Source organism: Staphylococcus caprae (assembly GCF_002902725.1).
Lineage (GTDB): Bacteria > Bacillota > Bacilli > Staphylococcales > Staphylococcaceae > Staphylococcus > Staphylococcus caprae.
Map to the genome: position 1 here is coordinate 1 of NZ_PPRT01000009.1, position 44,904 is coordinate 44,904.

Sequence of the window (44,904 nt, forward strand, 5' to 3'; positions counted from 1 at the left end):
TAAGTTTTGAAAACGTGTCAATTTCTTAAAAAATATTTGTAAAACGCATGTTATAAAGTCAAAGTAAGTTACAATAACAACTATGACAAAACAAATTAATAAAGTGATTTTCATTTTTGAAAAAAGGTTTTATAATAGTTTGGCATATTTAAAATTTTAAAAATTACGTTATACAGCTTAATTAACGTGGTAAAATGCAATATTAGAAATTGGAGGTGCAGTGATGACACGTTCAAATAGCGACGCGCACCAAGTTGAACAAGCCAAAGATTTAGTGATTAACTCAATTGGTGAAACGATGGATTTATACGGTATCAACCGCAGTGTCGGAAATTTATACGGCATTATGGTATTTGAAGGTAGTATGACTCTAGATGAAATGCGTCAACAACTTCAAATGAGTAAACCAAGTATGAGTTCAGGTGTTAAGAAGCTTCAAGAATTTGATATTGTTAAACAGCAATTCACACGTGGAAGTCGTAAGCAACATTTTATTGCTGAGAAAGATTTCTTTAATTTTTTCCGTAATTTCTTCACTCGAAAATGGGAACGAGAGATTGATACGAATATGGAGGCAATTAAAGATGCAGAAAAGATTATCAATCCACTTTTAAATAAAGATCATTTAGATGAAGCAGACAAAGAAGATGCGTTAAATGTTAAAGCACAATTAGATCATTCAAAAGTTTACTATGAATGGTTAGCGCAACTTTGCGAGGCATTAGAAACTGGCGAAATATTTAAATACTTCCCAATTCCTGAACATAAAAATGAAGAAAATTAAGTTACGAAACATTAAAAAGCCAAGAGATTGTGACGTCAAAACGTCACCTTTCTCTTGGCTTTTCTTTATAGTTATAGATTATCGTCTTCTGGTTTTTCTTTCACTTGAACAATTCTAAGCGAACGACGTTCAACCTCTTTCAGTTTATCTGCACGCTTTTCAAGTTTAATCCTATCTCGACCCAATATGATTAAGAAGGAAATCATCATGAAGGCAAAGATAACGATTAATGGAACACTTGCTAAAATTGAAGCAGTTTTCAGTACTTGAAGTGCTCTTTCGCCACCCACTAACATGAGTGAGAATGGTAATAAACATAATGCGAATGCCCAAAATAGACGATTTGCTCTTAAAGGTTCACCGATAACTTTTTTCTGAGATGCAGCTGCTAAGATGTATGAACCAGAATCAAAGGTAGTTGCTAAGAATAAGAATGCTGAAATTAAGAATAAAATAATTGTAATTGTTGGGAATGGTAGTTGATGCATTACTTCGATAATCGTCGCTTCAGTACCATGACTGTTTAAGTAATTAATAACATTAAACTGTTCAGTAATTTGTAGGTAAACTGCATAGTTACCAAAGATACCGAAGAATAACACACATCCTAACGTACCATAACAGATTGTACCAAGAACGACTTCTTTCAGGGTACGACCTTTAGATATACGTGCGATGAATAAACCAATAAATGGCGCATATACTAACCACCAAGACCAATAGAAAATTGTCCAATCTTGTGGGAAGTGTGTCTCTTTACGTCCGTGAATGCCTCCAAATGGTTCCATCCATGTCGCCATATGGAAGAAATCTCTTAGCATATTACCAAAGCCTGTCACAGTTGTTTCCATAATAAACACTGTTGGCCCTACAATAAATACAAAGGCTAAAAGTACAAATGAAAGCCACACGTTGACGTCACTTAATTTTTGAATACCTTTTTTCAATCCAGTATAAGAACTAATTGCGAAAATAACTGTAATTGTTAAAAGAATGATTGAACGTAAAACCATGTTTGTTCCATCTAAACCAGTTAACTTTTCGACACCTGCTGAAATCATAGGAACACCTAGTGCTAATGATGTAGCGGCACCACCAAGTAAACCGAAGATGAATAAAATATCTACTAATTTACCAACAAATTTATCTGTTTGGCCTTTTAAAATAGGTCGACAAGCTTGGCTGATCTTATATATTGGTTGTTTCTTAACGAATACAAGATAGCCAATAGGTAATGCGGGAAGAACATAAATTGCCCATGCGATAGGGCCCCAATGGAACATACCGTATTGCGTAGCATATTGTAGTGCTTCGTCAGACATTGATTTCGCGCCGTTTGGTGGCACTTGATAATAGAATGCCCACTCTATGACACCCCAATATAAAATATCTGAACCGATACCAGCACAAAATAGCATTGCAGCCCATGTGAAATTATTAAATTCTGGTTTGTCACTTGCCTTCCCTAACGTGACATTACCGTACTTACCAAATGCTATGTATAGAACGAAGCAGAATATTGCAAGCCCCATAAATAAATACACAGAACCAATTGAATTTGAAATGGCACTATTGATATCTGTGATGATTGTTTCACTTGCTTTTGGAAAGGCCATCATAGGTATAACAGCAAAAAGTAATACGACAACTACACCTATAAAGGTCGGCCAGTCCATAACTTTTTCCTTTTTCAATTGTGATCCCCCTAATATTATTTTATGAATCGTGTTGTTCAATTACGCTCAATTTTTATTGATTCACAAAAATGACAATAACGAAGTTTTAATAATAATGCAAATTCCATACAAATATTTTAGATGACTTGATTGAATATTTATATAGTTTTAAACATTTTGATGTTCATACAAAATGACTATGACAACAGTGTTAAATTAAAATTTAACAAAATGAACGAACTTTACAGAATGTTCTCTTTGGATTTTTATGCACTTTTATTAAATAATTATTTATTTTCAAAAATGTATTTCTTCATCAAAGTATTTCAATTTTTTCAAATTCAAACTACTTCCCCATTTGATTGGAAAAGTAGTTTGAATTTCATCTCAATTTTAATATCCCAATAATGTTTTAATTAGGAATCCTATAATGATAGATACAGTAATAACGAAAAATCCTGGTACGATGAAGCTTGTTGGTCTCGTTCGTCCCGTTTCGTCCAGTTCAACAGCAAAAAGTAATGTAGGTTGTGCGGGTATAACAAAGTTAACATTTAATGTTTGGACCATTGCGACAAAATAAATAGGTGGTATACCTATACTCATTACAATTGGCACCATTATTGAAGCTGTCGCAGTTTGTGAAATGACAATCATTGCAACCACAGATACTAAGATAATGACTAACCAAGGAACCTGACTAACAGTTTGACCAATGTCATTTTTTAATATCTTTAAGTTTTGAGGTGCATTAAAGATTGTAGCTCCTAACCAACCTGGTCCTAATACTGCAAACAACGCTCCCATCGCTGACTGCGTAATATGTGATGAAAGAATCTCAGACGTATTAATTTTAATTAATAGTAAGTTGATTGCTGCGCTTAAGTACATAAAGAATTGTACAATCTCTGTCATTTCAACTTTTACTATCTTTCCATTTACATTAAATTCTGGCATCAGATGTGGAAATATACCAAACGTTAAAATTCCCATAACACAAAGTAGAAAGGCTAGCACGCCTATTTTTACTTTTCCTGAAAATTCATTCTCAAGTTCAACCTCTGGAATTTGAACTAAACGCTCTGAATCACCACGTACTTTCTCTTTACGTCCGACAAACGTACAGAACACACTCAGTAATAGCATACTAATGAGCGCTGTTGGTAATACAATACTCAAATATTTCCCCATTGAGATATGATAACCCGCTAAAACTGAAATAATATAAGCAGTTGCTGAAGCAGCGGGACTACAAAGTAATGCCAAATTGGCAGTCAATACTGAAGCAGTCAATGCACGTTTAGGTTGAATGTGTGCTTTCTGAGCAGTCTTCGCAATAATCGGTTCTAAAGATAAAGCGATATTCGCTGTGCCGATCCCAAACACGAATAGGAACACAATCATTGGCGCTATAAAAATAATAGATTTGGGAAAACGTTCAATCACACGTGATGCAATATAAACTAAGTAGTCGATACCGCCAGTAGCTTGAAGTGTCCCACCTGCGATGCCGATAGAAAGTATAATTAAAACTGCTGTAACAGGGGCTGAACCTGGAGGTGATTGAAATACAAATATCATGATCAGCTGTGCGACTATGGCAAAGATACCACAACCAAGCGCACCGGCTGTTCTAAGTCCTAATAGTATCGCTAGAATCATTATGATGATTTCTATGATAAACAATAACATGGAAGGATCTCCTTACTCTTGATGAACGAATTTAGTCATTACCTATATTTTATCATTTAAAGATGTAATAAGTATATATATAACAAGAATATTATTATTCTTCGCTTTAACAACGTTTAATCATTATCACTTTTCATCATTATCGTCGTTTCATTTATTTGAAATTTCATGTTAGATATAAAAAAGGATAGTCTGATACATAATTATCTAAAAATAAAAGCAGTAAGATGATTTCAATAAGGATTCATCTCACTGCTACATTTATATTCAATACTTCGTATTGCTTAGGCTCCCTTGCCGCGGGCATGCGTCTTGAGACTACAGGCTCAAGACGCATGCTATTCCTGCAGGCGTGTCGCCATCAATACTTCGTATATTTTTCAAAATTAGACTTTCACCCGCTTCTTCAAGACACATATTCAATAATGCCGTCATGTTGTAACGAATCATGAACGTTGATGACACGCTGATTTAACGATCCTTTATACGGCAAATTAGGTTTATAAAGTTGGTACATAAAAAGCCCATCTACTAATACATCAGTAAGTTCTAGTAATTCTCGACGTTCATCTGTTTGATGTTTTAAATATTCAAAAAGAAACCCAGTCCATATCCAAATTGTTTTACTGTGTCCGAACCGTTGTCTAAAAGCACGGGCAATGCGTAACGTAATATTTAAGTTACAAAATGGTTCTCCACCTAAAATACTTAATCCTGAAATATAGGAAGGCTCACAATTCTCCAATATTTCCTCTAAAATATCTTCTGAAAATGTTTCACCATATTTAAAATTTTGTGCCTTCTCGTTATAGCATTTTTTACATTGGAAAGGACAACCAGAAACATACACACTACAACGGACGCCTTCACCATCAACAAAACTGTGACTTTCAATTTTCGCGATATGATTCTGTCCAGTTTTAATGTCTAATAGACTCATGAGCGTGGTTCCTTCATATGTTTGACTCTTGCGCAAATTTCTTTCTGACGTCCTTCGATGACAGGTCTTTGAACAGGATTTCCTAAATAGCCACATGTTCGTTTAACAACATCGACAGTTTTAGGGTCGCTATTGCCACAATGTGGACATTTATAACCATTTTCAGTCGTTTCAAAATCCCCGTCATAATCACATTTATAACAATGATCAATTGGTATATTTGTTCCTAAATATCCAACTTTATCGTATGAATAGTCCCATACTGCTTCTAAAGCTTTGAGATTATGGTTCAATTTAGGATATTCACAATAGTGTATGAAACCTCCACTAGCGTAGTAAGGGTAATCCTTTTCAAAATCTAACTTCTCAAAAGGTGTGACATCTTTACGTACGTCGTAATGGAATGAATTCTGATAGTAACCTTTGTCAGTGATATCAGGTATATCACCAAAACGTTCTCTATCTAATCGACAGAATCGGTCTGTTAACGACTCACTTGGCGTGCTATAAATACTGAACCAAATATCATATTTTTCTGTCCATTCGTTCTGATAATGTTTCATCTCTCTAAGGATATCTAATGTAAACGTCTTAGCTTCTTGATTACTTTCCCAATCTGGTCCGTAAAACATTGTAGCTGCTTCATATAAGCCTATGTAACCCATTGAAATCGTAGCACGTTGTTGCTTAAATAGTGCGTCTACGTCTTCTGATGCTTTCAATTTGTATTTAAAAGCACCACTTTTGTATAAGATAGGCGCATTATTAGGTATCGCATCTTTTAAACGTTCAATTCTGTACACTAACGCATCATGCATGAGTTCCATTCTTTTTTCGAAAATATCCCAAAACATATTCATGTCACCATTAGACTCAATAGCAATTCTTGGAACATTCAATGTAACGACACCAAGGTTACAGCGTCCATTATTTTCAAAATGACCCTCAGCATCTTTCCAACTAGGTAAGAATGAGCGACAACCCATCGGCGCTTTGAAATCACCTAATAACTCAATAAGTTTATCGTAATTGAGAATATCAGGGTACATACGTTTCGTAGAACATTCTAGTGCGAGTTGTTTAATGTCATAGTTTGGATCAGTAGGATTAAAGTTAACACCTTTCTTTATTGAAAATACTAGTTTAGGGAAAATGGCAGTCATACGATCTTTACCAAGCCCTTTAATTCGTGTACGTAAAATAGCCTGTTGAATTTTACGGCTTAATTCATCTGTACCAAGTCCAAATCCTAATGTTACAAACGGTGTTTGTCCATTTGAAGTATAAAGCGTATTGATTTCATACTCTAAACTTTCAATCGCGTCTCCAATGTCTTTTGTAACTTGTTTATCTACGTAGGCCTCTAATTTATCCGGTTGAACAAATTCTTGAGCTACTTCACGGTGATGTTGTGCGTTCAGTTGAGCATATGTACTTAATAATTCGTCTACACGGTCGACTGTACAGCCACCATACTGACTACTAGACACATTTGCGATGATTTGAACAAGTTGTGCTGAGGCAGTTTGTATTGATTTAGGAGAAGTGACATGTGCGTTGCCTATTTCAAATCCATTTTCCAACATATCTTTCGCGTCAATTAAGCAGCAATTCGTTAGTGGTTGAAAAGGATGATAGTCTAAATCATGGAAATGTATATCTCCTGACAAATGTGCTTCGGCAACTTGTTTAGGAAGTAAATGTTCGAGTGCATAGGACTTTGATACAGTGCCTGCTGTTAAATCTCTCATTGTTGAGAATGTATTACTATCTTTATTTGCATTTTCATTTAATATAGTAGGATCTTTAGTAATTAATCGAGTTAACGATTGCTCTAATGTCGTCATTTTTATCACCTTTCTCTATATATAGTATCTATTTTTAAAATATAACACTATATATAGTATTACAATGAATAACCTAGTCGTTCACAGAAACGTCACAAAGAGTTTAACTTTTAGTGAACTATATGTATGACGAATAGATTGTTGCAGACAATTAAAAAATGTCCTAACAAATGACAATTAATTCAAGTGTTAGGACATTCATATTTGTTTAAATTATTTATTTTTATCTTCTATATTATGATTATGAGCAAATTTATCTTTAGCCTTATCAGCTTCATGATGTGTTTTGTCTTTAGTTTGATTTTCTAATGTGTCTGTTTCATCATCTGTATGCCCTTTTGCCATTTCAAGATTCTTCTCCGTATTCTTACGTTTTTCGGCTTTTGAACGTTTATCATAAGCACGTTCTTCATAGACTGAACCTACCGTTAATATGAGTATGACAGCAATAGTAACAATGATAATTACTGCTAATATAATCCACATCCAAATATTAAATTCCATGCGGTTTCACCATCCTCAACACTTTTTAGTTAGTTTAATGCTATTCTTAGTTGTGTTTTCCCTTAAATAACGTGTTCAATCACATAAGACTATGTATTGTTGATGGCTATTCCATTTTTTCTAAAATAAATGCAAAAAAAGCCACGAACCTCTACCGATTCGTGACTTCAGCATTAATTATATTTGTTGATACAAAATTATGAAATATAGTTATAAGAGCTTGCTTGGCTAGCTGAAATTGTACGTGTAGATACAACACCAGGTCCGCCGTTATAGTTCATTTCAGATACTTTTATTGAACCGTCGCTGTTTACATTTTCAACATATGCAACGTGACCGAAAGCACCTTGTGATGTTTGCATTACCGCACCTTGTTTAGGTTTGTTATTTACTGTGTATCCGTCTTGTGCAGCTGCATTAGCCCAGTTATTAGCGTTGCCCCATGTAGAACCGATTTTACCGCCTACTTTGTCAAATACATAATAAGTACATTGACCTGAAGTATAAAGGTTTGAACCTGAAGATGTTTGGCCTGAGAATGCAGCTGATGAATGGTTTGAAGATTGTTGTGTTGGTGCAGATTGTGTAGTAACTTTAACGTTTCTGTCTGAAGTTGAATAGCTTGCACCTAAACCTCCGCCATTGTTGTTTGATTGATATGATTGAGTTTGGTTGTTATTTGAACCATTGTAATTGTAGCTATAATAATTATTTGAATTATAGTTTTGAGTGCCTTGGTTAGCATTTGAGTAGTTAGCGTTATTTCCTTGTTGAGCTAGATTAGGGCTCCAGTTACCTTGCCAATTGTAGTGATAATTACCTTGTTGATCAATTGTATAAGTGTAGCTGTATGAATAAGGATCATTAGGGTTATATCCGTTATTGTTATTTTCCGCTGCATCTGCATCATGTTGCATGAAACCGAATGTTGCAATACCTGCTGTTGCGATTGTAGCTGTAGCGATTTTTTTCATTTTTAATATCCTCCTAAATTTTGTATATCTTTAACTATCTCGTGGCTACCTTCAATTTTCTATTTGCAATATCATTTTAATTTTTCTTCGTTAATTAACGACAAGACACACTCTAACAGACACACAACCATTTGTGGGCGATGTTAATGCTTTGTAAATGAATCATAATAATGTAACGCTTTCTTGTAAAAATGATGTTTGATTTTTACAGAATATAATTTACTTTCATGACAGGAGTTATAGTATTTTATTCAACAATGTTGTACGAACTGTTGTAATTTATCTGATAATTTTACAACCTTATTTTTTCATAAAAAAGAGGTGAAACTTACGTTCCACCTCTTAAGAGTTAATCATCTTTTTACTATACGTATGACTATAATACATTGCCTTCATGATTGTTCTTATTTACTTTTATCTTCTAGATATTTCACAAACACATCTTTATATAGATCAATATAGTTAAGATATGTATCTTTTTCTAAATATTCATCTACTTGATGTGCTTCAAGTGGTATACCAGGTCCGAAAATTGCAAAATCAACATCATCTTCGCGATCTTTTAATAAATTAGAACCGTCTGTTGTACCGATTAATGCGCTGATAATCATTTTATCATCAACATAATCAGGACCAATGTTAGCGATACATTTGACTAACGCGTTGTCTTTATCACTTTTTACCAAACTATTATCGCTTGGCACTTCGAAAGTTAATCTATCCTCATCTACTTCTTTGATGACATCTTTAAATAACTTCTTCACAAATTCGTTATCATATTCCGGTACAGTTCTAACATTATATTCTATGTAGGCATGTCCAGGAACTGAATTAAACTGACTTCCACCATTAATAATGGAACCAACCATTGAAAATCCTGATAAAATATTTTCTTGTTCTTCAGTTAACGGATCATCAAGAAGGCTATTAAACATTGGCGCTACATCTAATTCATGTTTTGTATCTTCTTTTTTAATATCTTGATACTTGTTTTTCATTTGATTCACGAAGTCAACGAGCGTATCTATCGCACTATCACCTAAGAAAGGCACTGAACTATGCGTTGTTTTACCTTTCGCTGAAACTTTACAATCCATTGAACCTTTGTGTGCGTAAAATATCATACTTTTTGTAGGCTCGGCGATGATGAGACCATCTACATCGTCCATGTACCCTTCTTTAGCAAATAATTTGGCACCTTCTTGTTCTTTTTCTTCTCCTGTTGTAGCTAATAAGCGTATTGTGCCATCTTTTAAGGTATCTTCTTCTTTAAGCTCAATAAGTGAAATGACAAGTGCTGCAAGGCCACCTTTCATATCACTCGTTCCTCTACCATACAATTTTCCATCTTTTTCAGTGAGTTCGAACGGAGGATATGTCCATTCATTTTCATCTCCACTTGTCACAACATCCATATGACCACTTATTGCTAATATTGGAGAACCACTTCCAATCTCAGCTACGATATTTGCTCTTTTATCGTTTACTTTTAAAATATTTGAATCAATGTCGTGCTTTGATAATAACTTTTGTAGATACTGGCACACTTCGATTTCATTATCATTTTCTGTTCGAATCTCTACCATATCTGCCAATATTTGTAGTTTTTCTTCTTCACTAAATATACTCATTTCATCACTACCTTTTTTGTTCTTCATTTATTTCTTAACAAAATACAGCAATGTTAAACATTATATAATAAGATGAAAAAGTATTATTAGTTTTAATAGATCACTAGTGTATGCATGGCTATGTTTTCGTAGGAAATCGTTTCAAATTGATCATGCTAACTAAATGTTTCAACCTTTTAAATATATCGATGTGCTTTAAGATAATGGATGACGCGATCTACAGATTCTTCAATTGTTTCATTTTCCGTATCTAGAATAATTTCTGGATGTTCTGGAGCTTCGTAAGGTGCACTAATTCCTGTAAATTCAGGTATTTCTCCAGAACGTGCTTTCTTGTATAATCCCTTAGGGTCACGTTTCTCACATTCTTCAACGCTACATTGTGTATAGACCTCAATAAACTCATCGTCTTCAAGAATTGCACGAACGTTATCTCGATCTTCTTTATAAGGAGAAATAAATGCTGTAACAGTCAATGAACCGGCATCTACCATTAACTTGGCTACTTCACCAATACGACGGATATTTTCAGTACGGTCTTCAGGACTAAAACCTAAATTTTTATTTAATCCATGACGTACATTATCCCCATCTAAACGGTATGTTTGTTTCCCTTCATTGAATAATGCTTTTTCAAGAGCGACGGATACTGTTGATTTACCAGACCCAGACAATCCAGTGAACCATATCACTGCGCTTTTATGGCCATTACGTTTTTGTCTTTCTTCTTTCGTTACTTCTGAATCATGCCAAATAATATGATTAGATTCACTCATGTTATCTTTCTCCTCTGTTTATTATTTTTGTTGTAACCCTTTAATAAGCACTTCAGCAACTTCTGGTCTAGAGAATTCAGGAGGTAGTGATTCACCATTACGTAACTTTTCTCTTACCTTTGTACCACTTAGATGCAAATGTTGAGATGCATCATGAGGGCATGTTTTAGCAGTTGCCATATTGCCACACGTTTCGCAATAAAACGCATGTTCAAATTTTAATATTTGAATATCTAGTTCATCTTCAAATTGAGAAATGAGTTCTTGTGCCTCGTATGTGCCGTAATAATCGCCTACACCCGCATGATCTCGACCTACAATGAAATGTGTACATCCATAATTTTTACGTACTGTCGCATGAAGTATTGCTTCACGTGGTCCTGCATAACGCATAGCTGCTGGATAAATCACTAAACGCGCTCTATTTTCCGGGAAATAATTCTTAAGGATGGCTTGGTAACTTTCCATACGTACATCAGCAGGGATGTCATCAGATTTTGTTTCTCCAACTAGAGGGTTTAATAATAGACCATCCACGATTTCTAACGCTGATTTTTGAATATATTCATGGGCACGGTGAACAGGATTTCTTGTTTGGAAGCCAACGACTGTTTTCCATCCTAAGTCATGAAATAACTGTCTTGTCGCAGATGGATCTAAATGATAATCGGAAAATTCATCATGTTTAGGACGATTCAATAATTGTATAGGTCCTGCTAAATAAACATTTCCTTTTTCATATACCTTTTTCACACCTGGATGTGCCTCTTCAGTTGTTCCGTATACTAACTTCGCTTCTTTTTCTTTATCATATGTGTACTTTTCTTCTAATTTTAAAGTACCGTATAATTCTCCATCTTCACCGTATAAGGCAACGTGCTCTCCAATTTCTAGCTGATCCGCTTCATCTTCAGTTACTGGAAGTGTGATAGGAATACTCCAAACTAATCCATTTTCTAAATGTGTGTCTTCAACCACTGACGTGTAATCCGCTTTGTTCATAAACCCTGTTAAAGGACTAAATCCGCCTATACCGATCAATTCTAAATCTGATATGCTCCATGGATTTAACGTGATTGACTTATAGACTGAAGCTTCTTTGATTAAATGTTCTCTTTCTTCACCTTCGAGTACTCGATTATTTAATTCTCCACCATGTGGTTTGATTGTATAATTGATTACTTCTTCATTATTAGACATCGTTTCATAACCTCTTTATCCAATTAATTATATTTGTTTACTCGGCTTTTCTTGTAAGAAAAAGACAATAACTTGTTTCGAATCATCTGAACAATGAGTAGAACAATGATTGACGCAAGAATAATAAATCTAACTGTATTTGAAATTGTTGCATCTTTAACGAAATAACTTAATAATGCATTACTATTTGTGAATATAATTAAACCACCAACACAAATAGCTAAAATATTTATAGGTAAAATTTTAACTAAATAAGCAGAAATCGGAGCTGCAATCATTCCACCAACACTAAGCGCAATGACAGCAAACCAATTAATTTGCGTTAAACCTAAAAATATAATAAAGCTTAATGCAGCAGAAGACGTGACAAAAAATTCACTCGCTGAGACTGTACCAATCGCATAACGTGGTTGAATCTTCTTACTTGAGAGTAAAAGTGGCGTATTGACTGGTCCCCAGCCGCCACCACCTATAGCATCTAAAAATCCAGCGATCGCGCCTTGTGGAATGACTTTGAAACTACTTAAATCTCCAACATGTGTATGATGTTCATGTGTTCTTTTAAATAGGAACTGATATAAAATGTAGAACCCCATACTTAATAAAAATAATGCGATGAACGGTTTAATATAATCACCATGAATAAATGTTAAAACACCCGCTCCAATAAATGCGGAAATAGAACCAGGTATCGCAAGCTTTAACATCGTTGGCTTATGAACATTTTCGAATTTCCAGTGAGATGTTCCTGAAGCTGCAGTAGTTGCAATTTCTGAAAAATGAACCGTAGCGGAAACTACTGCTGGTGCGATGCCGTAAGTTAGTAGTATAGATGATGACGATGCACCGAATCCCATACCGAGTGACCCGTCTACAAGTTGAGCTAAGAAGCCTGCAATTGCGAATATTAATACTTTGCGCATATATTATACGCCCCCATTCTTCATTTGACTTGTGATTTAAGCCATCGGATGAATTCATGTTGCTTATTAGTCTCATCTAAATATTTTTCTGATAAAATTTGTTCAAGTAACGCTTGTTTATCAGATGGCTCTATTTTGAGTGCTTTAATGTATTGTCTACTTTCATATAAAAATTGAACGTAATCCGCGTAATCTTCGGTGTATGTATGTTCTAAATTTTTGATAATACGTTGGCCTAATTTCGGGCTTGCTCCTTCAGTAGAAACGCCAATCGTTAATCGGTTTCTTTTAAAGATATTCGGAAACGTTACATTACCTAATTCGGCTTGTCCCGCATGATTAAATAATGCATGTCGAGGTAATGCGCGCATCACCTCTTCATTTACCTTCTGATCATTAGTGGCTGCTATCACAAAGTCTGCATCATCAATATCTTGTGGTTCAAAGCACTTATTCGAATATGTGATACATTTTGTTTTAACCAGTTGTTCAATGGTCTCAGTTAAGGTTGGACTTACCACGTGAATCAATGTCGTATAATCTAATAATGTTTGAACGCGTCTCGTGGCGATTTTACCCCCGCCCACAATTACGACTTTCTTATCTGTTAAATCCAACATTAATGGCATATTCACGTTAAAGCCCTCCTGAAAGTTTATAGTATTCATCTTACTATTTTTCTTCATTTTCTGAAAATTAATATTAAAACGACGAAGGATTGATTCAAATCAGCATACGATTCAGATGTTACTTTGTCGATAAACTCAGTGACATTTCAGCTTGATCTGTTTGTTCTCTAAACCAATTAATCTTCTCTCTCATATGAACAACATCGCCAACTATAATGATAGCTGGATTTTTAATTTGGTGTGACTTCTCTACAATAGTACTTAATGTACCTGTAACTGTTCTTTGTTGTTCTGATGTTCCCATATGAACAAGTGCTACAGGTGTATCAATTGAACGACCGTGTTTAATCAATAATTGACAGATTTCAGGAAGTCGTTTCACTCCCATATACACACATAAAGTTTCAGGTCCATTAGCTAGGTGTTCCCAATATTGTTCTTTAGTCATTCCTGTTTTATTCACTGCCGTTACGAACGCAACTGACGAACTAAAGTCACGATGCGTAACAGGAATGCCTGCATATGCAGGTGCTGCAATGCCAGAGGTAATGCCTGGCACAACTTCGAAAGGAATATTTTGATTTGCTAGCTCTTCTGCTTCCTCGCCGCCTCTGCCAAAGACAAAAGGATCGCCACCTTTTAAGCGTGTAACTGTATGCCCTTTTTTAGCTAAAGCGACCATCATTTTATTCGTTTCCTCTTGAGGTAAAGCATACCTATTAGGATCCTTACCACAGTAGAAGAACTTGGTCGAAGGTGACGCAAATTCTAAAATTTTCTTGTTTACAAGACGATCGTAAAGTATGACGTCAGCCTCTTTAATAGCTTTTAACCCTTTAATCGTTAATAAATCAGGATCACCAGGACCTGCACCAACTAGAAATACCTTGCCCATATCAATCACTCCCCTTTAGATTAGCTATGGAAGTCTCGACCATCGTGAACTTTCGCTACGACACCTGAACGGATAACGAAGTCACCAAAGTGTTCACCGTCTAAGCGTTCTTTTCCGTAACTTATCAATAATGGACGTAAACTATTTAGAATTTCATTTTCATCAATATTTTCTTTATACAATTTATTAAGACGTTCGCCTTTGAAGCCACCGCCTAAATACATATTATATTTGCCTGGGGCTTTTCCGATAAATGCAACTTCCGCAAGCGCTGGACGTGCACAACCGTTTGGACAACCTGTCATACGGATTGTGATTTCATCGTCTTGTACACCCGCTTCGTCTAATAAGTCTTCTATCTTAGAAATAAGTGATGGTAAATATCTTTCAGATTCTGCCATCGCTAACCCACAAGTTGGGAAGGCTACACATGCCATAGAATTCCTACGTAATCCAGTATAGTTCTTGCCATCAGTCAAGCTATATTTATCAATAATGGCTTGAATTTCATCTTTTTTCTCTGGTGATACATTGGCGATGACTAAGTTTTGGTTAGGTGATAGTCTGAAGTCTCCTGTATGAATTTCAGCTATTTCTCTTAATGCTGTTTTCAATTGATAATCTTCAGTATCTTTGACACGGCCATTTTGGATAAATAAAGTAAAATTCCAATTACCGTCCCCTTCAATCCAACCCAAACGGTCACCGTTATGTTCAAATTCAAAATCACGTGCCTCTTCAATTTCCCATCCTAAACGACGATTCAATTCTTCTTTAACCCACTGTTCTCCTAGTCGATCAACAGTATATTTGAAACGTGCGTTTTTACGATTTTCACGATTACCATAATCACGTTGAATCATAAGTAATTTTTCGCAGACCTCTACAGCACTCTCTTTAGGAATGAAACCGATAAGTCGACCAAGTTGAGGGTATGTGTTTGTATTACCATGCGTCATACCCATGCCTCCACCAACAGTGACATTGAACCCAACTAATTCGCCATTATCCACGATAGCGATTAATCCTATATCTTGAGAATACACGTCGATATCATTTGAAGGTGGTACCGCAATACCGATTTTGAATTTACGTGGTAGATACGTACTGCCGTATATCGGTTCCTTTTCCACACTAGAATCTAAAACTTTCTCACCGTCTAGCCAAATTTCATGATACGCGCCCGTACGAGGTAAGAGATGATTACTTATATGAGTGGCGTAATCATTCACTTCCTTATGCACTTGAGATTGATAGGGATTCGGATTACACATAGTATTACGATTCACATCACCACATGCAGCGATAGTATCTAGCACAGCGTTATTAATTTCTTTCATTGATTGTTTTAAATTACGTTTGAGAATGCCGTGGAATTGGAATGCCTGTCTCGTCGTTAATTTAATCGTATGATTGGCATGATTGTTTGAAATTTCATCCATGGCTATCCATTGATCTGGTGTCGCTTTACCCCCGGGAACACGCACACGAATCATAAAACTATATGCTGGTTCTAATTTTTGTTTACGTCGTTCATCTCTTAAGTCTCTATCATCTTGCATGTAACTTCCGTGGAACTTTAATAGCTTCGCATCATCCTGTGAAATTGCGCCCGTAATAGGATTAGCAAGACCTTGTTCAATCGTGCCACGTAGAAAGTCACTTTCGGCTTTTAAATATTCCATTTCATCAAGATTGTTACCAAGTTCTTCTGAAATTTGCTTATTTGTTTTAGCCATGTATCCCCCATCCTTTCAATTAATACACGTCTCGTTGATATCTCTTATCTCGTTTCAATTGTTTTAAATATTCTTCTGCATCTTCTTCAGATAAGTTTTGTTCTTTCATTAATACTTCTCTAATTGCTAAGTGAACATCTTTAGCCATTTTACTTTCATCACCACAAACGTAGATTGCACCGCCATTCTCAATCCATTGATTAAATTGTTCACTATTTTCAGCAATCTTATGTTGCACATACACTTTTTGGTCTGTATCTCTTGAAAATGCCACATCCAACTTAGATAGTGTTCCATCGTTTAACCATTCTTGCCATTCTGTTTGGTACAAGAAATCAGTTGTAAAGTGTTGTTCACCGAAGAATAACCATGTATTACCTTTAAATCCTAGTTCTTCACGTTCTTGCATGTAAGATCTAAAAGGTGCTACGCCTGTACCAGGACCAATCATAATAACTGGTGTTTCTTCATTTTGAGGGAATTTAAAGTTCGGATTACGTTTCAAGTAGATTGGCACCGTATCTCCTTCTTGAATTCTCTCAGCAAATTGGACTGAGCATACCCCTGTACGATCTCGACCATGCGCATTGTATCTGACAGCTCCTACAGTAATGTGCACTTCATCAGGCGTTGCTTTATAACTACTAGATATTGAATATTCTCTAGGTGGTAACTTTCGCAATAATTGATACATATTTTCCGGCTGTAAATCCGTTGTAGCAAAGTCATTTAATAAATCGATTAAGTCGCGTCCTTCGATATAATTTTGAATCCACGCTTTATCTTGAACTTTCTCAGATAGTTCTTCATTGTCGAAGAAAGTGGCCGCATTCTCTATTAACGGTTTCGTTAATTTCGTAATTTCAAAGTGTGATGTTAATGCTTCTTCAAGATTAAGTGTAACTCCATCATCATTGATTAATACTTGTGTATCTGGACTCCAACCTAATGTACTGATTAATAAATCAACAAGTGCTGGGTCGTTTTGAGGTAAGACCACTAGACAGTCGCCCGGTTCGTATTCTTCACCAAAATTATCAAGTAGTAATTCAACATGTCTTGTTTCTTTATTCGAACCTCGACCGTTTAAATTAATATTCGTCAAAACTTCAGCATCATAAGGATTGGACTTAGAGTATTTCTTCTCCTTTGCGGACTTTATTGATTCACTCACCACTTGTTCACTATCTGTATCAGCTGGCGTAGAATCTATGGCATTGATGACATTTGCCATCCACTTTTCAGCGTCTTCATCATAATCCACATCACAGTCGACGCGGTCATAAATTCTTTCCGCACCAAGTTCTGCAAGGCGATTATCGAAATCCTTACCTGTTTGACAGAAGAATTCATATGTCTGGTCACCTAAAGCTAACACTGAGAATCGCACACCATCTAATTTAGGCGCTTTACGACCATGAATATATTCATGTAGTTCAACTGCGTTATCTGGTGGATCACCTTCACCATGCGTTGCTGTAACGATAAATAGGTCTTCAACTTTTTTAAGATCTTTCGGTTTGAAATCATCCATAGACTTGAGCGTGACTTCGTTTCCAATATCTGATAAACGTTCTTCAAATATTTCTGCTAATCCTTGTGCATTACCTGTTTCAGATCCATAAAGAATGGTAATCGAACGTTTCTGTGGTATAACTTCAGGCTCTTTCTCTTGCAACATCTCTTCCGTTTTCTGTTCTACGGATGGTGTTGAAGAAGTTGTACCATTAAGAGAGGTTTCTCCATTTGCAACATTCGATTGTTGATTTGCTATCAGGTAGCCACTCAACCATACTTTTTGGTCTGGTGTTAAGGTTTGGAGTAATTCATTAATCTGTGATGCTTGCCCTTCAGTAAAGGGACTATTAGTGACACTTAAGTTCAATCATATACACCTCTTATCTATAATATCCCGATATTTTGTTTACTCTATATTTGAAAATGAATTTGCAATATCGTCAATTCTAGTATGTACCAAATATTCTCTACAGTAAAACAAAGAAAATAAAGCATTGTGTCGGACAATGAGTATACATGAGCCACCGAGAATGTTCTTCGTATATCATTTCAAACATCATACTCACATAATCAAAATCCAACTCATTCTTTATACCTTATCGGAATACTAGGTTTTAATTGTAAAAAATTTTTTTACCTTTATGGTTTGTCAGCAACATGTAATCCGCATTCTGTTTTCTCGAAGTTAGACCATCTTCCAGCACGTGAATCATTCGAGTCAAATACAGGCGCAGTGCATGGAATACAGCCGATACTAGGATAATGCTGATCATGTAATTCATTGTAAGGTAAATTATTATTCTTGATGTAGTCCCAAACCTCGTCTTCTGTCCAATAAATTAACGGACATACTTTAACTGATTTAAAACGTTCATCTTTATTAATAAAATCTGTGTTAGCACGTGTTGGTGATTGAGCACGTCTTAATCCAGAAACCCAAGCTACAGCTCCAGATAATACCTCTTCAAGTGGCTTTATCTTTCTGATATAACAGCACTGGTTTGGATTGTTCTTCCATAAGGCCGGATTATATTTTTCAGCCTGCTCTTCTAATGTAAGTTCTGGTTTCTTCATTTTAATACGAAGTTGTGGATATTTGTCTCTCACTCTATCGATTAAATCATAGGTTTCTTGAAAATGTAGATCAGTATCTAGAAAAACGATTTGAGCATCTGGTTTAATTTGAGAGATTAAATCGATGAGTACCATACTCTCCGCACCGAAACTACAAGAATAAACAATGTCGTCACCATATGTTTTGTACGCCCAATTTAATATTTGATAAGCGCCCTTTGTTTCATCGTCAGTATTGATAGCGTTAATAAATGGATCGCCCGTAAAACTTTGATAAGTAATCTTATCTACTGAAATCAATTTATGGTACCCCCTTGTTCATAAATTTATTCAATTATGTTAATTCCTATCTGAATTGTCAGAATAATTATGTTTTATACTTTAACTACTTTTATATTGAAAGTCAAGATGAGAGTGTAAATATTCATGATTAATTTTTAGAAAATAAATAAAAAAATTTCCCTCAAAGCGTCATTCAATTTAGAACGACTTTGAAGGAAACTTATCATTAATCTTTGGATTCATTTAATAATTCTTTGATGTGTGCTTCCATTTCTTCTGGCTTATCAAATGGTAAATATTTTCCTACAACTCTACCATTTCTATCAATGATAAATTTAGTGAAATTCCATTTGATTTGTGAACCAAATAATCCTGGTTTTTCACGTTTCAATAAAGTATATAAAGGATGTTCATTTTCTCCATTCACATCAGTCTTTGAATGAATTGGAAATGTGATACCAAACTGTTGTCGATACGTGTCGTATATTTCCTCTATCGACCCCGGTTCTTGGTTGTCAAAGTTGTTGCATGGAAAGCTTAGAATGACTAAGCCCTCTTCTTTATAATGTTGATATAACGTTTCTAGTCCTTCAAATTGATCACTTAATGCGCAATTAGTTGCGGTATTTACAATAATTAGAACTTTTCCTTTATATTTTTCTAAAAAGTAGGTAGAGCCATCATAATTTTCAACTTCTATATCATAAACATCCTTACTCATTGAGATACACCTCTACATCATTGCGAATTTTAATAAATCAATAACGCCACTAGATGCTCCAGGGAAAGCAAAAATATTTTGATTTAATTCTTGAGCTGTCATTTGTTTATTAATAATAAATACTAATAGATTGACTAAATCATTTGCATCATTACCATAAATTTCTGCACCGACTAATCGTTGATGACGATCTAATACTATAGACATTTCTGCTTCAGTTTCATTTTTATATTCAAACACCATCTGTTTACCAAACGGAATATCTTTAACAGTATAGTCATCACTCTTTTGAGCCTCACTTACTGTGACACCAATTTGAGACAATCTTGGCAATGAATATAATACTGAAGGAATTGCTGGATATTGAATTGCATTCTGATCTAATCCAAGAATATGCGCAGCGATATAATTAGATTCAAATGTTGCAGTTGGAGTTAGTTTAGGAATCGTCTTGTCAATTACATCGCCACTTGCATATATGTTTTTCACATTTGTTCTTAAATAATCATCGACTTTTATACCTTTATCGCTAAATTCAATGTTTACATTTTCTAAACCAATCTCTTGCACGTTTGGTTTTCTTCCTGTCGCATCTAGTACGTACTCTGTTTCAATAGATAACCCAGATTCAGTTGTCACAACAAAATGTTGTCCGTCTTTTTTAACTGATTGAGTATTTTCATTGAAATAAAATTGTACGCCTTCTGATTTTAGTTTTTCAATTAATTTATTTACATGAGATGTGTTAAAGCCTTTTAAAGGTTCATTTGAATGATGAATCACATTAACTTCAACACCTGATTTAATCATGATAGATGCGAATTCTATACTTATGATACCCGCTCCAATAAAAGTTATACTTTGGGGTAGAGATTCCATTGATAAGAAATCACGACTATCATACGTGAGTTCTTTCCCATCAATATCTAATTTATTACTGTGCTGACCTGTAGCAACCACTATGAAATCTGCTTGGATTTGATTACCTTCTACATCGATGGTATATTCATCCACAATTTTACCTTTTCCCATAATGACATCAATGCCTTGTTGTTCAAACATTGATTTAAGGCTGCCTGACATCGGGTGAATCACTTCTTTTTTATAATCCATTAAATTTTGCCAATTCACGGCGAGGTTTTGAGTGTTAATGATATTTGAATATTGTTTCGCTTCTTCTAAGACTTCGTATGGCCCTTCAAGTAAAATTTTGGCATTACAGCCATAGTTAGTGCATGTTCCAGCAATTGAATCTTTCTCAACAATCGCAACAGATTTACCAAATTGTTTTAAAGTTAATGCGGCATGCCATGCTGCGTGTCCACTTCCTAGAAATACAACGTCATATTTTTTCATTTTCCTCATCCTTTACTTATTTTTGTATGAGTGCTTTGAGTGTGTGTTCTAGTTCGTCAAATACTTGCTTGGTTTCATCATATTCATCTATATTAAACTCTTCTGGTAAACAACGAGATATGGCTTCGAAAACAGCATCTTGTTGTTGATGACCTTTGTGAGTAAGCGAAACAATTAATTGTCTTTTATCCTCTTGCGCGCGTTCTCTTTTAACCCATCCTGCTTGTTCGAGTCTTTTTAAAAGTGGTGTCAACGTGTTACTAGATAAATCTAATTGTTGCCCAATGACATTCAGTGGTTGTTCATCCTTTTCCCATAAAACTAATAACACGAGATATTGTGAATAGGTTAAACCGAATTGTTTAAGTTCTTTTTCATAAAATTGTGCAAATAAGCGACTTACATTATATGCGGAAAAACATAGTTGATTCGCAAGTCCTCTGTATTGTTGATTCACACATTCACCTCTTTTCAATCGTACACGATTGATTGCATTCTATTACATTGTATAATGCAAATCAAAAATTCTGCATAATTGTATGCCAAATAAAAAAAGAGTTGCTTTCGCAACTCTTTGCAACTTTTACTCTTCTCATCATACTGTCCCTCTCAACCATCTCATCAATACTGATTAAAAGTTATATTTGATCAACATTTTCGATAACAGAGACTTTCCCATCTTTAATGTTAACTAATACTGAGAAATCATTATCTTTATTACTGTCATAAATTAGTTGGTTGGTTTTTCTTTCATCTGGTTCGTTGTATGTTTGGATAAATTGGTCTTCCGAGACATTACTTGGTGCTATCCCCACTTGAACAACTTCATCATTTTCATAAGCCACTGCCAAGTTGCCATATGTTTCATAATTATAATTTGAACCCTCTACATTCCCATTAGATTCACCGAATTTATCTTCCACTTCTTTACGTGTCATACCTTTGTATATACCGTGATATCCACGTGTCGAAGCAGATTTCATATAATTTTTATCAAAATCGCTACTAAAGATATCAATGCGAGGACCTTTGGAAGTTGAATCACTTTTACTTTGCGAATCATTCGAATCCGTTTGAGTCGTTTGTGTTGATTCTGCTCCCGTATCATCATTCTTAACATAATGATTATAGGCGTAATACCCACCATACAGAACTGCTGCAATTAATAAAACAAAGACGATGGATAACAATACAATCCACCCTGTGGGTTTCTTCTCTTCTTTCTGTTGATATAGTTGATAATTTCGATGATTACCATTCGATCGAGGTGAATGATTTTGATTCGATTGTTTAATATGCGTTCCACATTTATTACAGAATGATTGTCCCTCTTTCAATTGATTTCCGCAATTTGGACAATATTTCATTACGCTTCACTCTTTTCCGTTAAAAAATACGCTTCCCTAAGTTTATTTACTTGAGTTAAACCTGATTTCATTTTCTCTCCAAAATAAATTGTTACACAATATTTTAAATTATTTTTTATAGAAAATCTATACTCTTAATAGTTAAAATTACTCTTATTTACCTTACTTCTCCTATTTAAATGTAAAAGTTATACTTCAACATCAGTCATTAAAATCTTTATACATATAAAAATAACCACTCCAAACTTTTTTGGAGTGGTTATTTTTTCAAATTACTTCGTATTGTTTGATCATTACCGTGTCGTCTCAGCCAACATTTGTACCTCATCATTCGCATTCAGACCCTTTCTATCATACTTCAAATAAGTATGAAATTTTTTCTATTTATTTTTCATCGTAATTATCTTCATAGCGAATGCGTTGTCGATAGCCATAGGTACTTTCTTTAATTAATTGGTCATTTAAAAGACCTGCACCAATGGCACCTGCAACTGTTGAAATGGAAGCTGCAAACCAAGGAATACTTAGATAAAGGTCTGGACCAGCGGGACCTTTGAGACTTACTTGTTGACCGAGGAAATCAGCTGGTAGTAATACAAGTTCGGCAATTAAGAATAACAAGTAAAGAATAATATAGTAGATGATAATTGCGATGACTAGAGTCATGACTGTTGTTGCATTATATAGCCAAGTAATGCGTTTATTGTTGCTCTCTTTGATAGATTCCCATAAATTGTGTGACATCATTATCCAAATAAGCATGCCGATAATCGCTATAATTGAAATGCCAAATAAACGCCACATTGAAAAACTATTTGCCATTTGCCACATTGTCGTAAACACTAAACCAAATGCGCCAGTTGTAAAGGCAATTGCTACGATATTACTTAAACTTGCCATCATGTTTAATGGATTGTTCGCGAAAGTCATCCCACTGACAAGTCTAAACATACCTCTAGAACGTGAATCAGATAAATATCTTAAATGGTAAGAGTCTGTCTCTTCTAAATATACTTTTGTTTTACTAATTTTCGAGAGAGGAAATTGTCTACTAACAGAAGTTTCAATATTGTTATTATCATCATAATTACGATCTACATTTTCCGCTTCGTGTAATTCTTGAATGATGCTTACTATTGCTTGTTTAAATCTTTTCTTCACAGGTCGCCATCCAAATGCAGGATATGAAAAGATAGCAGCGCCGTTGTACATATTAATATCCAATGCCATCACTTGATGTTCAGCAAACATCGGCAAATCTGTGATGGAAATAACGTAATCCCATTGACGTTTATCATGATAATCTGCAACTTTCTTGAAAATTTCATCTACAGATTCTGCGAAACCAGTTAACGGATCTGTGACTAAATCAATCGTCCATTCCTTCTTATTGTTGTACTGTTCGGAAAGTACGTCTGGTAGTTCTTGGATTAAACTTTCACCTAACCGTTCTGTGACACCAGGTGCTACAACAAGACCAATTGTTATTTTTTCTGTTTCTGTCATGACTCATCCTCCTCTCTGTGTCCTTGTTTTTTGCCTTCATATTGCTCATCTTTATTTTCATTACTAGATGCTTGTTGTTCCACTTTTTGATGAGAAACATCTTGAGATTCCTCTTGTTGCTCTTGTTCTTGTTCAGCTTCTTTATAACGATGATATTGTCGATAAGAATACGTAATACGACGTATTTTTTCTTCATTTTCAACTGTGGAACCCATAGCACCTGCTAATAAACCTAATGATGCGACGAACCAAATCAATCGCAGATAATTCGTAAATGTAAATTGCGCTTTAGCGCTTGTCCAACTATTAAATAAATCGACAGGAACAAATAATGTAATACTAATCGCTAGTAAGATATATAAAATGAAATAATTGATAAGTGTAATCATACTTAAAGTGACGAGTGTCGTTGAATTATAAATATAACGGTACACACGTTGCGACTTTGCAGTCTTTCTCTCCAATAGCTGATGCGCATAGAAGAGCCATCCTGCCATTCCTACTATGGCAATGACCATCAATAATATTAATCTGAACGGTGAATAGATGACACTTAACTCCCATGGCATGGAGAAGATAGAAATATAAGTTCCTGTCGCAAACGCTACAGATATAATCTTCTTAAAGTTAAATATATTCTTCCACGGTTGATTTGCACGTGTCAGCCCCGCAACGAGCTGTATCCAACTCATAATAAACAAAGTATTAATATAGCGCTCTTTAGATGATTCATCTTCTTCAGGTTCAACTGCTTTCATACGTACAAATGGATGAGGCGCATTTTTACTTTTTGGTCTTTCATAATAAAGTTGTTCAATCAAAGAAGTTACCGTTTTGATCAATTTACGTTTTAAATCAATAACGCCAAGTGATTGCAAAGATAACATTGCCACTTGTTTCTCACTATTATAATCACTGATAACGACTTTATTATCAGAAATACTTGGTAAATCTGTTAAACAAATGACATAATCCCATTGATGTTGCTCTTTGAGTTTTGCAGCTTTATCAACACTTTCATGCACATCCTCCGCTGAACCAATCATCAAATCTACTTTAATATCAAAGTTCCAGTGATTGTCCCCGTCAATACGTTCAGTGAGTAGTTTCTTTACTCTTGGTATTATTTTTTTCGCATGTTCATGCGCAACACCGGGTGACGGTATGATGCCTACTGTATGCATATACCATTGACCCTCCTTTCGTTTTCATTTTCAGGAAAATTAAATTTAATATAACTAAAGTGTACGTCTACGCCGATTGATACGGGTTTCAACGCGCACTTGTGTTCATTCATTTATCAAATTCCAATTGTAACATTTATTTCGCTAGTACGAGTGGTGAAAAGATAACATAACTTAATACAACGAGTAAAAGAATGATAGTACCTGCAATATAACGATATTTCCATGGTGTTGTATCAACAACTGCTTTACGTGACTTCAAGTCGTACTCACTTGACGGTTTAATCTTATTGAAAATTAATACAATAGCTAAATCTACAAAGAATAATACGCTAAACGTATATAGATAGTTGATTTGCGTAAATACAAGACTGACAATTGCGTATAGCACAATGTGTGTTGCAAGTGCCACTTTAGCACCTAATTTCGAAGTTTGTTTAGAGAAAAAGGCTACTAAAATAAGTACTAAAACTGGCATACTGTATACACCATTAAATTGTTGTACAACTGCGTATAATCCACTTGGGAATAATGAAATGACAGGCGCAAGTCCTACTACAATTGCCCCAATGACAACAGTAGCAATATGACCTACACGTGCGATGTGTTTGTCGGATTTATTTTTCCCGAAAATAGGTTTATAGAAATCTAACGTCAATAACGTTGTTGTACTATTTAGAGAACCTACGAATGAACTTAAAATCGCACCGAAAATCACCGCACCAAATAAGCCGAACGCCCAATCAGGTAGAACGGAACTGACAAGTGCAGGATACGCGTTATCTGAAGTTTTGATACTACCATTGAAATAGTTATACGCTACCACACCAGGTAACACAGTAAATAAAGGACCGAATACCTTGAATAAGCTTAAGTAAATTGCCCCTTTTTGTGATTCTTTTAAGTTTTTAGCGGCGAGTGCTTTTTGTACAATCATTTGGTTAGCGCACCAAAAGAATAAGTTATTGAAGAACATACCAAAGAAAAGTGTTGGCCATGGCACGATATCGGAATCTATCTTACCGAAACCGTTCAATTTCTCAGGTGTGTTTTGGACCATTTTATCGAAACCGTGTAAGAAATTACCATCACCTAGGTGGCCTAATCCAAGAATTGTAATCGCAAGACCGCCAACAATGAGCGCCATTCCATAAATTGAATCACTAAATGCACTCAATGATAAACCGCCAACGAAGAGATAGAGAATCCCTACGATACCGATAACTGAAGAAATAATAATGACTGCAGTAGTACTGCTCACACCTAAATATTTGTCGACGTTAAACATTTTGTTGAAAACGAGTGACCCTGAGTAAAGTACTACAGGTAAAAAGGAAACAACATATGTGAAGATAAATAAGATGGATACAAATCGTTTAGTGAATGTATCATATCTCAGTTCTAGGAATTCTGAAATTGTGCTTACACCATATTGTAGATATTTAGGTAGAAACACCCATGCAAGTAATACAACTGCGACAGCTGCAGTGACCTCCCAAGCCATTACTTCCATGCCTTGTGCATAACTTTGACCATTTTGTCCTACAATTTGTTCTGTAGATAAATTGGTCATAATAATCGTAGAAGCGACTGTAAATCCTGTTAGACTGTTACCTCCCATAAAGTAACCGTCCGAACTATCTGTTTTAACCTTTCTTGATTGCAGATAGGCATATAATGATATACCCCCTACAACTAGAATGAATAAGAATATCGATATCCAATTCATTCTTTAAACAACCTCCCTCAAATTTTAAGTTGAACTTTGCACGCAAGATATATATAGACGTAAATATTATTTTTAAAACTTCATTTTCATATACGCATTGAATTGTGCGCATTGAAGAATTCTAGACTAATTCATTAATATTTTCAATAGTTGTATGTAAATTTCATTTTCATAAACAAATCAGTTTGAAAATTTATATTATATAATAGTAAGAAACTCGTTCGTAATGCATATGTTTGGCGTAAAAAATCGACCCAACTTGCGTGTCAGGTCGATATTGAACATTAATATTAAACTAATATTTGTAGCTGTTTAATATTTAAATGGATCTTCTTCTTTTTTATCTTTGCGAAGTTGTTCTTCTTTATCAATAAAGTCGTTATCTTTATACGTATTAGCGTTTAAGTCTTGATGATTGTTGTCTTTATGGTTGGCATGGTTGTCTCTATTCCCATTAACGTTTTGAGTGTCATTGTGGCTATCATTTGAATAGTGTTCTTTAATGTCTTGTTGTTCATTTTTCTTGTCTTCTTCAGATAAAATAAATGAATTGTTTTTCTCGTTTACTTGTTGATCGCCGTTTTCATAGCGTTCATGATTGTTGTTACTTTGATATTCGTTATTTGCATAGGCACCATTATGGTTATTGTTGTCATAATTATCATAGTTGTCATAGTTATCATCTTTAGGTTTACGTGCTAATAACATGATACCTGCAATAAGCCATAGAATTCCTGCGATAAAGCTTGTAAATATACCTATTATACCTGCAATGATGAGTAAAATACCTGCAACTTTAGGTTTTTTACTAATTAAAATCGTACCTATAATTGCAAGAATCAATAATGCAATTAAAAATATAATAAAACCTGTTCCCATACTTGATAACATACCATAAGATTGGTTAAGTTGATCAGATGATACGTTTGGATTTGAACTTTGACTACTGTTAATCATTTCATCTTTAAAATCTTTATTGCCCATCATGGAAACCATTAAAACAATAAAACCTAAGTATAAAAGATGGAGAATATTTCCAATCCAGGATAGAACTTTTTCACCAGTACGTTTAATCATGTTTATTATTCCTCCTTTTTAAGTTATTTATTTTATACCCTCACATATGAGATTTATTCCTGATAAATAAAAAATGGATACTAACTTTTGATAATATCCATTTTAATTATAAATATTTAATTTGAAGTATTAAACAATTTAGCGTCTACTATTAACAATCATGTAATAAATACGCGAAGTAATCCAGTACATGAGAGAGTATATAGCAATAAATACTACAATTACTCCTAAGTAACTTGTCGCAAACATTCCAATGTCTTTAACTGTTACGAATCCAAGAAGATTAAAAATTATTTTAGATGCAACCAAGGTGTGAATCATTGCTACAATTACAGGTATTGAGAATATCCAGATGATTTGTTTGTTTATAATTTGTTTAATCAAACTTTGTTCTAATCCAATTTTCTTCATGACTTCGTATTCGTGTCGATCATCGTAACCCTCAGAAATTTGTTTATAATACATCATCAAGAATATCGCAATGAGTAAGACAAATGATACAACTGTGCCGACAAATATTAACCCTCCGTTAACTCCTATCCACTGCCTCTTAAACGTTGGTTTATCCTCTATGAATCCTTTAATCTTTTTATTAATTTTATTCATTTGAGCATGTGTCAGAGGTTTATCTTCCATATTATTAAACTCTATATGAGAACTTGAAGGATAAATTTTTTCTCGATTATCTTTATTTAAATAATTAAATATCTTTGTCTTTGTTTGATTATTCTTCGTTACGATATAGGCACCATCCATGACGTTATCTAAAGTATTGATATTCATTTTTTTGATATGCTTCACCTTATATACAGTTCCATTAATTTCTATTTTATTAGTCTTGCTTAATAAACTATTATCCGTGTTAACGGCAATTTCATTACTTTTAAGATTAAGATGGGAATGGTAATGATTATAATCGGCAAGTGTCATAAAAGTTATTGTAAAATAGTGAGGTACTTGTTTAGATAAATAGAATAATCTACCATCAAATTGATTTGAGCTCGGATTCAATGTTGAACCATTTTTGTTCATTTCTAATTCAGCATTGATTGTATCTAAGGTATACCTTTTAAACGTATCAGTTTTGACATGTTTTTTAATATAATCTTCTGTTTTTGTCATATCTTTTTTTACTTTTTTATCCTTATGAAAGTCGCCACTCATATTGACTTTATATTGATTCGCCCATATATTATCTAATCTTTCATTGAAACCTCTGTATGTTTGAATCGTCATACCTAAAGTGACTATAAGAAAAGTAGATAATAATGAAATGGTAGCCAAACTTACCGCATTGGATTTCAAACGACTTCTTAGGTTAGATACGGTAAAAAAGTTATTGGTCTTATAGTAGAATTTTGGTATTTTTTTCAAACAATCCAGTATTACAACGCTTAAAGATATAAAAAGAAAGTACGTGCCTAGAAATACGCAAAACATCGCCACAAATATAGACGCTAATGAACCCATTGCCGAATTATCTTGTAAGGCAATGCTATACCCAGTGCCTGTCGCAAGGATGCCCAATACCAATACAATATAAGTGAAAATTTTAGATGTTTTCCCTGACTTTTTTACGTTTTGATCGACTAGTTTAAGCGGACTTTGGAAAGTTACTTTTATAATATTAATCATATTGAGAACGCTTAAAACTACAATCAGCATCGTTAAAGTAATTAACATGGACTTAAAGTCAAATGGGTAATCAACTAAACTCGCATTTTTGCCTATCCATACCTTACTTATAAGCATAAAATATAAAGAACCGAATAAATATCCACCAATCATACTAATACAACTTATAATTATGAAATTAATAAAAGATTCAATAATAAGTACAATTTTAAGATGTTTCTTCTCCATCCCTAAAATCATATACACTGCGAATTCTCGTTGCCTTCTCTTAATAACAAAGTTATTTGCATAGACAACAAAAATCAATGTCAACATAGACATTAGTACATTACCAAGTATGGCAAATAGTGGCAAAAAGCTATTATGCTTTTGAGTATAGGTGTTTTGTGTAATCGAGATTAATATGTACTCTATAGCAAACATAATACTGACAGCAATAATAAATGGGATGATAATATGACGTTGTGTAACGTAACTTCGTTTAACCATTTGCCAAAGCATCTTGAATGTCACACTAATCACCTCTCCCATTTAAGATGGCTAAACTGTCGGCAATTCGTTTCTGATATTCATCTCGAGATTCTTCACCACGATAAATTTCGTGATATAATCTGCCATCTTTGATAAAAATCACACGTTCGGCATAGGAGGCATCAATATTAGAGTGTGTGACCATTAATATCGTTTGATTATTTTGGTTAATTTCTCTAAAGAGTTTCATAAGATTTTTAGAAGTTTTAGAATCAAGCGCGCCTGTTGGTTCATCGGCGAGAAGTAATTTAGGTTGAGCAATCAGTGCACGGGCTATGGCAACACGTTGCTTTTGACCACCTGAAATTTCGTATGGATATTTATCTAGTAGATCATGAATCCCTAATTGAGTACTTATCGATTTAAGACGTTCGTCCATCGTTTTAGGGCGTTCATTCGCAAGGACAAGTGGCATCAAAATATTATCTTTGTTGGACATAGTATTAAGTACGTTGAAATCTTGAAAGACAAACCCTAATGTTTCCCTGCGAAAACGGGCAATTTCTTTATTTCGCAATTTATTAATCGCTGTACCATTCAATGTAATAAAGCCTTCAGTTAATTTATCGAAAGTAGCTATGAGATTGAGTAATGTAGACTTACCGGAACCAGACTCCCCCATAATAGCTACAAATTCGCCTTCTTCTATTTCTAAGTTCATATTATTTAACGCAGTCGTTGAGTTAAGCCCTCTGCCATATACTTTTTTTACACTTTTCACTTCTAATAACATCATGAATGCCCCTTTCTCATTTCACTTATTATCATAAAATAAAAAAGCGCCAACAACATTCATAATTTCTTACAAATATCGTTGGCAAACTTACAGTTTTGAAAGTTTAGCTAATTTTCTCTCGGAAAATGGATTTTAAATGTTGTACCTTCATTAAGTGTTGAATCTACATCGACCTCATGATTCAGGTGATTAGAAATATGTTTAACAATAAATAAACCTATTCCACTTGATTCTTCATTGAGTCTGCCATTATAACCTGAATAGCCTTTATCAAATATTTTGGGAATATCTGCTTTACTGATACCTACGCCATTATCTTTGATGATAAGTGATTGTTCTGATGCATCGAATTCAATCCATATATCCTTTCCACGTGCATATTTCAAAGCATTGTTAAGAATTTGTTCAATCATTATTGAAGTCCATTGCGCATCAGTTAAAACTTTATCTTCACATTTTTCATAATGAATTCGCGTATGTTGTTCAATAAACTGAATTCTATATTTCATAATAAGTGGACGAATGAGTTCGTTAATTTCAACTTCTGAAATTGTCATATCGGATTCTTCGTTGAGTAATTTTAAATAACTCAAAGCTAAGCTTGTATAGTTATCGATTTGTACGATTTCTTGTCTGACACGATTCACGACATTTTCTTCATTACGCTCAAGTAATAATTGAGAAGCTGTTATAGGCATTTTAATTTGATGTACCCATGTTAGAAAATAACTTTCTACATCATTACGATATTCCACTTGTTGATTTTTCACTTCTGTTAATTCATTTTCCAAATTATCAATCGTCTCTTTAAGACGCACATCTTTCTTAAATCCAAGATATTTAATCCACCAATGAATGGATATGACGAGTAACACGATACCTAGCGCAAGACCGAAAGCACTAAATGGCAATGTAAACAGGAAGAAAATAAGTGCAAATAATAAAAATATACATACTACGATTGAGATTTCATTACGAATTGATTTAATAAATGATAGTAACATAATTTTTAAACCCTATATCCGACATTTTTCTTTGTTTCTATAAAATGATCCACACCGATAGATGATAATTTTTTACGTAATCGTGTCATATTTACTGCTAATGTATTGTCATCGATGAAGTTTTCAGATTCCCAACATTTTTCAATCAAAGTTGTACGACTTACATATTTACCTTCATTTTGGAACAGCATTTTCAGAATTTGAAGTTCTGTTAGTGATAATTGAACCGCTTTGCCTTCCTTAATTAGTTTTGCTTCATCAAGGATAAGTTTACAGCCTTTCACATCCAATTCGTCATTAGACACTGATAGGTCGTATGTTCGTCGTAGCAAGGCTTGGATCTTTGCGATGGTTAACGATAAGTTGAACGGCTTCTCAATAAAGTCGTCGCCACCCATTTGAATTGCCATAATTTGATCCATATTATCCGTACGCGAACTTATAAACATAATAGGGACGTTGGATACTTTACGCATTTCTTGACACCAATGAAAGCCATTAAGCGTAGGCAAATTAATGTCTAATAAGACAAGCTGCGGATCCATTTCATAAAAATCTTCCATGATTTTGTCAAAATTCTCAACCACTTTTACGTCGTAGTTCCATTTTGACAATTCATTCGCCAAACTTTCAGCAATCACTAAGTCGTCTTCTACAATGAGAATCTTCATACCTGTTCACCTTTCAACCACATTGTGTAATTTATTTATCCTCTTCTGAATCATAAACTTTATTTTTATCTTTTTCAATTTGGTCTTTTTGTTCTTGAGCCTTTTTACTTCTTCGTCTTTCTTCAAATATACCTAAAGCAATAAATCCAATGATTAAAATTGGAGATAACATAACAAGTATCATCATTTCACCTACTTCAAAGAGTTAAAATTCCTATTATTAATTAAGATTCTGTTTATCCTCATTTTACATGTTTATGACTTAAAAAGACATTTTTAAATAAGTTATTCTATCACGATATTTTGACACTCAATGGCTGTTGGGGTTCGTAAGAAATGTAATTTTTGATTCACTTACTCATGTGTTGAATTTAATTTTAAACAATTTATATTTAAATTCCTTTTAGAATTATATCCATTTACAATTCATTTACTTAAAAATTACTTTTAGTCAAAATTCATATTCTATACTGAAATTGCAATACATAACTATACTTATTTAGGGGGTACCTTAATGATGAATTTTATAAATAAATTGAGTAAAACTACGATAGCAAGTTCAATTGTGGCTGCTTCAGTTTTAGGCGTTTCAAATATCTCGCACGCTTCTGGAAGTGGTGCAGGTCCAGGAGAAAATGCACAAGGCCAACAAGGACAAGATGATGCCATCGCGTTTGGTAATACTAAGAATCCTAAAAATGTTATCTTCATGGTTGGCGACGGCATGGGTCCATCTTTCAACACAGCTTACCGTTATTATAAAAATCAACCTGGCGCTAAAAAAATGAACCCTACTGCGTTTGATAAATATTTAAAAGGAACAAACCGTACATATCCTAATGATCCTAAAGAAAATGTAACAGACTCAGCTGCTGGCGGGACTGCTTTCGCCACAGGACATAAAACATACAACGGCGCAATTAGCGTTGATAACAACAAAAAACCTTTAAAATCTGTATTAGAACAAGCTAAAGAACAAGGTAAATCGACAGGTTTAGTAACGACTGCTGAACTTACAGACGCAACACCTGCTGTTTATGCTGCTCACATTGATTCTCGTGATAAAAAAGACGAAATTGCTCAACAATTTTATAATGATAAAATCAACGGCCAACACAAAGTAGATGTACTACTAGGTGGAGGTTCTAAATACTTCGGTAAAGAAAATGGTCACCTTGATAAGAAATTCAAAAAAGATGGTTACGATTTAGTTAACAACAAAACACAACTTCTAAATTCTCAAAGTGATAAAGTTTTAGGAACATTTTCTGAAAAAGATATGCCACTTCAAATCGATGCACCGTCAAAAAATCCTTTACTCGTTGATATGGAACAAAGTGCATTAAGTAAGTTAGATAAAAATAAAAAAGGATTCTTCCTAATGGTAGAAGGCGCTTCAATCGATAAGGCAGCTCACCCTAACGATGTCACTGGTGTCATGTCTGAAATGAGTGGTTTCGAAAAAGCATTCCAAAATTCAATCGATTATGCCAAAACAAATAAAGATACTTTAGTGATTGCAACAGCCGACCATTCTACAGGTGGTATGACTATCGCTAAAGGTAAAGATTATAAGTGGGATCCAGAAGCCATTCATAAAATGAAACACTCTGGTATGTATATGACTAAAGAGATTGCTTCAGGAAAAGATCCAGAAAAAGTGATTAACGAAGGGTACGGTATCAACTTCCCAAGTAAACAAATGGATAAAGTAAAACAAGCTGCGAAAGATTTACGCAAACTTCAAAAAGAAGGTAAAGACGAAAAAGATCCAAAAGTAGTTGCTGCTACAACTAAATTACAAAATGCAATTCAAAAACCGATCAATGATGCATCACATACTGGTTGGACTACAAACGGACATACCGGTGAAGACGTGAATACTTACGCTTATGGTCCAGGATCAAGTAAATTCAAAGGTAACATGGAAAATACTCAAAGTGCTAAAAACATTTTCGATTTCTTTAAAAATGATGTAGCATCTAACCAAAATCAACAATAATATAATATAGATGTGGGAATCCCGGCGTTTAGCCAAGTAACCCTTGAATATTACAAAACCCAGTTAGAACCTTTCCTCGTTCTAACTGGGTTTTAATTTATAAATCTAAATATTTTTATTAAAAGTATTTATAATTCTGCGTTTGACATACTTTCTTTTTTCATTTGATTGTGCTTAATCAGTTTAAAACCTGCAAATCCTCCAACTACTAGTACGACTGCTACTGAAACGCCAATAATAATATTTCTAGTCATGACTTATTCACCTAATCCTTTCTTCTATATCGACTTCATATATAATATTTACCCGAAAATAAAAAAATAAGACAGGAACCACGTGGGTCTTGTCTTATTCATTCAATATGATTACTTAATTTAAAAGAAATTCTTAGTATTCGATGTTTGGTGCTTGGTTTACGTGATTTTGATATTTTTTGAAACCGTAGTATGCTGCGCCAGCTAATGCTAAAATGATTGCTAATTTTTTCATTCGATAACACTCCTTTCTTAGTTGCATAGTATGAACATGTAAGCTGTTCAAGTCTTTAGTACTATTATACACATTTTAAAGTTAATTTTAAAAATTTCAAATTCATATGATATTAATTCTATGAGAATATATTTCATAGCCAACTCCATTTGAGTCAATAACAACTTTCTTATAGTCCATTAGGATGATTTTTCATCTACTATATTGTGTAATTATCCGAACTGAGTATAATAATTATATCAAATAAACAACATTTTAAGGAGAAACAAAAAATGGCAAAATTATTATACATTACAGCTCATCCGTTAGATGAACTTGTATCAAACTCAATGGCAGCAGGTAAAGCTTTCATCGAATCTTATCAAAACAATCACTCAGATGATGAAGTTAAACATATCGACTTATTCACTGAGGATATCCCTTATATTGATAAAGATGTATTAACAGGTTGGGGTAAAGCAGCTAAAGGCGAAGAACTTACTTCAGAAGAAAGTAAAAAGGTAACTCGTCTTGGAGCAATTCTTGACGAATTCTTAGAAGCAGATAAATACGTTTTCGTAAGCCCAATGTGGAATTTATCCTTCCCACCTGTTTTAAAAGCATACATCGATGCTATTGCAGTAGCAGGTAAAACGTTTAAATACACTGCTGAAGGCCCTCAAGGTCTTTTAACTGATAAAAAAGTACTTCATATTCAATCTAGAGGCGGCTATTATAGTGAAGGCCCAACCGCAGAAGTTGAATCTGGAGATCGTTATTTAAGAAATATTATGACATTCTTAGGCGTTCCTTCTTATGAAACAGTGATTATTGAAGGTCATAACGCTGAACCTGAAAAAGCTGAAGAAATCAAATTAGCTGGTGTTGAAGAAGCTAAGGACTTAGGTAAAACATTCTAATATATTCATTAAAAAATTCTCAGGTGCGCACATGCGTATCTGAGAATTTTTAATTTTAGCAACATCACTATTCATTACCTATCTTCACCGGAGTCATCGACTTGTTGCACTGCTTTATCAATCGCATCTGAAAAGCGATACATGACAGGTGACCAGTTACTTCTTTTATTTCTAGAATTTGGCAAAAGTTTCTCGTTCACAAATAAGGATTTTCTTAAAGCCGTTGTTAATTCGAGCTGAACGCCTTTACCCTTTATATTCTCATTAACAAAATTCTCTTTTAAATCGCCACCTAAATAGTATGGGGCAATTTTTACGACAAAATGATGTTTAACTAATTGCTTTTTAATGGCTTCTTTTAAAGGTGTATCTAATCCGCCTAAATAAATGACAGGTTGATTTCCCTTAGCACCATGAATCGACACAGTAAAGTCTTTAGATTTCACCATATTTAATAATGTTGGATCGTTGTAATGTGCCGATGTGACGTGTAAATCTTCTGCATGTTTCTTTCTTAAAACTGTAAATGAGTAATAATCATAGTGATTATCATTAGCGATTAACTTGGTTAATTCTGTAGTTCCCGCTTCTATATTTCCACCATGAGGCGCTATAACAAGAACGTTACTCCCCACTTTTCTAACTTCTTTCTTCCAATCCACACCTTTTTTCGTATGTTTAAATAATTGCGTCATAGAACGAAAATGATCTTTATGATGTACATCTTCTTGAGCTGGCTCAGAAGGTTCTAAATTTACTACTGACTCTCTTCCTTTTTCATCATCATGACCAGCAATCAGTGGTATGTGATGTAGTTTAGAATGATGTAATGTTGAATGATTGGATTCTTGTTTATTAGTGCATGCATATGCTAATCCTAAAACTAGAATAACTGTGCTAATAAGTATTAATATTTTCTTTTTGCTTAAGGTACTCAGTGATGTTCTCTTTTTCAAAATCAAATATTTCCCTTCATATATTTATAAATCTAAAAGTTTAAATTCTTGATATTAGAATATTACGCTTCTTCCATTTATAAATATAAAAAATAATAGAGCTAACGAAATCATCCTTTAGCCCTATTATGACAATATTGTTATATGATTGTTATGTTAAAATTTCAAAAATGAATTTATTCAAACTAAATTTATTTTTCCGGATAAATATTGTGAATACTTGTATATAATGCATCAACAAATGACTGCATCAACGGCGTCCAATTGCTTTCATTAGTACGATTCTTAGTATTTGTATCTCCATTATTGAAGAAAGCCTTTCTTAAAGCAGTCGTCAATTCTAATTGAACACCTGTAGTTCCATCTTGTCTATTAATAAAGTTTTTATCATTTTGACCACCAAGATACGCAGGTGGTACTAAAACTTTGAACCCTCGACTTTTTAATTGGGCTTCAATCTCATCTCTCAATGCGGAATCTGGTCCTCCTAGATATACAATCTGTTCAGTACCAGCTGCACCGTGAATTGAAATAGTGGCAGTACGGTTTTCTATCATTTTGTTGAGCGTTGCATCATCATAATGCGTAGAAGTCACATGTAAATCAGAATTATTTTTAGATCTCATCGCTTCAAATGAGAAATAGTCATAATCTCCTTTATTAGCCAATGCCTTCGTTACCTCAGTCGTACCCTGTTCTATATTTCCACCATGTGGTGCTACAATCAGTACTTTCGTTCCATTATCTCTTGTTTCTTTTTTCCAATCTACCCCTTCAACTGTCTGATTTTCAAGTTCCGTCATAGATTGATATTTATCTTTTTTACGTTCAACCGGTGCTGTACCAATTTCATCTTGTTTACTATCTATTGGAACTGTGGTTGTCGGTGGTGTCGTAGGTTTAGTATTTGTAGTAGATGGTGTATGAGTTGTAGATGTCTTAGGTTGTGTTGATGTTGACGTAGTTTTTGTTGTAGATTTTGTCGTCGTTGTTGATGTTGTGGGTTTGGTTGTTGAAGTCTTAGTTGATGCTGATGTAGATGGCTTTGTTGTCGATGTGGTTGGCTTTTTGGTTGTACTCGTACCGGTTGTACTTGGATGTGTTGTAGTTGATTTACTAGGTACTTTTGTATGGCTTGTTGTTCCGCTCTTACTACTTGAAGTTGACTTAGATGTACTTTTCTTTGTAGTTGACGTCGTCGTAGGTTTCTTCGTCGTTGTTGAAGTTGATTTCTTAGTTGTAGAAGTTGGTGCTTTTGTTGGTGTTGTAGTTTTAGCTTTTGATGCTGTAGACGAATTTTTTGATGATTTCGTAGTAGTAGAACGTTTGGTTGTCGTAGATGTTTGAGTATGTGTGCCTGACTTAGAGGATTTCGTTTTGCTTGTAGAAGTCGTCGGTGCTTTAGTAGCAGTTGTATTCACTCTTTGGCTTGTAGATGCTTTCGTTACAACTGGTTTAACATTTTTAGTGGTTTGTTTGGTAGGTGTAACTTTCTTTGTAGTTTGAACTTTACTTGTATATTGAACAGGTTTAACTACTTTTGGTGTTAATTTTGTAGTTTTAGTTGTCGTACTTTTCCCACTTGTCGATGTACGATTTGGTTGTGAATAGCTCGAATGCGTACTTGCGTGTGCTTGAGTTCCCATTGCTCCAAACGCGCCTAATCCAAATAATGCAGTAACTGCCCCTAGTGATAGTTTTTTTATTGAAAAGGCACGTGTAAGTCCTATTATTTTCATTTACATTTCCCCTTAAATATTGATTAACATAAAACAATAATATACTAATTTTTTATAAAAGCAACAATTTTTATTTGGTTGTACTCAGCATTTAAAACATTCTATAAAATACTTTATTCTTCACATTAATCAACTTTCCTTACATTATTGAAAGATATCTCTAAAGGAATTGAATCCCTTCTATTACTTATATAACCTAGATACAGATAAGTAAACGAGGAGGGAATTAAATATGAGTGCAGGCGGTTTAGGCTGTATTTTATTACTTATACTTTTAATACCAGTCGGTTTTATTGCATTAGTCATTCATCTTGTAAGAAAGAATATTCATTAATACACATTTATATATTAAATGATTATAAAAGAAGCTGAGACGCTTCATTAATATGCTCTCTTAAATGTCTACTTTGTAGAGAGCACATCACACATTTAGTCTCAGCTTTCCTAGTCTTCTTTTAAATGTTCAATTGTTTTGAAACCTTCACGATAATTCGCTAATTCTTCCATAATTGCGTACCAATCATTTCCTACTTTCTGCTTTGTACGATGGAACAAGTCGTCTTGAGCTTTATTTAATTTACGAATCAATGCATCGCCCTTGTCCGTAGAATATAATTTCTTCACTCGTCTATCGATTTCAGATGTTTCTTCAATAATTAATCCTTCTTCTTTCAATTTACGTAACGTACCATGCGACCCTTGTTTAGATATTTCTAGTGTGATTAATAATTCTTTAATGGTAATTCCGGGTAACTTATTTATGAAGAATAAAAAACGATGGTGTTGACGACTCATACCATATTCTTCAATAATTTCATCTGCTGTGGTGATAAAAGTTTTGTACGCAAAATAAAATAGCATGTGTTCATAATCATTTTTATTCATCGTCATCTTTACTCTTTCCCTTCCGTCCGTTACCGTTATTATAATAAATTTTGGATATTACGTCATCATTTATAAAAGGAGTTAATTCGAAATATAGGTCAAGTTAGTTGACGTTATTTTACAAAAGGTTTATCGTTTAAAGTGGAATAAAAATACAATACAAAGGTGGAATTGAATATGAAACAACGCGTAGGACAATATTTAATGGACGCAGTTTACGCAGCCGGAGTTGACAAAGTCTTTGGTGTGCCGGGAGATTTCAACCTAGCCTTTTTAGACGATATCATTTCTCATGATCATATAGAATGGATTGGTAATACAAATGAATTGAATGCAAGTTATGCAACAGATGGATATGCACGCATTAACGGATTAGGTGCAATGGTAACAACATTTGGAGTTGGTGAACTTAGTGCAGTTAACGGCATTGCAGGTTCATACGCCGAACGTGTGCCAGTCATTGCCATTACTGGAGCACCTACTCGCGCAGTAGAAGAAGCAGGTAAATTTGTCCACCATTCACTTGGTGAAGGTACATTTGATGATTATCGTAAAATGTTTGAACCTATTACAACTGCACAAGGTTATATCACACCTGAAAATGCTACTACTGAAATCCCAAGATTAATTAATGCAGCAATACAAGAACGTCGCCCAGTACATTTACACTTACCTATCGATGTAGCATTAGCTGAAATTGAAGTTTCAGAAACTTTCCAACCTGAAGCATTACCACAACAAGATGTTCAAAAATATGTAAACATGATTGAAGATAAACTCAAATCAGCATCACAACCACTTATTATTGCAGGTCATGAAATTAATAGTTTCAACTTGCATGAAGAATTAGAAGAAATTGTAGATCGTACGAATATACCTGTTGTTCAATTATCATTAGGTAAAGGCGCATTTAATGAAGAAAACCCTCATTATATAGGAATATTCGATGGCGAAATTGCTGAAGATAAGATTAAAGAATATGTAAACAATAGTGATGCTATTTTAAATATTGGTGCTAAATTAACAGACTCAGCAACAGCTGGTTTCTCTTATCAATTCGATATTGATGATGTCGTAATGATTAATCACAAGAACTTCAAGATGAATGACACAGTTGCAAATGATGTCACATTACCTAGCTTAGTACATGCATTGAAGGGTCTTAATTTTAAAAATGAAAACGACTACCCTCAATACGAAAGACCACAAGCACACAATTATGAACTTAATGATCAACCATTAACTCAAGAAACGTACTTCAATATGATGCAAGATTTCATACAACTGGACGATGTCTTAATTGCAGAACAAGGTACCTCATTCTTTGGTGCTTATGATTTAGCATTGTATAAAGACAATACGTTCATCGGACAACCATTATGGGGTTCAATTGGTTATACATTACCTGCTACATTAGGTACACAAATTGCTAATCCACATCGTAGAAACGTCTTACTTATTGGTGATGGTTCTCTACAATTAACAGTACAATCACTATCTACAATGATTCGTCAAGACTTGAAACCAATTATCTTTGTCATCAACAATGATGGTTATACTGTTGAAAGAATGATTCACGGTATGAAAGAACCATACAATGACATTAAGATGTGGGATTATAAAGCATTACCTGCTGTATTCGGTGGAGACAATGTGGCAGTCCACGATGTAAACAATTCAGAAGAATTAATGCAAGCATTTGAAGATATTAAAGCACATAATGATCGTATGCATTATGTCGAAGTGAAAATGGCTGTTGAAGATGCGCCTACTAAACTTAGCGAAATTGCCAAAGCGTTTGCATCTCAAAATAAATAACTCTTGTGAAAATTAAAACCTATAGAATGATTGCAAAATTAATGCCCTCCTATCAGTTCTTTGATAAGAGGGCATTTTATTTATATAATTTATTAAAATTGTTAAACTACTGAATTACTCAGTAAATTGTGTGATATCTTCTAAGATTTGTTCTGCAGCGATTAATCCACGATGTTTAGCCCATGTTTCACGGTTAACTTCATGAACTCTATTGTTTTTAACTGCATCTAATTGATTCCATGCATCAGACTCTTTAAAGTTGTTGAAATCTTTTTGATTATCTTCATCTACCATAACAATGAGTCGTTCTGGGTTTACATCTGCAACTTTGCTAATTGGTAATTTATGATAATCTGCACCCATGTATTCAGGTAAGTCATTTTCATTTTCTTTGGAAATGCCAGCTTTGAAACCAACATCTTCTAGTAATTGACCTACATATGATTTAGAAGCATGAATTACTAAGTCTTGATCTGTAACGACTGCTGCAATTGTAGCAACATCTTTATCTACACGTACTTTAGAACTTAAATCTTTAATTTCTTTTTCGTGGTTATCGATGATTGTTTTACCTTCTTCTTGTTTAGAAACGACTTTAGCAATATAATCGAAAGCTTCCTTACTTTCTTTATAATCTGCATCGAAACTTTTCACTAAAACTGTAGGAGCAATTGCATTTAAATCTTCGAAAATGGATTCATGTCTATCTACATCTGCAAAAATGACTTGTGGTTCAGCTTTTTTGATATCATCTACGCTTGGCGTTTGACGATGTCCTACTGATTGATAGTTACCTACATTTTTACGTGTTTCTTCATCTAAATTTTCTTTGTTATTATCGTCTGCAATACCAGTTACATTAACATCTAATTTCACTAATGCTTCGGCAAATGAATATTCTAAAGCTACTGCAGATTCAACTGTATCAGGGACTTGTACTGTACCAACATTTTGTTTAATTTCTTTAGTCATGCTTAATATTCCTCCCAAAAATTAATGATAAATTCTATAATGTCTAGTAAATAAGGTTACATATTTTTTATGTCCGTTTTAGACGTATTTAAACATTAAAAATTTTAAAGACGAAAAAAATTGATGACAACGCAAATGGTTCGTTGTACAATTTATTGTACAATCATAGTGATGAAGGAGGACGAGGACATGCCATCCATTAATTATTCCAATGCGCGTCAAAATTTTAAAGAACTTATTTCTAAAGTAAATGAAGACAGTGTAACTTACACAATTACAACGAAAGAAGATAAGAATGCTGTCATTCTAGCTGAGAAAGATTACAATGCAATTCTAGAAACGATGTATCTTCAGTCTAATCCGGCTAATGTGTCTCACCTGAACAAATCTATTCAAGAATTAAACCAAAACGATACGATTACAGTTGAGATTGATGAAAATGAATAAACTTAATGTGACTTTTACAACTCGAGCATTTAAAGATTATCAATTTTGGCAACAACATAATCTAGGAAATTTTAAAAAAATTAATACTTTACTTAAAAGTATTGCCCGAGATGGTTGCATCGAGGGTATAGGGAAACCGGAAGCGCTAAAAGGCAATTATGAAGGTTATTATAGTAGGAGAATCACGATTGAACATCGGTTAGTATACAAAATAAAGAATGATTCTATTTTTATAGTGTCTTGTAGATTTCATTACCTATAATTGCAATCGTTTCGCGTGAAACAGTCAGCTATTGATATTCAAATTTATAAATATTAATGAAACATGAGTGCTATATAGTCATTTACTTTAATAATTAAAATGTTTATATTTAAAGTAAATAAAAATAAAGGGGCTATAATACATATGAATTTGATTAATCAATCTAAAAATCCTTATGCATTTAAAGAAGTTTCTGATAATGAAACGACCATCGCTATGGTGATTTGGTTATTATCATTTTTCACTTCTTTTCTTGGACCGCTCATTATTTGGGCAATAAAAAGAGAAGATTCTGCATTTATTGATCAACAAGGTAAAAATTATCTTAATTTCTTAATTAGTTATCTCATATATACAGTGATTGCAGCTATTTTAGTTTTTCTACTCATTGGCGTCTTATTATTATTCATCCTTAGTATAGTTATAGTTGTCTATTCAATTATTGCAATCGTCTTTGTCTTAAAAGGACAAGATTATGTTGTCCCTTTCACAATAGAATTCATTAAATAAATCAAAATCACGCTAGAACGTAAGCACGTTCTAGCGTGATTCTCTATTATCTATAAACTTTTATCATCTAAGAACTCTTTATCAATGACGTCTTTAGTTATTTCTTGCAATCTTTCTTTAGTCATATTTGCCCCATTGACATAGTGTAATCCATGTTTTTCGGCTAATTGATTCGTGTAATCATGTAAAGGATATACTTTGAAATCCTTCTTAGAGTTCTTGTCATATAAATTGGCTAATTCATAATGATTCACCATACTTCTCCATTTTACGTTTTCCACTTTAACGCCTTTAGGATTTTTCACTAATTTAAAATTGAGACGACCTAATAAATCATTACTTTCATTTCCTGTAGCCTGACCATTTAAGAAATTTCCCAGGGAATAAGCGACAAGTGTTTTATTTCCATCTTTGCCTTCAACCCATTTAACTGGCTCTATCACATGTGGATGCATGCCTAACACAACATCTACACCAGCATCAGCGAAGACTTTAGCATATTTTTCCTGCGTTTTGTTTTGTTTATGTTGTCCTTCATTACCCCAGTGCGCAGATACAATCACTGCATCACTATGTTTTTTAGCCTCTTTAACATCCTTTTTAATTTGTTCCTCATCAAATGTTTTGATTGTATACGGATGTGGAGGTTTAATACCATTTGTCCCAAACGTATAACTTAACATTGAAACTTTTATTCCATTAACTGTCTTCGTCGGAATGTTATCATGTGCCTCTTGAGAGTTAAAAATGCCAGTAAATAATACTTTATCTTTAAACTTCTCCCAAGTATGTATATTATTATTTACGCCCGATTCTCCTTGATCAATGGCATGGTTGTTAGAGCCATTTACAAAGTTAAAACCTGTATCGACTAAATCTTTAGCGATACTACTAGGCGTATTAAAACGTTTAAAACCATGATATGGCCGATCGTCCCCACCTAAAGGGGATTCTTGATTTACATATGCTATATCTGCATCTTGAATATCTTTTTTTACAGGTTCATACATAGGTTTAAAGTTAAAACTATCTTGCCCTGTTTTAGCATCCTTATAAACTTCGGGATGTATTAAGTTATCTCCTACCGCTACGACAGATGCCTCGGTATCTAAATCAGTCGCAAGGGCTAATCCACTTACGAATAAAAATGCCAGAAAGAATATAATTGTAGATATATAATATTTCAACAATAGTTATCGCTCCTATTGAAAAGATTTTATACTTAAAATTAATGAACTTAGCACTTTTATTTTATACTTTGCTAGTTTTGAAAACAATATAATATAGTGTATTTTAACTTTTCTATCTGTTTTTACATTAAATT

At 34.0% G+C, this 44,904-nt stretch carries 42 protein-coding genes; 7 read left to right on the forward strand and 35 right to left on the reverse strand.

Annotated features, from left to right (window positions below; all coding sequences use genetic code 11):
• Window positions 1-223 precede the first annotated feature (223 nt).
• Window positions 224-784 (forward strand): choline uptake/conversion transcriptional regulator CudC, encoded by a 561-nt coding sequence (cudC, locus tag CD155_RS02055; protein WP_002444485.1) that lies wholly within the window; start codon window positions 224-226, stop codon window positions 782-784.
• Between the two features lie 71 nt (window positions 785-855).
• On the opposite strand, the gene CD155_RS02060 is transcribed toward cudC, so the two are convergent.
• From CD155_RS02060 to CD155_RS12875, 28 genes are all read right to left on the reverse strand, one after another.
• Window positions 856-2,478, reverse strand: coding sequence for a BCCT family transporter (locus CD155_RS02060; RefSeq protein ID WP_049402003.1), 1,623 nt, complete (start codon window positions 2,476-2,478; stop codon window positions 856-858).
• A 375-nt stretch (window positions 2,479-2,853) separates the two neighbouring features.
• Complete coding sequence (locus tag CD155_RS02065; RefSeq protein ID WP_103212378.1) at window positions 2,854-4,152, reverse strand: anaerobic C4-dicarboxylate transporter family protein; 1,299 nt, start codon at window positions 4,150-4,152, stop codon at window positions 2,854-2,856.
• Window positions 4,153-4,558: 406 nt separating this feature from the next.
• Window positions 4,559-5,092, reverse strand: coding sequence for an anaerobic ribonucleoside-triphosphate reductase activating protein (gene nrdG, locus CD155_RS02070; RefSeq protein WP_002444494.1), 534 nt, complete (start codon window positions 5,090-5,092; stop codon window positions 4,559-4,561).
• Window positions 5,089-6,939: an anaerobic ribonucleoside-triphosphate reductase gene (gene nrdD, locus CD155_RS02075; RefSeq protein ID WP_103212379.1), complete on the reverse strand. Its 1,851-nt coding sequence runs from the start codon at window positions 6,937-6,939 to the stop codon at window positions 5,089-5,091. The genes nrdG and nrdD overlap by 4 nt, the downstream gene beginning before the upstream one ends.
• Before the next feature lie 213 nt (window positions 6,940-7,152).
• A complete protein-coding gene (locus CD155_RS02080) occupies window positions 7,153-7,443 on the reverse strand; it encodes a hypothetical protein (protein WP_103212380.1) in 291 nt (96 codons plus the stop codon).
• Window positions 7,444-7,640: 197 nt separating this feature from the next.
• Window positions 7,641-8,417 (reverse strand): CHAP domain-containing protein, encoded by a 777-nt coding sequence (locus CD155_RS02085; protein WP_103212381.1) that lies wholly within the window; start codon window positions 8,415-8,417, stop codon window positions 7,641-7,643.
• Window positions 8,418-8,821: 404 nt separating this feature from the next.
• Entirely contained in the window at window positions 8,822-10,048 is a 1,227-nt protein-coding gene (locus CD155_RS02090; RefSeq protein ID WP_172605800.1) for an ArgE/DapE family deacylase, read from the reverse strand.
• 176 nt (window positions 10,049-10,224) lie between these two features.
• Window positions 10,225-10,824, reverse strand: coding sequence for an adenylyl-sulfate kinase (cysC, locus tag CD155_RS02095; RefSeq protein WP_103212383.1), 600 nt, complete (start codon window positions 10,822-10,824; stop codon window positions 10,225-10,227).
• A gap of 21 nt (window positions 10,825-10,845) precedes the next feature.
• Entirely contained in the window at window positions 10,846-12,024 is a 1,179-nt protein-coding gene (gene sat, locus CD155_RS02100; RefSeq protein WP_103212384.1) for a sulfate adenylyltransferase, read from the reverse strand.
• Window positions 12,025-12,047: 23 nt separating this feature from the next.
• Window positions 12,048-12,947, reverse strand: coding sequence for a sulfite exporter TauE/SafE family protein (locus CD155_RS02105; RefSeq protein WP_103212385.1), 900 nt, complete (start codon window positions 12,945-12,947; stop codon window positions 12,048-12,050).
• Window positions 12,948-12,967: 20 nt separating this feature from the next.
• Window positions 12,968-13,582, reverse strand: coding sequence for an NAD(P)-binding protein (locus CD155_RS02110; protein WP_103212386.1), 615 nt, complete (start codon window positions 13,580-13,582; stop codon window positions 12,968-12,970).
• 112 nt (window positions 13,583-13,694) lie between these two features.
• Window positions 13,695-14,471: a uroporphyrinogen-III C-methyltransferase gene (gene cobA, locus CD155_RS02115; RefSeq protein WP_103212387.1), complete on the reverse strand. Its 777-nt coding sequence runs from the start codon at window positions 14,469-14,471 to the stop codon at window positions 13,695-13,697.
• Window positions 14,472-14,491: 20 nt separating this feature from the next.
• Complete coding sequence (gene cysI / locus CD155_RS02120; protein WP_103212388.1) at window positions 14,492-16,210, reverse strand: assimilatory sulfite reductase (NADPH) hemoprotein subunit; 1,719 nt, start codon at window positions 16,208-16,210, stop codon at window positions 14,492-14,494.
• A gap of 19 nt (window positions 16,211-16,229) precedes the next feature.
• Window positions 16,230-18,095, reverse strand: a complete 1,866-nt coding sequence (locus CD155_RS02125; RefSeq protein WP_103212389.1) for an assimilatory sulfite reductase (NADPH) flavoprotein subunit — start codon at window positions 18,093-18,095, stop codon at window positions 16,230-16,232.
• A gap of 272 nt (window positions 18,096-18,367) precedes the next feature.
• Window positions 18,368-19,099, reverse strand: coding sequence for a phosphoadenylyl-sulfate reductase (locus tag CD155_RS02130; protein WP_103212408.1), 732 nt, complete (start codon window positions 19,097-19,099; stop codon window positions 18,368-18,370).
• Between the two features lie 211 nt (window positions 19,100-19,310).
• Entirely contained in the window at window positions 19,311-19,805 is a 495-nt protein-coding gene (locus CD155_RS02135; protein WP_103212390.1) for a glutathione peroxidase, read from the reverse strand.
• Window positions 19,806-19,817: 12 nt separating this feature from the next.
• A complete protein-coding gene (locus CD155_RS02140; protein ID WP_103212391.1) occupies window positions 19,818-21,161 on the reverse strand; it encodes a dihydrolipoyl dehydrogenase family protein in 1,344 nt (447 codons plus the stop codon).
• Window positions 21,162-21,177: 16 nt separating this feature from the next.
• Window positions 21,178-21,618 carry a MarR family winged helix-turn-helix transcriptional regulator gene (locus tag CD155_RS02145; RefSeq protein ID WP_103212392.1) on the reverse strand — a complete coding sequence of 147 codons (441 nt, stop codon included), beginning with the start codon at window positions 21,616-21,618 and terminating at the stop codon, window positions 21,178-21,180.
• A gap of 181 nt (window positions 21,619-21,799) precedes the next feature.
• Entirely contained in the window at window positions 21,800-22,528 is a 729-nt protein-coding gene (locus tag CD155_RS02150; protein ID WP_103212393.1) for a zinc-ribbon domain-containing protein, read from the reverse strand.
• Window positions 22,529-22,912: 384 nt separating this feature from the next.
• The gene (locus CD155_RS02155; protein WP_002444536.1) at window positions 22,913-24,034 is read right to left on the reverse strand and encodes a hypothetical protein; all 1,122 of its coding nucleotides are present in this window, start codon (window positions 24,032-24,034) and stop codon (window positions 22,913-22,915) included.
• Entirely contained in the window at window positions 24,031-25,218 is a 1,188-nt protein-coding gene (locus CD155_RS02160) for a 5,10-methylene-tetrahydrofolate dehydrogenase (protein WP_103212394.1), read from the reverse strand. Before CD155_RS02160 ends, CD155_RS02155 begins: the two co-directional genes overlap by 4 nt.
• Before the next feature lie 136 nt (window positions 25,219-25,354).
• Window positions 25,355-26,947, reverse strand: coding sequence for a solute:sodium symporter family transporter (locus CD155_RS02165; RefSeq protein WP_103212395.1), 1,593 nt, complete (start codon window positions 26,945-26,947; stop codon window positions 25,355-25,357).
• Between the two features lie 312 nt (window positions 26,948-27,259).
• Complete coding sequence (locus CD155_RS02170) at window positions 27,260-28,024, reverse strand: DUF4064 domain-containing protein (protein ID WP_103212396.1); 765 nt, start codon at window positions 28,022-28,024, stop codon at window positions 27,260-27,262.
• Window positions 28,025-28,162: 138 nt separating this feature from the next.
• Window positions 28,163-30,148 (reverse strand): FtsX-like permease family protein, encoded by a 1,986-nt coding sequence (locus CD155_RS02175; RefSeq protein WP_256605034.1) that lies wholly within the window; start codon window positions 30,146-30,148, stop codon window positions 28,163-28,165.
• 25 nt (window positions 30,149-30,173) lie between these two features.
• Window positions 30,174-30,923 (reverse strand): ABC transporter ATP-binding protein, encoded by a 750-nt coding sequence (locus CD155_RS02180; RefSeq protein WP_037541718.1) that lies wholly within the window; start codon window positions 30,921-30,923, stop codon window positions 30,174-30,176.
• A 110-nt stretch (window positions 30,924-31,033) separates the two neighbouring features.
• Window positions 31,034-31,930 (reverse strand): sensor histidine kinase, encoded by an 897-nt coding sequence (locus CD155_RS02185; RefSeq protein WP_103212398.1) that lies wholly within the window; start codon window positions 31,928-31,930, stop codon window positions 31,034-31,036.
• 5 nt (window positions 31,931-31,935) lie between these two features.
• The gene (locus CD155_RS02190; RefSeq protein WP_103212399.1) at window positions 31,936-32,601 is read right to left on the reverse strand and encodes a response regulator transcription factor; all 666 of its coding nucleotides are present in this window, start codon (window positions 32,599-32,601) and stop codon (window positions 31,936-31,938) included.
• Between the two features lie 31 nt (window positions 32,602-32,632).
• On the reverse strand, window positions 32,633-32,773 hold the full coding sequence (locus CD155_RS12875) for a hypothetical protein (RefSeq protein WP_180991827.1): 141 nt from the start codon (window positions 32,771-32,773) through the stop codon (window positions 32,633-32,635).
• Window positions 32,774-33,118: 345 nt separating this feature from the next.
• Between CD155_RS12875 and CD155_RS02195 the strand changes: the two genes are divergently transcribed.
• The gene (locus tag CD155_RS02195) at window positions 33,119-34,603 is read left to right on the forward strand and encodes an alkaline phosphatase (protein WP_103212409.1); all 1,485 of its coding nucleotides are present in this window, start codon (window positions 33,119-33,121) and stop codon (window positions 34,601-34,603) included.
• Between the two features lie 128 nt (window positions 34,604-34,731).
• Here CD155_RS02195 and CD155_RS13055 read toward each other — a convergent pair whose 3' ends face one another.
• Window positions 34,732-34,857: a hypothetical protein gene (locus tag CD155_RS13055; RefSeq protein ID WP_256605033.1), complete on the reverse strand. Its 126-nt coding sequence runs from the start codon at window positions 34,855-34,857 to the stop codon at window positions 34,732-34,734.
• A 133-nt stretch (window positions 34,858-34,990) separates the two neighbouring features.
• Window positions 34,991-35,092, reverse strand: a complete 102-nt coding sequence (locus tag CD155_RS02200) for an SE2200 family small protein (RefSeq protein ID WP_070830057.1) — start codon at window positions 35,090-35,092, stop codon at window positions 34,991-34,993.
• Between the two features lie 272 nt (window positions 35,093-35,364).
• Here CD155_RS02200 and CD155_RS02205 point away from each other — a divergent pair, with 272 nt between their 5' ends.
• Window positions 35,365-35,991: an FMN-dependent NADH-azoreductase gene (locus CD155_RS02205; protein WP_103212400.1), complete on the forward strand. Its 627-nt coding sequence runs from the start codon at window positions 35,365-35,367 to the stop codon at window positions 35,989-35,991.
• Between the two features lie 74 nt (window positions 35,992-36,065).
• On the opposite strand, the gene CD155_RS02210 is transcribed toward CD155_RS02205, so the two are convergent.
• From CD155_RS02210 to CD155_RS02220, 3 genes are all read right to left on the reverse strand, one after another.
• Entirely contained in the window at window positions 36,066-36,947 is an 882-nt protein-coding gene (locus tag CD155_RS02210; protein ID WP_256605032.1) for a poly-gamma-glutamate hydrolase family protein, read from the reverse strand.
• Window positions 36,948-37,138: 191 nt separating this feature from the next.
• Window positions 37,139-38,686 (reverse strand): poly-gamma-glutamate hydrolase family protein, encoded by a 1,548-nt coding sequence (locus CD155_RS02215; protein ID WP_103212402.1) that lies wholly within the window; start codon window positions 38,684-38,686, stop codon window positions 37,139-37,141.
• 444 nt (window positions 38,687-39,130) lie between these two features.
• A complete protein-coding gene (locus tag CD155_RS02220) occupies window positions 39,131-39,577 on the reverse strand; it encodes a MarR family winged helix-turn-helix transcriptional regulator (RefSeq protein WP_002444594.1) in 447 nt (148 codons plus the stop codon).
• Between the two features lie 171 nt (window positions 39,578-39,748).
• On the opposite strand from CD155_RS02220, the gene CD155_RS02225 reads away from it, so the two are divergent.
• On the forward strand, window positions 39,749-41,389 hold the full coding sequence (locus CD155_RS02225; RefSeq protein ID WP_103212403.1) for an alpha-keto acid decarboxylase family protein: 1,641 nt from the start codon (window positions 39,749-39,751) through the stop codon (window positions 41,387-41,389).
• Window positions 41,390-41,503: 114 nt separating this feature from the next.
• Here the strand turns inward: CD155_RS02225 and CD155_RS02230 are convergent, their stop codons facing one another.
• Entirely contained in the window at window positions 41,504-42,361 is an 858-nt protein-coding gene (locus CD155_RS02230) for an ABC transporter substrate-binding protein (RefSeq protein ID WP_103212404.1), read from the reverse strand.
• A 189-nt stretch (window positions 42,362-42,550) separates the two neighbouring features.
• On the opposite strand from CD155_RS02230, the gene CD155_RS02235 reads away from it, so the two are divergent.
• From CD155_RS02235 to CD155_RS02245, 3 genes are all read left to right on the forward strand, one after another.
• Window positions 42,551-42,808 (forward strand): type II toxin-antitoxin system Phd/YefM family antitoxin, encoded by a 258-nt coding sequence (locus CD155_RS02235; protein ID WP_103212405.1) that lies wholly within the window; start codon window positions 42,551-42,553, stop codon window positions 42,806-42,808.
• Window positions 42,801-43,070 (forward strand): Txe/YoeB family addiction module toxin, encoded by a 270-nt coding sequence (locus CD155_RS02240; protein ID WP_044466383.1) that lies wholly within the window; start codon window positions 42,801-42,803, stop codon window positions 43,068-43,070. The genes CD155_RS02235 and CD155_RS02240 overlap by 8 nt, the downstream gene beginning before the upstream one ends.
• A 144-nt stretch (window positions 43,071-43,214) precedes the next feature.
• Complete coding sequence (locus CD155_RS02245) at window positions 43,215-43,580, forward strand: DUF4870 domain-containing protein (protein ID WP_103212406.1); 366 nt, start codon at window positions 43,215-43,217, stop codon at window positions 43,578-43,580.
• Between the two features lie 50 nt (window positions 43,581-43,630).
• Here CD155_RS02245 and CD155_RS02250 read toward each other — a convergent pair whose 3' ends face one another.
• Complete coding sequence (locus CD155_RS02250; RefSeq protein WP_103212407.1) at window positions 43,631-44,770, reverse strand: CapA family protein; 1,140 nt, start codon at window positions 44,768-44,770, stop codon at window positions 43,631-43,633.
• Window positions 44,771-44,904: the final 134 nt, after the last annotated feature.

Coding starts and splice junctions, on each gene's coding strand:
- CD155_RS12875 (WP_180991827.1), bottom strand. CDS start 32,773: ATGTTATCTCCAATTTTAATCATTGGATTTATTGCTTTAGGTATATTT.
- cudC (WP_002444485.1), top strand. CDS start 224: ATGACACGTTCAAATAGCGACGCGCACCAAGTTGAACAAGCCAAAGAT.
- CD155_RS02170 (WP_103212396.1), bottom strand. CDS start 28,024: ATGATTAAACGTACTGGTGAAAAAGTTCTATCCTGGATTGGAAATATT.
- CD155_RS02105 (WP_103212385.1), bottom strand. CDS start 12,947: ATGCGCAAAGTATTAATATTCGCAATTGCAGGCTTCTTAGCTCAACTT.
- CD155_RS02160 (WP_103212394.1), bottom strand. CDS start 25,218: ATGCATACAGTAGGCATCATACCGTCACCCGGTGTTGCGCATGAACAT.
- cobA (WP_103212387.1), bottom strand. CDS start 14,471: ATGGGCAAGGTATTTCTAGTTGGTGCAGGTCCTGGTGATCCTGATTTA.
- CD155_RS02230 (WP_103212404.1), bottom strand. CDS start 42,361: ATGACTAAAGAAATTAAACAAAATGTTGGTACAGTACAAGTCCCTGAT.
- CD155_RS02180 (WP_037541718.1), bottom strand. CDS start 30,923: ATGTTATTAGAAGTGAAAAGTGTAAAAAAAGTATATGGCAGAGGGCTT.
- CD155_RS02195 (WP_103212409.1), top strand. CDS start 33,119: ATGAATTTTATAAATAAATTGAGTAAAACTACGATAGCAAGTTCAATT.
- CD155_RS02175 (WP_256605034.1), bottom strand. CDS start 30,148: ATGGTTAAACGAAGTTACGTTACACAACGTCATATTATCATCCCATTT.
- CD155_RS02065 (WP_103212378.1), bottom strand. CDS start 4,152: ATGTTATTGTTTATCATAGAAATCATCATAATGATTCTAGCGATACTA.
- CD155_RS02245 (WP_103212406.1), top strand. CDS start 43,215: ATGAATTTGATTAATCAATCTAAAAATCCTTATGCATTTAAAGAAGTT.
- CD155_RS02085 (WP_103212381.1), bottom strand. CDS start 8,417: ATGAAAAAAATCGCTACAGCTACAATCGCAACAGCAGGTATTGCAACA.
- CD155_RS02080 (WP_103212380.1), bottom strand. CDS start 7,443: ATGGAATTTAATATTTGGATGTGGATTATATTAGCAGTAATTATCATT.
- CD155_RS02140 (WP_103212391.1), bottom strand. CDS start 21,161: ATGAAAAAATATGACGTTGTATTTCTAGGAAGTGGACACGCAGCATGG.
- CD155_RS02190 (WP_103212399.1), bottom strand. CDS start 32,601: ATGAAGATTCTCATTGTAGAAGACGACTTAGTGATTGCTGAAAGTTTG.
- CD155_RS02165 (WP_103212395.1), bottom strand. CDS start 26,947: ATGAATTGGATATCGATATTCTTATTCATTCTAGTTGTAGGGGGTATA.
- sat (WP_103212384.1), bottom strand. CDS start 12,024: ATGTCTAATAATGAAGAAGTAATCAATTATACAATCAAACCACATGGT.
- CD155_RS02220 (WP_002444594.1), bottom strand. CDS start 39,577: ATGACGATGAATAAAAATGATTATGAACACATGCTATTTTATTTTGCG.
- cysI (WP_103212388.1), bottom strand. CDS start 16,210: ATGGCTAAAACAAATAAGCAAATTTCAGAAGAACTTGGTAACAATCTT.
- CD155_RS02090 (WP_172605800.1), bottom strand. CDS start 10,048: ATGAGTATATTTAGTGAAGAAGAAAAACTACAAATATTGGCAGATATG.
- CD155_RS02235 (WP_103212405.1), top strand. CDS start 42,551: ATGCCATCCATTAATTATTCCAATGCGCGTCAAAATTTTAAAGAACTT.
- cysC (WP_103212383.1), bottom strand. CDS start 10,824: ATGAGTGAATCTAATCATATTATTTGGCATGATTCAGAAGTAACGAAA.
- CD155_RS02240 (WP_044466383.1), top strand. CDS start 42,801: ATGAATAAACTTAATGTGACTTTTACAACTCGAGCATTTAAAGATTAT.
- CD155_RS02215 (WP_103212402.1), bottom strand. CDS start 38,686: ATGAAAATAATAGGACTTACACGTGCCTTTTCAATAAAAAAACTATCA.
- nrdG (WP_002444494.1), bottom strand. CDS start 5,092: ATGAGTCTATTAGACATTAAAACTGGACAGAATCATATCGCGAAAATT.
- CD155_RS02135 (WP_103212390.1), bottom strand. CDS start 19,805: ATGAGTAAGGATGTTTATGATATAGAAGTTGAAAATTATGATGGCTCT.
- CD155_RS02185 (WP_103212398.1), bottom strand. CDS start 31,930: ATGTTACTATCATTTATTAAATCAATTCGTAATGAAATCTCAATCGTA.
- nrdD (WP_103212379.1), bottom strand. CDS start 6,939: ATGACGACATTAGAGCAATCGTTAACTCGATTAATTACTAAAGATCCT.
- CD155_RS02205 (WP_103212400.1), top strand. CDS start 35,365: ATGGCAAAATTATTATACATTACAGCTCATCCGTTAGATGAACTTGTA.
- CD155_RS13055 (WP_256605033.1), bottom strand. CDS start 34,857: ATGACTAGAAATATTATTATTGGCGTTTCAGTAGCAGTCGTACTAGTA.
- CD155_RS02155 (WP_002444536.1), bottom strand. CDS start 24,034: ATGACAGAAACAGAAAAAATAACAATTGGTCTTGTTGTAGCACCTGGT.
- CD155_RS02200 (WP_070830057.1), bottom strand. CDS start 35,092: ATGAAAAAATTAGCAATCATTTTAGCATTAGCTGGCGCAGCATACTAC.
- CD155_RS02150 (WP_103212393.1), bottom strand. CDS start 22,528: ATGAAATATTGTCCAAATTGCGGAAATCAATTGAAAGAGGGACAATCA.
- CD155_RS02225 (WP_103212403.1), top strand. CDS start 39,749: ATGAAACAACGCGTAGGACAATATTTAATGGACGCAGTTTACGCAGCC.